58 protein-coding genes and 6 pseudogenes (2 of these 64 running past the window's edge) are annotated in these 57,671 nt (G+C 42.3%); 53 read left to right on the forward strand and 11 right to left on the reverse strand.

All coding sequences use genetic code 11. The features are described from left to right. From A4S05_RS24470 to A4S05_RS24500, 11 genes and pseudogenes are all read left to right on the forward strand, one after another. Window positions 1–1,748: the 3' portion of a 3'-5' exonuclease gene (locus A4S05_RS24470; protein WP_069072371.1), read on the forward strand. The gene continues 712 nt to the left of window position 1, outside the view; only the last 1,748 of its 2,460 coding nucleotides appear in the window; its start codon lies off the left edge, out of view; it ends in the stop codon at window positions 1,746–1,748. Continuing rightward, entirely contained in the window at window positions 1,745–4,807 is a 3,063-nt protein-coding gene (locus A4S05_RS24475; RefSeq protein ID WP_069072372.1) for an RNA-directed DNA polymerase, read from the forward strand. The genes A4S05_RS24470 and A4S05_RS24475 overlap by 4 nt, the downstream gene beginning before the upstream one ends. A 51-nt stretch (window positions 4,808–4,858) precedes the next feature. Next, window positions 4,859–5,014, forward strand: a complete 156-nt coding sequence (locus A4S05_RS39355) for a hypothetical protein (protein WP_176727088.1) — start codon at window positions 4,859–4,861, stop codon at window positions 5,012–5,014. 69 nt (window positions 5,015–5,083) lie between these two features. Next, window positions 5,084–5,380, forward strand: coding sequence for a hypothetical protein (locus tag A4S05_RS24480; protein WP_069072373.1), 297 nt, complete (start codon window positions 5,084–5,086; stop codon window positions 5,378–5,380). 190 nt (window positions 5,381–5,570) lie between these two features. Further along, the gene (locus tag A4S05_RS24485; protein WP_069072374.1) at window positions 5,571–6,026 is read left to right on the forward strand and encodes a hypothetical protein; all 456 of its coding nucleotides are present in this window, start codon (window positions 5,571–5,573) and stop codon (window positions 6,024–6,026) included. A gap of 45 nt (window positions 6,027–6,071) precedes the next feature. Beyond that, complete coding sequence (locus A4S05_RS43580) at window positions 6,072–6,167, forward strand: hypothetical protein (protein ID WP_256091136.1); 96 nt, start codon at window positions 6,072–6,074, stop codon at window positions 6,165–6,167. Next, window positions 6,130–6,288: a YbaK/EbsC family protein gene (locus A4S05_RS39360; RefSeq protein WP_256091153.1), complete on the forward strand. Its 159-nt coding sequence runs from the start codon at window positions 6,130–6,132 to the stop codon at window positions 6,286–6,288. The genes A4S05_RS43580 and A4S05_RS39360 overlap by 38 nt, the downstream gene beginning before the upstream one ends. A gap of 54 nt (window positions 6,289–6,342) precedes the next feature. Then, entirely contained in the window at window positions 6,343–7,464 is a 1,122-nt protein-coding gene (locus tag A4S05_RS24490; protein ID WP_069072375.1) for an IS630 family transposase, read from the forward strand. Next, window positions 7,451–7,621 (forward strand): YbaK/EbsC family protein, encoded by a 171-nt coding sequence (locus A4S05_RS41960; protein ID WP_176727089.1) that lies wholly within the window; start codon window positions 7,451–7,453, stop codon window positions 7,619–7,621. The genes A4S05_RS24490 and A4S05_RS41960 overlap by 14 nt, the downstream gene beginning before the upstream one ends. Before the next feature lie 435 nt (window positions 7,622–8,056). Beyond that, window positions 8,057–11,278 carry a DISARM system SNF2-like helicase DrmD gene (gene drmD / locus A4S05_RS24495; protein WP_069072376.1) on the forward strand — a complete coding sequence of 1,074 codons (3,222 nt, stop codon included), beginning with the start codon at window positions 8,057–8,059 and terminating at the stop codon, window positions 11,276–11,278. A gap of 362 nt (window positions 11,279–11,640) precedes the next feature. Then, window positions 11,641–14,751, forward strand: a pseudogene (locus tag A4S05_RS24500) (DNA methyltransferase); the annotation flags it as partial. Between the two features lie 165 nt (window positions 14,752–14,916). On the opposite strand, the gene A4S05_RS44315 reads toward A4S05_RS24500, so the two are convergent. Further along, entirely contained in the window at window positions 14,917–15,084 is a 168-nt protein-coding gene (locus A4S05_RS44315) for a 4Fe-4S binding protein (RefSeq protein WP_370684486.1), read from the reverse strand. Between the two features lie 288 nt (window positions 15,085–15,372). Between A4S05_RS44315 and drmA the strand changes: the two genes are divergently transcribed. The 9 genes from drmA to A4S05_RS40575 all read left to right on the forward strand — a co-directional run bounded on the left by drmA (window position 15,373) and on the right by A4S05_RS40575 (window position 26,353). Next, window positions 15,373–18,795, forward strand: coding sequence for a DISARM system helicase DrmA (drmA, locus tag A4S05_RS24505; protein ID WP_069072378.1), 3,423 nt, complete (start codon window positions 15,373–15,375; stop codon window positions 18,793–18,795). Then, on the forward strand, window positions 18,795–20,681 hold the full coding sequence (gene drmB / locus A4S05_RS24510) for a DUF1998 domain-containing protein (protein ID WP_069072379.1): 1,887 nt from the start codon (window positions 18,795–18,797) through the stop codon (window positions 20,679–20,681). Before drmA ends, drmB begins: the two co-directional genes overlap by 1 nt. Then, entirely contained in the window at window positions 20,681–21,478 is a 798-nt protein-coding gene (drmC, locus tag A4S05_RS24515; protein WP_069072380.1) for a DISARM system phospholipase D-like protein DrmC, read from the forward strand. The genes drmB and drmC overlap by 1 nt, the downstream gene beginning before the upstream one ends. 19 nt (window positions 21,479–21,497) lie before the next feature. Continuing rightward, window positions 21,498–23,339: a GmrSD restriction endonuclease domain-containing protein gene (locus tag A4S05_RS24520; RefSeq protein ID WP_069072381.1), complete on the forward strand. Its 1,842-nt coding sequence runs from the start codon at window positions 21,498–21,500 to the stop codon at window positions 23,337–23,339. A gap of 554 nt (window positions 23,340–23,893) precedes the next feature. Further along, window positions 23,894–24,064, forward strand: coding sequence for a hypothetical protein (locus A4S05_RS41965; RefSeq protein WP_176727090.1), 171 nt, complete (start codon window positions 23,894–23,896; stop codon window positions 24,062–24,064). Window positions 24,065–24,425: 361 nt separating this feature from the next. After that, window positions 24,426–24,566 carry a DUF6985 domain-containing protein gene (locus A4S05_RS41970; RefSeq protein ID WP_176727091.1) on the forward strand — a complete coding sequence of 47 codons (141 nt, stop codon included), beginning with the start codon at window positions 24,426–24,428 and terminating at the stop codon, window positions 24,564–24,566. 514 nt (window positions 24,567–25,080) lie between these two features. Continuing rightward, window positions 25,081–25,341: a hypothetical protein gene (locus A4S05_RS24535; protein ID WP_084227244.1), complete on the forward strand. Its 261-nt coding sequence runs from the start codon at window positions 25,081–25,083 to the stop codon at window positions 25,339–25,341. A 169-nt stretch (window positions 25,342–25,510) separates the two neighbouring features. Then, a complete protein-coding gene (locus A4S05_RS24540; RefSeq protein ID WP_069072385.1) occupies window positions 25,511–26,152 on the forward strand; it encodes a hypothetical protein in 642 nt (213 codons plus the stop codon). Window positions 26,153–26,200: 48 nt separating this feature from the next. Beyond that, the gene (locus A4S05_RS40575; protein ID WP_141699794.1) at window positions 26,201–26,353 is read left to right on the forward strand and encodes a beta-lactamase family protein; all 153 of its coding nucleotides are present in this window, start codon (window positions 26,201–26,203) and stop codon (window positions 26,351–26,353) included. Here A4S05_RS40575 and A4S05_RS43585 read toward each other — a convergent pair. The 8 genes and pseudogenes from A4S05_RS43585 to A4S05_RS24570 all read right to left on the reverse strand — a co-directional run bounded on the left by A4S05_RS43585 (window position 26,338) and on the right by A4S05_RS24570 (window position 29,929). Then, the gene (locus A4S05_RS43585; protein WP_256091151.1) at window positions 26,338–26,718 is read right to left on the reverse strand and encodes a glutathione binding-like protein; all 381 of its coding nucleotides are present in this window, start codon (window positions 26,716–26,718) and stop codon (window positions 26,338–26,340) included. The genes A4S05_RS40575 and A4S05_RS43585 overlap by 16 nt on opposite strands. 78 nt (window positions 26,719–26,796) lie before the next feature. Then, window positions 26,797–26,970, reverse strand: a pseudogene (locus A4S05_RS43590) (glutathione S-transferase N-terminal domain-containing protein); the annotation flags it as partial. A gap of 109 nt (window positions 26,971–27,079) precedes the next feature. Beyond that, a complete protein-coding gene (locus A4S05_RS24550) occupies window positions 27,080–27,514 on the reverse strand; it encodes a VOC family protein (RefSeq protein WP_069072387.1) in 435 nt (144 codons plus the stop codon). Window positions 27,515–27,586: 72 nt separating this feature from the next. Continuing rightward, window positions 27,587–27,718, reverse strand: a complete 132-nt coding sequence (locus A4S05_RS43595) for a hypothetical protein (RefSeq protein ID WP_256091137.1) — start codon at window positions 27,716–27,718, stop codon at window positions 27,587–27,589. 42 nt (window positions 27,719–27,760) lie between these two features. Continuing rightward, complete coding sequence (locus A4S05_RS24555; protein WP_069072388.1) at window positions 27,761–28,171, reverse strand: VOC family protein; 411 nt, start codon at window positions 28,169–28,171, stop codon at window positions 27,761–27,763. A gap of 216 nt (window positions 28,172–28,387) precedes the next feature. Next, complete coding sequence (locus A4S05_RS24560; RefSeq protein WP_069072389.1) at window positions 28,388–28,819, reverse strand: YciI family protein; 432 nt, start codon at window positions 28,817–28,819, stop codon at window positions 28,388–28,390. Window positions 28,820–29,036: 217 nt separating this feature from the next. Then, on the reverse strand, window positions 29,037–29,534 hold the full coding sequence (locus A4S05_RS24565; protein ID WP_069072390.1) for a VOC family protein: 498 nt from the start codon (window positions 29,532–29,534) through the stop codon (window positions 29,037–29,039). A gap of 35 nt (window positions 29,535–29,569) precedes the next feature. Next, complete coding sequence (locus tag A4S05_RS24570; protein WP_069072391.1) at window positions 29,570–29,929, reverse strand: YciI family protein; 360 nt, start codon at window positions 29,927–29,929, stop codon at window positions 29,570–29,572. Between the two features lie 168 nt (window positions 29,930–30,097). On the opposite strand from A4S05_RS24570, the gene A4S05_RS24575 reads away from it, so the two are divergent. From A4S05_RS24575 to A4S05_RS24620, 12 genes and pseudogenes are all read left to right on the forward strand, one after another. Further along, window positions 30,098–31,366: an RNA polymerase sigma factor gene (locus A4S05_RS24575; RefSeq protein ID WP_069072392.1), complete on the forward strand. Its 1,269-nt coding sequence runs from the start codon at window positions 30,098–30,100 to the stop codon at window positions 31,364–31,366. A 158-nt stretch (window positions 31,367–31,524) separates the two neighbouring features. After that, window positions 31,525–32,025: a VOC family protein gene (locus A4S05_RS24580; RefSeq protein ID WP_256091138.1), complete on the forward strand. Its 501-nt coding sequence runs from the start codon at window positions 31,525–31,527 to the stop codon at window positions 32,023–32,025. 62 nt (window positions 32,026–32,087) lie between these two features. Continuing rightward, window positions 32,088–32,309 carry a hypothetical protein gene (locus A4S05_RS40580; protein WP_176727092.1) on the forward strand — a complete coding sequence of 74 codons (222 nt, stop codon included), beginning with the start codon at window positions 32,088–32,090 and terminating at the stop codon, window positions 32,307–32,309. 113 nt (window positions 32,310–32,422) lie between these two features. Then, window positions 32,423–32,662 carry a protein kinase family protein gene (locus tag A4S05_RS24590; protein WP_069072395.1) on the forward strand — a complete coding sequence of 80 codons (240 nt, stop codon included), beginning with the start codon at window positions 32,423–32,425 and terminating at the stop codon, window positions 32,660–32,662. 586 nt (window positions 32,663–33,248) lie between these two features. Further along, window positions 33,249–34,397 (forward strand): annotated as a pseudogene (locus tag A4S05_RS24595) (reverse transcriptase domain-containing protein); the annotation flags it as partial. A gap of 417 nt (window positions 34,398–34,814) precedes the next feature. Next, window positions 34,815–34,961 (forward strand): hypothetical protein, encoded by a 147-nt coding sequence (locus A4S05_RS41975; RefSeq protein WP_176727093.1) that lies wholly within the window; start codon window positions 34,815–34,817, stop codon window positions 34,959–34,961. 57 nt (window positions 34,962–35,018) lie between these two features. Continuing rightward, complete coding sequence (ltrA, locus tag A4S05_RS24600) at window positions 35,019–36,818, forward strand: group II intron reverse transcriptase/maturase (RefSeq protein ID WP_084227245.1); 1,800 nt, start codon at window positions 35,019–35,021, stop codon at window positions 36,816–36,818. 95 nt (window positions 36,819–36,913) lie between these two features. Further along, a pseudogene (locus tag A4S05_RS24605) lies at window positions 36,914–37,345 on the forward strand (HNH endonuclease); the annotation flags it as partial. Between the two features lie 53 nt (window positions 37,346–37,398). After that, a complete protein-coding gene (locus tag A4S05_RS41980; protein ID WP_176727094.1) occupies window positions 37,399–37,695 on the forward strand; it encodes a hypothetical protein in 297 nt (98 codons plus the stop codon). Between the two features lie 107 nt (window positions 37,696–37,802). Next, window positions 37,803–37,949: a hypothetical protein gene (locus A4S05_RS41985; RefSeq protein WP_176727095.1), complete on the forward strand. Its 147-nt coding sequence runs from the start codon at window positions 37,803–37,805 to the stop codon at window positions 37,947–37,949. Between the two features lie 56 nt (window positions 37,950–38,005). After that, on the forward strand, window positions 38,006–38,209 hold the full coding sequence (locus tag A4S05_RS24615) for a hypothetical protein (RefSeq protein WP_069072398.1): 204 nt from the start codon (window positions 38,006–38,008) through the stop codon (window positions 38,207–38,209). Window positions 38,210–38,387: 178 nt separating this feature from the next. Further along, window positions 38,388–39,320 (forward strand): GIY-YIG nuclease family protein, encoded by a 933-nt coding sequence (locus A4S05_RS24620; protein ID WP_069072399.1) that lies wholly within the window; start codon window positions 38,388–38,390, stop codon window positions 39,318–39,320. A 208-nt stretch (window positions 39,321–39,528) separates the two neighbouring features. On the opposite strand, the gene A4S05_RS41990 is transcribed toward A4S05_RS24620, so the two are convergent. Then, window positions 39,529–39,705 carry a hypothetical protein gene (locus A4S05_RS41990; RefSeq protein WP_176727096.1) on the reverse strand — a complete coding sequence of 59 codons (177 nt, stop codon included), beginning with the start codon at window positions 39,703–39,705 and terminating at the stop codon, window positions 39,529–39,531. A 23-nt stretch (window positions 39,706–39,728) separates the two neighbouring features. On the opposite strand from A4S05_RS41990, the pseudogene A4S05_RS24625 reads away from it, so the two are divergent. The 19 genes and pseudogenes from A4S05_RS24625 to A4S05_RS24715 form a co-directional block, all read left to right on the forward strand. Further along, window positions 39,729–40,205 (forward strand): annotated as a pseudogene (locus tag A4S05_RS24625) (helix-turn-helix domain-containing protein); the annotation flags it as partial. Between the two features lie 336 nt (window positions 40,206–40,541). After that, the gene (locus A4S05_RS24630; RefSeq protein WP_029631351.1) at window positions 40,542–40,940 is read left to right on the forward strand and encodes a hypothetical protein; all 399 of its coding nucleotides are present in this window, start codon (window positions 40,542–40,544) and stop codon (window positions 40,938–40,940) included. Window positions 40,941–40,962: 22 nt separating this feature from the next. Further along, window positions 40,963–41,514 carry a hypothetical protein gene (locus tag A4S05_RS24635; RefSeq protein WP_069072464.1) on the forward strand — a complete coding sequence of 184 codons (552 nt, stop codon included), beginning with the start codon at window positions 40,963–40,965 and terminating at the stop codon, window positions 41,512–41,514. 8 nt (window positions 41,515–41,522) lie between these two features. Next, on the forward strand, window positions 41,523–41,783 hold the full coding sequence (locus A4S05_RS24640) for a hypothetical protein (RefSeq protein ID WP_069072400.1): 261 nt from the start codon (window positions 41,523–41,525) through the stop codon (window positions 41,781–41,783). A gap of 60 nt (window positions 41,784–41,843) precedes the next feature. Then, window positions 41,844–42,062: a hypothetical protein gene (locus A4S05_RS24645; protein ID WP_011316696.1), complete on the forward strand. Its 219-nt coding sequence runs from the start codon at window positions 41,844–41,846 to the stop codon at window positions 42,060–42,062. Window positions 42,063–42,072: 10 nt separating this feature from the next. Next, window positions 42,073–42,915 (forward strand): phage terminase large subunit family protein, encoded by an 843-nt coding sequence (locus tag A4S05_RS24650; protein ID WP_069072465.1) that lies wholly within the window; start codon window positions 42,073–42,075, stop codon window positions 42,913–42,915. A gap of 4 nt (window positions 42,916–42,919) precedes the next feature. After that, a complete protein-coding gene (locus A4S05_RS24655) occupies window positions 42,920–43,489 on the forward strand; it encodes a hypothetical protein (RefSeq protein ID WP_069072401.1) in 570 nt (189 codons plus the stop codon). Between the two features lie 22 nt (window positions 43,490–43,511). Continuing rightward, a complete protein-coding gene (locus A4S05_RS24660) occupies window positions 43,512–44,003 on the forward strand; it encodes a hypothetical protein (protein WP_069072402.1) in 492 nt (163 codons plus the stop codon). After that, the gene (locus tag A4S05_RS24665; protein WP_069072403.1) at window positions 44,003–44,344 is read left to right on the forward strand and encodes a hypothetical protein; all 342 of its coding nucleotides are present in this window, start codon (window positions 44,003–44,005) and stop codon (window positions 44,342–44,344) included. The genes A4S05_RS24660 and A4S05_RS24665 overlap by 1 nt, the downstream gene beginning before the upstream one ends. A 4-nt stretch (window positions 44,345–44,348) precedes the next feature. Continuing rightward, on the forward strand, window positions 44,349–44,999 hold the full coding sequence (locus A4S05_RS24670; RefSeq protein WP_069072466.1) for a M23 family metallopeptidase: 651 nt from the start codon (window positions 44,349–44,351) through the stop codon (window positions 44,997–44,999). 108 nt (window positions 45,000–45,107) lie between these two features. Further along, window positions 45,108–46,334 (forward strand): RNA-guided endonuclease InsQ/TnpB family protein, encoded by a 1,227-nt coding sequence (locus A4S05_RS24675; RefSeq protein ID WP_069072404.1) that lies wholly within the window; start codon window positions 45,108–45,110, stop codon window positions 46,332–46,334. A 15-nt stretch (window positions 46,335–46,349) separates the two neighbouring features. Then, window positions 46,350–47,093, forward strand: a pseudogene (locus tag A4S05_RS24680) (lysozyme); the annotation flags it as partial. A 9-nt stretch (window positions 47,094–47,102) separates the two neighbouring features. After that, on the forward strand, window positions 47,103–49,283 hold the full coding sequence (locus A4S05_RS24685) for a DNA translocase FtsK (RefSeq protein WP_069072405.1): 2,181 nt from the start codon (window positions 47,103–47,105) through the stop codon (window positions 49,281–49,283). Continuing rightward, window positions 49,273–49,731: a RusA family crossover junction endodeoxyribonuclease gene (locus tag A4S05_RS24690; RefSeq protein ID WP_069072406.1), complete on the forward strand. Its 459-nt coding sequence runs from the start codon at window positions 49,273–49,275 to the stop codon at window positions 49,729–49,731. The genes A4S05_RS24685 and A4S05_RS24690 overlap by 11 nt, the downstream gene beginning before the upstream one ends. Window positions 49,732–49,765: 34 nt before the next feature. Continuing rightward, the gene (locus A4S05_RS24695) at window positions 49,766–50,245 is read left to right on the forward strand and encodes a hypothetical protein (protein ID WP_069072407.1); all 480 of its coding nucleotides are present in this window, start codon (window positions 49,766–49,768) and stop codon (window positions 50,243–50,245) included. A gap of 270 nt (window positions 50,246–50,515) precedes the next feature. Next, complete coding sequence (locus A4S05_RS24700; protein WP_256091141.1) at window positions 50,516–51,028, forward strand: hypothetical protein; 513 nt, start codon at window positions 50,516–50,518, stop codon at window positions 51,026–51,028. A gap of 134 nt (window positions 51,029–51,162) precedes the next feature. Continuing rightward, a complete protein-coding gene (locus A4S05_RS24705) occupies window positions 51,163–52,443 on the forward strand; it encodes an ISAs1 family transposase (protein ID WP_069072408.1) in 1,281 nt (426 codons plus the stop codon). After that, window positions 52,431–53,243: a hypothetical protein gene (locus A4S05_RS24710; RefSeq protein WP_256091142.1), complete on the forward strand. Its 813-nt coding sequence runs from the start codon at window positions 52,431–52,433 to the stop codon at window positions 53,241–53,243. The genes A4S05_RS24705 and A4S05_RS24710 overlap by 13 nt, the downstream gene beginning before the upstream one ends. A 271-nt stretch (window positions 53,244–53,514) precedes the next feature. Further along, window positions 53,515–54,021 carry a hypothetical protein gene (locus A4S05_RS24715; RefSeq protein WP_069072409.1) on the forward strand — a complete coding sequence of 169 codons (507 nt, stop codon included), beginning with the start codon at window positions 53,515–53,517 and terminating at the stop codon, window positions 54,019–54,021. Window positions 54,022–54,106: 85 nt separating this feature from the next. Here the strand turns inward: A4S05_RS24715 and A4S05_RS24720 are convergent, their stop codons facing one another. Beyond that, the gene (locus A4S05_RS24720; RefSeq protein ID WP_069072410.1) at window positions 54,107–54,559 is read right to left on the reverse strand and encodes a helix-turn-helix domain-containing protein; all 453 of its coding nucleotides are present in this window, start codon (window positions 54,557–54,559) and stop codon (window positions 54,107–54,109) included. A 522-nt stretch (window positions 54,560–55,081) separates the two neighbouring features. On the opposite strand from A4S05_RS24720, the gene A4S05_RS24725 reads away from it, so the two are divergent. Both A4S05_RS24725 and A4S05_RS24730 read left to right on the forward strand, forming a co-directional pair. Next, window positions 55,082–56,266: a ParB N-terminal domain-containing protein gene (locus tag A4S05_RS24725; RefSeq protein ID WP_069072411.1), complete on the forward strand. Its 1,185-nt coding sequence runs from the start codon at window positions 55,082–55,084 to the stop codon at window positions 56,264–56,266. A 561-nt stretch (window positions 56,267–56,827) separates the two neighbouring features. Further along, window positions 56,828–57,671, forward strand: the beginning of a protein-coding gene (locus A4S05_RS24730) for a hypothetical protein (RefSeq protein WP_069072412.1). The gene runs 1,385 nt beyond the window's last position; the window shows 844 of its 2,229 coding nt (coding positions 1–844); its start codon is at window positions 56,828–56,830; its stop codon lies beyond the right edge, outside the window.

A 57,671-nucleotide genomic window follows, 5' to 3' on the forward strand; every position in this document is an offset into this window, starting at 1 on the left:
GTAATCTGGCGATGATTGGAGATTTAGATCAGACCATTTATGAATGGCGAGGATCTGAGCCGGATAAAGTAATTGAGCAATTTAAGCGTGACTTTAACCCCGCAGAGTATTCCCTAACCTGGAACTATCGAGCAACAAAAACACTGCTAAACGCGGCTTCTGGGTTTGCAGATTCATTTGAACACCGAAAAACAAAGATTACACCTGCTCCTGATTGTGAAGTAGGAGAACTGATTCAAGTTCATTTAGCAAACAATGAGCGAGCAGAGGCAGAGTGGATTGGTAGACAAATCCAGCAACTAGCAGCCAATCAAAAAGATTTTGTCTACAGCCGAGTAGCAATTCTTGCCCGCAGTCATAAACGCACAGAAGTTGTTAGTCAAATGTTGGAGCGCATGGGTATTCCTTGCGTCACAGTTGAGCGATTCCAATTTTTTATGCGGCAGGAAGTTAAAGATGCACTTGCTTATTTGCGTCTTATCTTGAACCCTTTTGATGCAGGTTCGATGCGTCGAATGTTGCTTCGCCCCAGTCGTGGAATTGGTGATGCAACCATAACAGGAGTAATTGAAGAAGGAAAGGAATGCGGCTTTAATTTGACAGATATGGCATCAAGCCGGACGTTTATTAATGGTGATCCGTTCAGTGAACTTTTGACAACCTATTCATCTAGTACAGTAATTGTTTTTGATGTAGAGACAACAGGATTTTCGGTCAGCAAGGATGAGGTTGTAGAAATTGCCGCAATCCGTCTATTTGAAGGGAAACCACAAGCTGAGTTTCATGCTTATATTGCTAATACTGTCAGTGTTGGTGACTCAGAGCAGATACATGGACATAGCGATCGCTTTCTAGCAGAACACGGTAGACCTGTAAAAGACGTTTTTTGTGAGTTCTTCGAGTTTGCCGGGAATTCCATGCTGGTTGGGCATAATGTAGGCTTTGACATCAAGATGGTGACTGCCCAAGCCCAAAAAGCTGGTATCACTGCTCCAAAACTGGAATGGGAAGACACGTTAGATATAGCAAATCGCTTTATCGAATGTGACCGTTACAAGCTAGAAGCATTAGCAAAGCATCTGAATCTTGCACACTTGCCTAGTCACAAGGCAATGGATGATGTGCGAACCACAATTGACTTGCTAACAGTGCTAATTCCACTTATTGAGCATAAAGCCGATTACCGTCAGGCATTGGTGTATCGCTATGGAGAGGCGTTTGAAGGATTCGCCGAACAGATAGATAACTGGCGGGATGCTAGCCAAAGACTACGACCTTCATCTCTACTGGATAAATTGCTTATAGAATCTGGACTCTACAGTTATTACCAAGCAGAAGAAAAACACCTCAAAAACCTTCTCCATCTTGTACGAATTTTTCAGGAACGGGATGCTCCAGATTTGCACCCTGATACTTCTTTACGTAGCATCCTTGAATTTGCTGCCCTTGCCAAAAATTTAGATCAAGTTTCTCAAGACGATAACCAAGTTCCTATTATCACCATTCATCAGTCGAAAGGTCTTGAGTTTGACAGTGTTTTCATGGCAGGTGCTACTGAGGGTGAATTTCCTAGTTTTTTCAGTGTTCGTGACAATTATTTAGAGGAAGAAAGGCGGTTATTTTATGTTGCAATGACGAGAGCAAAGACAAGGTTGTTTATATCAGCTTACTCAAGAGATTTTAGGGGCTTCTCAAAATCTCGTAGTGAATTTATTAACGAAATACATAAGGAATATATATATCAGTGACTGAAAATACACCACCTATATATCGCTCTTTTCATCCTATTATTGAAAATGCCTATACTGTTGTACATCAGTGGCTTGGAACAAATGTTCAAGAGGCTAATGGCTATAAAGATTTGACCTATACTAACTTGAAGCAAAAACTTCAAGAAAGTGACTGGAAACATATAGCTTTTCAATACTATGCTCTTTTTCCAGCACATTATTTCAAAGCAGTACATACTCTAGATTATATTGTTGGAGAAGAGAAGCTAATAACCTGGTTGAGACATAGACAAATAGTTTGTTTATTGGATGTAGGTTGTGGTGCTGGTGCTGGTTCTATTGCTTTTATAGAAGCAGTTATACGATTGAAAGAAGAAGGTAAACTTACAAATGATGTAAATATTATTTGTATTGGTGTAGATCCAAGCCATCGAGCAATTGGACTCTATATAAAGATGATGAAAAATTTAAAATCATCTCTAACAGGAATAGTTGATCTGAATTTTGATTATGTATACAAGGGATTTCCAGATGCCACAATTGATCTGATTCGGATTCTTAAAAAACAAAAATCATTGTCAAAATTACCATGCTTAACAAATGTCTTAATAATGCAGCTTAATGTTATCTCGCCATTTAGCAAAAATTATAGAGATTGCCAAGCAAATATAGATGAATTGAAAGAATTAGGTATTGATATAGCAGGAGAAATAGGAGAAGAAAGTGCAGGGCTTGGAACTGCGGAAGCTCAAGCTTATAAACAATTAGTAGAAGACGTTCCAATTGATGTGATGCACATCTTAACGATTGGAACTAAAAATATGGAAAAACAAGTACAACTTGGCACAAATAGCGAAATTACTTTAGATGAAAGAATTAAGCAAATGGCAAGTACCCTACATGAGGTTGTAGGTAGTCGGCACACTATTAATCAACTTACTTCAGGGCATCATTTCGTTTATTTTACGAATCCTCCTAATTGTTTTTGGCTCGATAAGAAAGGGATTACACAATACGACAAAGAATTTTATGCTGATTTTCAGACGATATGGAGTGCTGATAGAGCAGAGGATCAGGATTGGAACGGCGTTACCAGTCTCGATAATCTTAAATTAGCTTGGGCAAGAGCGCGTAACAACCTTTTAAAAGAAACATTATGTGATGAGACTGAAATGCGTCTGTTTGAGCTAAGTCTTGATACAAGGCTTGAAGAAATGCGAGAACAATTGAATGCTTATGCTGGCGACGTTGCTAAAACAGATGAAATGCTCTCATATAAAGTACCTAAAAACATAACAGTTACTCGACCTAAAGGACTTTCACGTATTGAAGAAGAGATTTTGTCAGTAGCAATTATTCAAAGATTGGGTGATAAAGCTTCTCAGTTGAGAGGTAGTAGCTACGCATATAGAATTGCTGGAAAACATGGGCATAGAGACACAGAGTACCTTTATGAGTATTGGTTCAAAGCTTATTGCTATTACATGAAAAAGGCACGGGATAGTGCTAACAATTACGCCAATGGCGCAATCCTGAGAGTGGATATCGAATCATTCTATACAAAAATTATTCAGGAGCAACTTTGTGATGGGCTTTCTAGGGAATTAACAGTGAGTCAGCGTGTACGTTGGCTGATCCGATTACTGCTTTCTAAAAATATTGATGAACATGAGTTTGGTCAAGGTATAACACAAGGAAGTATTGGATCACACTTCTATGCAAATATTTATTTAACTCCAATAGATGCACGCTTTGGAAGCGGTAATGAATGGGGAGTTGAGTTTCATCGCTATGTAGATGACATAATTCTGATCATTCCAAATCCAGAAGACACGCATGAGATCAAAAATGTTTTAGGAGATGAACTAAAAAAACTAGGACTAAACTTTAATGAGGAGAAAACAGAAGAAGATAACATCTGTTCATTTTTACAGCAATCTAACGATGATGAATATCTAGAGAGATTAAGCGATCGCTTTGACAGTGTTGTAAACCCACTTTGGATTCTGAACTCAGAACACCGCGCTATTTTTGCAAGCTTTTATCATAATGATCAACTTTGGTGGCACAATATTCAATGTTATGAACAATGTTTAAAAACAATAAAAATTTATACTCATGGAACAGAACTCAGTCGTAAGATATACAAATATCTATTCAGCTCAAAAAGTCGAGATAAAGACTTAGCAAAACAAAAAGAAGTTTTTGGAATGGAGGGAGAGTTAAAGTCTACACAAGTACCCGATAGTGACACTTTGAATGCAATTCTCCAGTGGGCTGCTTCCTTTACTATTTCTAATAACATCTGGAACGAAAATAGAAACGACTTACGTAGAGAACTAGTTGATCTATTCAAGAATAGCTGGCAAGACTGGCAAGAGCTACGTAAATCAAATAGTGATAATTCAAGTGAGACACGCAAGCTGCAAAGGTATATTCGCTTTGCCCTCTACAGACTTTCTGTTTTAGGATTTGAGGATATACTTCACGTCCTAATGGAAATCTTACGTGAGGCTTTTTGGATTATTCGTGATCCCATAAATATACTAGAGAATCTAGCACGACAAGGCTACCTTGCTGAAATTAGAAGTTTACTAGTATATTATCAAAACCTTGAGCAACCCGTTGAATATCTCAAAGCAATAACAATTAGAGCAATGCGCTTCTTGCCAGATATTGATGCTCAAGAATGGGAACTAATTGTTGAATTTGCCACCATATCAGATGGTTCAGTTAGTGTAGCCGAGAGGCTGATGGCAACTGAATCCTGGCTATATCTGGGGCATAAGTATAATGACTTTAAGCAAAGTCATCATATTGATGCCGTTAAAAAAGCTCTACAATCTGAGCCTTCAAGCAGATTAAAGAAAAACTATTTCTTGCTCTTGGGGCAATTCGAGCCAAATGCTGTGCAAGAGTTTTCTATCAACGTAAATGATCCTATGCTTGTAGATGCGCGAAATATTGCTCTACAAGGCAATCCCTCTGACATATTCGACTTGCCAGAACTTAAAATTCTTCGAGAGAACTACTACAGTGGTCAAGGGCCAACAGATAGTGAAGAAGGCTCACCTTAAAACCTCCCTGCGATCGCCTCGCCCCCCTTATTAGAGGAAATCTACCAAACAATGACCTACTGGCTGCTTCAAGGCAACCCCAAGTATTACCGCATCACTGAAGGTGAAGGTATCCGCGACTTTGAGCAGATGCCGTGGCTAGCAATGCGCTACGCCAAAGACATGGCTCTTAGTGATGGAGTACTCGGCAAGGAAATCTGGGGATAAGGCGGGAATATATGCGATCGCACCTCAGCTAATTAAGTAAACAGTGCAACAAACTAGATAATTATTTATATGAGTGAGCCTATTTCTTTAACGGCACTTTTCTTCGGAGCTTCTAAAGGAGTTGTTGGCATTTCCATAAGAATAGCTAAATCTTTAAAGCTAATAGAATCTATTGAAAGTAAAGTTGACCTTTTAACGCAAGTAGAATTTAATGCTGCTTGGAAAACACTTCTTCAGGCGTGTAATTCTAGCTCTTATGATGAACAAAAGTCTATTCTGATTAACGATGCCAGGGATAGTTTTACTAAGGCTAATTGTTTTGAAAAAGGGGAGCGACTTTTTTATACTTACTTAGGATTAACCTGAGTTCGGGTTAAGCCAGAAGCTAAAAAGCTTATTTTGTCAGGATTGAATAAAACTGGAATTGATCAAAGCAGGGATAAAAGTGGAATCATTTTGTCAATAAGGTTCACAAATGAAACTAATCTCAGCAATATGTCTTATTGACAATAGATGAAAGCAGAGCTTTAGACCGAACAACGATAATTCAAGGGTTTTGAGGATTTATTATCCCGAACTCAGGTTAGGATTAGCAATTTGTCATTATTTACTTGATGATGTAAATAATATTAAAACAGCTTTAATAGAGGCTACCAAAATTAGTATATATAAGGATATTTATCTACAAGAAAGAGATTTATATTTTGGTTTTAATAAGTATGGTATTAATTCCCTTATCAATAGTTATAATCCTGCAAATATGTTAAACCTTATAAAAGGTATCTTTGTATATCCATTGTTTTTAGTACAAAAAACAGAAATTCAAAGATACAATAAATCAAAAAGTGATTTAATTCACCATATTTTGAAAAAAAATAATGCTGAAGAGCAAATAATTACTATGGTAACAAAAGCTAATCAGCCAAGCGTTTTATTTACAAACTTAGAATCAAAATCATTAGAATTAATAAATTTACAAAAACAATTTCTAGAAATAATAACTAATATCTGATTTTAAATATTTAGTGTTCGAGCGACAAAAGAGCAACTTGACGAAATGCTCAAAACCTGCGAAGTATTTATAAAATTGGCAGTCGATATAAACAGAGAAATTCTTGCTGAAGGCAGTCAACTTCATTACACATCTACATAATAGTAATATTCTGCGGATTTCAGGGAACCGGAAGGTTGAGACAGTTGCCCTCAAGGAAGTCCAGCCACTAACAGGATATATCCGTGGGTGTGTAACAGCTTTAGCTAGTAAAAAAGACTAAGCTAATCGGCACTTAAGTTGCATAATAAGAAGAGAAAGCCGTTGAAAAGCAACTATGCCGCCGCCAGCCAAGAACTTTTTAACACCAGAACAAATCAGCAAGCTACAGCAAGCTCTAAAAGATAGCGAGCAACCACACGTCAGGGAAAGAATTCTCATTATTCTCCTACAGAATGATGGAAAACCTCAATACGAAATTGCTAAATTTTTAGGCTGTTCACACAGAACAGTAGCATATTGGTGTATGCACGGCGATCCAGATGATCTAGAAACTATACATAATAAAAGAGAGTATGAACATTACCGAAAAGCGACTCCTGAATATATTGAACTATTATTAAAAACTGTTGACCAAGAACCATCAGATTTAGGCTACGACTTCGGCAGATGGACGGCAGAAAGATTAGCCACATATTTAACAGAGAAAACAGGAATTGATTTAAGTAGCTCTCAGGTGAGGAGGATATTAAAGCGAAAAAAGTATAGTTATATCTGGTCTAAATATGGTTTAGAAGATAAACAAAATCCAATTGAAAGAGCCAATTTTCAAAAGAAGCTGACTCAATATTTAACAATCGCAAGAGAACAACCAGAGCGTTTACAGGTATGGTTTTGGGATGAGAGCGGGTTCAGTTTACGTGTGATTCGTCGTAAGGGTTGGGGTAAAAAAGGAAAACGCAAGAATGTTCCAGGACAACGGCGTTGTGGTCGTGTTAATGTCATGGGAGCAATTCGAGAATTAGACCGAAAACGTGTATGCTTTTTTGTAAAAAAGGGAAATGCAGATATTTTTTATGAGCAATTACAACAATTAAATGAACTAATAAAACAAGAATGGGTAAGTAAAGGGAACCGTTCTGAAGATTTTGCGAAATTTGGGCCGAAAATTATTTTAATTTTAGATAATGCTAGTTTTCATAAACGCAAAGATGTTCTAGCTAAAATATCTCAAGAGTTTCCAAATTTTATTTTAGAATTCTTGCCTACTTACAGCCCTGATTACAACATTATCGAGTTAGTCTGGCACTCATGTAAAGAATATATTGCTCATCGCTTATTCAAATCAGTAGATGAATTAAAATCACTACTAGATAAGCTTTTGAATCAAGGCGATTTAGTGATTAAGTGGCATCGAAAAATCCAAAACAAAGGCAATATCACCTATGTTGCAGCTTGAATGCCGATTAGCTTATCCAGTTTACCTTGATGAAACGGCAACTCTATTTGAGCAGATTACTGTTTCTGGTGGAATGCGAGGTATGCTGCTTCTGCTATCTCCATCTGATTATTTACGTGCGATCAATGGCACTTTGGGAGCAATTGTACAAAATTAGTACAGAAATTTTCATCAGAAACCATAAAGCGATCGCTACTGCAAGGAAGCTATCTCAAAGTCGTACAACAAAATATCGCTTACTCTAAAAAAGTAAGTATTTTTACTATAAAATTTTAGTGTTTACCTGGGTTTTAAAACTAATCTACGTAAGACTTCTGAGAAAAATAATTTGTAAATTGCTTATCAAATAAAAGCTTTAAAATTTTCTTGATAATTAGCTAAATAATATAGCCGTATATAAAAATACTTCATAAGATGTAGCAGGTGCTAAGACTCGAATAGATTAATAAACTATTTTATACCTGCTACTTAAAAAAAGCATAGTTGCTTTCTTAGCACTCTAGTCCAACCAGTCATTAGACATAAGGGTTTAGGGGAGTGAAATTGTCATGGGAGGGAGAATACCAGTCCAGTTACAAGGGGGAAGACACGAGTGACTGACATTGTAACTGGACAGATTGTGCGCGTGCGATCGCGGCAATATCTTGTAGAAGAAGTTGTGTCGAAACCGTCTCCAGAGCAAGACACAAAAGTTAGCCTTTCTTGTTTAGAAGATGATGCGTTAGGAGAATCGCTAGAAGTCCTGTGGGAACGGGAAATAGATGCCAAAATCGTAGGAGCGACATCATGGGAATCGATAGCGAATCGAGGTTTTGATAATCCGCGTCTGTTTTCTGCTTACCTGCACACATTACGGTGGAATTGCGTAACTTCCACAGATGCCAAGCTTTTCCAAGCGCCTTACCGTGCGGGAATAGAAGTCAAAGCTTATCAATTAGAGCCGCTACGTAAAGCTTTGCTGATGCCGAGAGTCGGTTTGTTTATTGCGGACGATGTAGGGCTGGGCAAAACCATAGAAGCAGGGCTGATACTGCGTGAGATGCTGATGCGGCAAAAGGTTAGGCGAGTCGTTATCTCGTGTCCGCCGTCAGTAGTGCGTCAGTGGCAAGAGGAAATGGAAAGTCGCTTTGGACTTACATTTATGATTCTTGACCGTGAGTTTATTGCTGCCCGTCGTCAAGAAAGGGGTTATGGAATTAACCCTTGGATGACGCACACTCGGTTCATTATTTCCCACGCTTTGCTACGAGATGAAACCTATGCTGCACCATTACGGGACTGGCTTGGTGATTTTGCAGCTGCATCCATGCTCATTCTTGACGAAGCTCACAATGCTGCACCTGCGAGTGGTGCCAAGTATGCGGTTGATTCCCAACTTACCAAAACTGTTCGAGACTTAGCACCGCGTTTTGAACACAAGCTGTTTTTGTCTGCCACTCCCCACAATGGACATTCCAACAGCTTCGCTGCCTTGCTAGAAATCCTTGATCCCCAGCGTTTCTGCCGAGGAGTACCCGTTCGTAATCGCAAGTTGCTGGACACTGTAATGGTGCGGCGTTTAAAGCAAGATTTACGGGAGATCGGAGAAGAGTTTCCCCAACGCTACGTTCTTCCTATAGTTATTGATAACCTGCCAGAAGACGCGCCCGAACTCAAATTATCCCGATTGCTGCAACAATATCGCAATCTGCGTGAGGAACGACTTAAAGATGCAGCAAAGTCTACTCAGACTACGGCGATGTTAGTAATCACTTCACTACAAAAGCGTCTTTTGTCTTCCATTGAGGCATTTGCTCGGACTTTAAAGGTGCATCGAACGGGGATAGAAAAGCAAGCGGCGAACCGGACTTCGATACATCAAGTCAGTCTACCTTTGCTGTTTGAATCCCCTGGTGCAGATGACGAACGGGCTGAATTCTCCGAAGAGGAAGTAATTGCAGAAGAAGATGCTCAAATGGCAGCAGTTAGTATGCAGGCTGCCGGACAAACAGCGCGTGAATTAGCAATTTTAGATGAAATGGCAGATGTAGCGAATTCCTCTCGCTACCAGCCAGATCCAAGGATTCAACAACTTGTGGAGTGGATTCGCCAAAATCTTTGTCCCGATTTGGGTCAACCGAATGCTGCTTGGTTAGAAAGGCGAGTAATTATCTTTACAGAATATACAGATACTAAACGTTATTTACAACAGCAATTACAAACAGCGATCGCAGGCTCTAACCGTGAACATGAACGCATAGATGTATTTCATGGGGGCATTGGAGAAGAACGCCGCGAAGCGATTAAAAGTGCATTTAACGCTGATCCAGCACGTCATCCCCTGCGTATCCTGATTGCCACAGATGCAGCACGAGAAGGGGTGAACCTGCAAAACAACTGTGCTGATTTGTTCCATTTTGATGTGCCGTGGAACCCATCGAGGATGGAACAGCGCAATGGACGGATTGACCGCAAATTACAGCGATCGCCTGTTGTCCATTGTTATTACTTTGTTTTACCACAACGCACAGAAGACAAAGTATTGGACGTACTGGTGCGGAAAACAGCCACGATTCAACAAGAACTTGGCTCTCTTGCACCAGTAGTTGAAAGAAATGTGTCGCGGTTACTGGCTAATGGGATTTGCCACCAAGAAGTAAATAATCTTGCCGATTCTATTAATAAAGCAGAGCAACTCAGTAACAAGGAAACAGTAAACACACAGGTAATTAATGAAGAACTGGAGCAAGCCAGACTCCGCCAACAGGATTTGACTAAACAAGTAGAGAATTTACAAGAAATGTTGCAAGCATCGCGGAAATGGTTGGGACTAGATGACAATCACTTCCGTAATGCCATCTCTGCTTCTTTAGAAATTCTGGGAGTCCCAACACTTGCCCCTGTAGATGTGAATGAAGTTGCTAACAATCCTGTAACTGCGCGTTGGACAATTCCGGCTCTCGACCAGCGTACTGGTGCAGATCCAACATGGTCAACTACACTTGATACCCTGAGAACACCTCGAAAAATCGGACAAAAGCCTTGGGAATGGCGGAAAGAAGCACCGATTCGCCCTGTAGTCTTTCGAGATCCTGGTTCTTTAGATGGGGATGTAGTTCATCTGCATTTAGAACACAGAATTGTCCAGCGTTTACTGAGCAGGTTTTTAGCTCAGGGTTTCTTGCATGATGAATTAACTCGTGCTTGTGTTTGTCTGACTAATGACCCAATGCCAAAAGTGATTGCACTGGGACGGCTGGCTCTGTATGGTGAACGGGCTTCTCGCTTGCACGATCAGGTAATTGCAGTCGCAGCAGAGTGGTCAGACCCAACCAGTCGGGGACGCAAAAAACTTCAGCCTTTAAGAGAAGGCGAGAAAGACAACGTACTGGAATTACTCGAAAATTCCCTAGCTTCCCCTCACTTGCTGGAAGTTACAGAAGCGGTGAAAGAGCGACTGAAAAAAAGTGCTGCACAAGATGTAGCAGAATTAATTCCCCATCTGGAACGCCGCGCTACAGCTTTGGCTGAAAGTGCTGAGAAAAAGCTGGCCAATCGGGGTACTAAAGAAGCTGCTGAGATGAAGAACATTCTGGAGGAACAGCAGACGCGAATTCTCAAGTGTCAGGAAGAATCTAAGGTAGTGCAGTTGTCTCTTCCATTCATAGAAGAACAGCGCCAATTGGATGCAGACCGTCGCCATTGGGAAAAACGCCTTCAAGCGATCGCAACCGAACTAATTTCAGAACCAGCCCGAATTGAAGCCGCCTACAAAGTGAAAGCAGTGCGGGTTGAGCCAGTCGGCGTAATTTATTTATGGCCGATTTCCGGCTAGAGGGAGTATAAACAATGGCAAACGATCCAGAAATTCGCTTACATAAAGAATGGTTGGGCTTTCTCCAGCCTGTGGGGTTGGTGGTGTCTCCGCCGGCATTGTCAGCAGCCCAAGCTGTGGTTAATCGCAATGTGGTGGAACTGCAACAAACACTCGCTACAGTTGCCAGACGTGAACCTCTGCCCGGTGATAGCAAGGAAACCTTTGGAATTGACGACTTTCCTGCTTTTACGATCAATGTTTTAGGTTGGCAGGCAGAAGATTTAGTTGCCAGTCCAGAAGAATTTGCGATCGCACTCCCAGATTACAACGAAGTTTTGACCCCCACGTATGCTGTACCCGACCCAAATGGCGGTTGGATGATGTTGGTACAGGTGCTTCCTGATGGTACTGAACTGGACAATGCAGGCGCGGAGGATAGTAAATCTACTGGTTGGCACGCCAGCCCCCAGTCTAAGTTTGAGCGGCTTTTGAAAGAAACGAAAGTTTATACTGGGCTATTGTGCAACGGTACAGAATTGCGTTTGGTTTATGCACCACTTGGTGAGTCATCGGGACACCTGACTTTTCCTGTACAGGCAATGTGTGAGGTATCTGGGCGGCTGATTTTGGGTGCAATGGAAATGTTACTCTCGGCTGACCGACTGTTTAATGTCCCTAGCGATCGCCGTTTGTCTGCAATCCTGGAAAAAAGCCGCAAATATCAAAACGATGTCTCTATTAAGCTTGCAGAGCAGGTATTAGAGGCATTATGGGATTTACTGCGCGGCTTCCAAATAGCAGATGCAACTACTAAAAGCGGCTTAATAAGTGATATTGCCACGACTGCACCCCAGCATATTTACGGTGGGCTGATTACTGTTTTGCTGCGGTTAGTGTTTCTGCTTTACGCTGAAGATCGGGGACTGATGTCTCAAGATGCAGTTTATACACGCTACTACTCAGTTAGTGGACTTTACGAGCGCTTGCGAGAAGATGCAGGCAACTACCCAGATACAATGGATCAGAGGTATGGTGCTTGGGCATGGTTGCTGAGTCTGTTCCGTTTGGTTTACGACGGCGGCGGTCATGCTGATTTGTACTTACCTGCTCGTCATGGGCAACTATTTGACCCAGATGAATATCCGTTTTTAGAAGGTCGTCTCCAGTCTACAGAATATCAAACAGGGGAAAGTCTTGAACCCCCTCGCGTTTCAGACGGGGTAATTCACAGGGTATTGCAAGGGTTGCTGGTACTGGATGGAGAACGTCTGTCTTACCGTTCTCTGGATGTTGAACAAATTGGTTCCGTTTATACCGCAATTATGGGCTACGAGGTAGAAAGAGCAAGTAGTCCTGCTATCGGTGTTTGGAGTAAACCCAAAGGTTCTAAATCTTCGGTAACAGTTGTTGTCAGCGTTGAGGAAGTTCTCAAAACTAAGGTGGGAGAACGGGCTAAATATTTAAAGGATGTTGCAGGTTGCGAAATTACTGGTAAATCCCTAACAGAGTTAAAGGATGCGAGGACAGCAGAGGATGTAGTGGCGGCTTTAGGACGGAAGGTATCACCGAAAACGCCGAGTTTAATGTCTGTGGGTTCTCTGTATTTGCAACCGGGGGAAGAACGGCGGCGTAGTGGTTCTCATTATACGCCTCGTGCTTTGACTGAGCCGATTGTTAAAGAAACTCTCAGACCGATTTTATCGGCTTTGGGAGAAAACCCCACACCAGAGCAGATTTTAGAGTTGAAAGTTTGTGATTTGGCGATGGGTTCGGGTGCATTCTTGGTAGAAAGTTGTCGTCAGTTGGCAGATAAATTAGTTGAAGCGTGGAATAAGCAAAACGTATTACCTGAAATTCCAATTGATGAAGAACCATTACTTTATGCGCGGCGATTAGTAGCGCAACGGTGTTTGTATGGTGTGGATAAAAACCCCTTTGCGGTGAATTTGGCTAAATTATCGCTGTGGCTGGCGACTTTGGCGAAAGCTCATCCTTTTACTTTTTTAGACCATGCGTTGAAATGGGGAGATTCTTTAGTTGGGTTAACCTCTCAACAAATTCAAACGTTTAATTGGGATGAAGACAAGACTTATAAAGACCCAAACTTACCTTTGTTTAATCTAGCAATGGAGAAAGCGAAGTTTTATCGCAATGGAATTCACAATTTGGATGAAGATGATTATGCAGCCAAACGCGATTTTTACGAAAATATAGAAACAGAGTTGGGGAATATTCGGCTAAAAGGGGATTTAGTTATTGCTTCATTTTTCGCCAAAGATAAGGACAAGGCGAGAAAAGATGAGCGTGATAATTCATGGTTGAAGTTTTATCAATGGCAGAAAAATCAGGAAGATGATTTAGATGTTAGGCGGATTTGTGCAGAGTTGCGGTCTGGTGAGAAACCAGTTCCGGTTTTTAATTGGGAGATTGAATTTCCTGAAGTATTTGGTAGGGAGAATCCGGGATTTGATGCGATTGTTGGTAATCCACCTTTTTTGGGTGGTAAACGTATTAGTACAGTATTCGGTGATGGTTATAGAGATTGGTTGCCTGTTGTACATCCTGAAACAAATAGCAATGGTGACTTAGTGGCGCATTTTTTCCGACGAGCATTTAGCCTTTTACGTCAATCTGGATGTTTTGGATTAATTGCCACAAATACTATTGCCCAAGGAGATACTCGCAGCACAGGTTTGAGATATATCTGTGAGCAAGGTGGTGCAATTTACAATGCTCAAAAGCGGATGAAGTGGCCGGGTTTAGCGGCGGTTGTTGTGAGTGTTATTCATGTTTTTAAGGGTCAATACGAAAATAGAAAATTGCTAGATGGACGAGAGGTTAACTTAATTTCTGCGTTTCTATTTCATACTGGTGGTAATGAAAATCCCAAAGTGTTATTGGTAAATGCTGAAAAAAGCTTTCAGGGTAGCATCGTATTAGGAATGGGTTTTACATTTGATGATTCCAATACTGATGCAACACCTATTGCAGAAATGCAACGTTTGATTGAAAAAAATAAGAAAAATGCAGAGTTAATTTTTCCTTACATGGGTGGGGAAGAAGTAAATACTAGCCCAACCCATATCCATCATCGCTATGTAATTAATTTTGGAGAAATGAGTGAAGCTGAAGCCAGAGAATATCCTGACTTATATGGGATAGTCAAAGAAAAAGTTTTCCCAGAAAGAAAGAATAAGCCAGGAAGCTATAGCCGTCAGTGGTGGCTTTTTGGAAGAAGAAACCAACAAGGAAATAAAGCGATCGCTCCTCTTAAGAGTGTATTAGTAATTTCTCGTGTTGGTCAGCATGGTTCATTCACTTTTCTACCTAATAAAATAGTTTATTCTGACTCACTTGTTGTTATTGCGATTGATAGTTTTTCTGCATTTTCGACATTACAATCTCGTCCTCACGAAATTTGGGCTAGGTTTCTGGGTTCATCCATGAAAGATGACCTCCGTTACACCCCCTCAGATTGCTTTGAAACCTTCCCCTTCCCCGAAAATTGGGAAACCAACGCCGCCCTAGAAGCAGTAGGTAAAACCTACTACGAATACCGCGCCGCCTTAATGGTTCGCAACAACCAGGGACTCACCGACACATACAACCGCTTCCACGATCCCGACGAACGCCACCCTGATATTTTACAACTACGCTTACTCCACGCCCAATGCGATCGCGCTGTCCTTGATGCTTACGGCTGGACAGATATTTCCACAGAATGCACCTTCCTGCTTGACTACGAAGACGAAGAAGACGACGAAAACACCAGCAAACGCCAGAAGAAAAAGCCTTGGCGCTACCGTTGGCCAGAAGAAATTCACGACGAAGTATTAGCCCGTTTACTCGAACTCAACCAGCAACGCGCCGAAGCGGAAATTTTAGGCGGTAAAGCTGCTGAGAAATCCAAGGCAAAAGGGAATACTAAAAAAGTAGCAAAATCTCGCAAGGCGACGGAAACGACTTTAACTATTCCTGATTTTCCCTCTACTTCTATGTGACAGGTTCAACGTTAGCTATACCGATGAATTCCCAAAAAAGCATAGCCATCCTAAATCATTTATGAACACTTACTGTTCCCTGTTCCCTATTCCCTGTTCCCTGCCCTCATTATGACCACATCTGCCGAAGTGCGATCGCATCTAATCCGCGCCATGCAACTAGACTTGGTGGGGCCAACCCCTGATGATGTTGAATATGCCGAAGAAATCCTCACCCAAGCTCCTTCTAAGTGGTATCTTACAGGTTTTTTAGTACCTTTTGGAGCGCCTGTTGAAGTGCGATCGGACGAAACAGCAGACGACACACTCGAACAACTTAGTAGCAGTGATACTAATGAAGATGCCAATGCTCCCGAAGCCTCCTCAGCCCGTAAAGCTCACTTTCCTTCTTCCATTGGCTTGAGCTTTCTTCTACTAGAAAATACCACAGAACTGAATATAACTGTGCAGTGGGGTGACTACCAATTTCTTGAAAGCGAAACAGAATTAGATGATAGCGAGAATCCCCAGTCAGCCAAGCAAGAATTATGGCAACGCTCTCCTCATTGCATTAGTATGCCTATTTCCTTGCTGGGAAATCAGCGAAAAATTCAGATTGAAGTTCCAGACAGCAACGGCTTAAAGTTATTTGTGTCAAATCGGGCTGTAGCTTCATCACCTCAACAAAAACTCCCTGTTGGTACGCGTTCAGTTTCAGTATTCTTAGTTAACTACCGCAGCAACAATCCCAACCAAAAGCACGACATCAGTTTTATTTTTCAAGCCTGCCTCACCATCCGCACAGCTGACGCTTTTGTATCCCGCCCAAACTTGCGGGGGCAAAACAGCCAAGACAGAGACGAAGCGGTGTCAAGCCTGCAATACCGCAACGATTGCGAATATGCTGTTGGACACAACGTTTCTGCTATTACTATCCTTAGCTCGAATCATATCTGTCAAGAAATTCGTACTAACTGGATGCCCACAGCAGAGGTGGCCAGAGTAGAACCAGCAGAAATTCCGGGGCTAGAACTAGGCATGGAAGCGTTGGCTAAGGCAAAAGACGCGGCAACAATCTCTCAGATGGTTTACCCAATGGTGACTGCATATACTGACTGGATTGCCCAACAGCAAGCCGCAGCCCCTACTGAACCGCACCAGAGAAAAATTGCTAGTGAATTATTAACCACAGCTAGCAGGATTAAGCAACGCATAGCCGCCGGATTACAAGCTTTAGACGATCCTCTGGTGTTAGAAGCTTTTCAAATTGCTAACCAAGCCTTAGCAACTGCCAGAAGACAACGCCTAACTCACGATAATCCAGACAAATCCCCTGAAGACTTTTCACCACCGAAGTGGCGACCTTTCCAGCTAGCTTTTCTGCTGTTGAACATCCTGAGCATTGCTCAACCAGAACATCCAGATCGGGAAATAGTAGATTTGCTGTTCTTTCCCACAGGTGGCGGCAAAACCGAAGCCTATTTAGGGTTGGCAGCCTTCACTCTGGTGCTGCGTCGTCTGCGCGATCCTAGTATCCACTCTGCTGGTGTCAGCGTTCTCATGCGCTACACTCTGCGCCTCCTGACCCTAGACCAATTGGAAAGAGCTGCAACCCTCGTCTGTGCCTTAGAACTAGAACGTCAGCAAAATCCTAGACTAGGTAAGCATCCCTTTGAGATTGGGTTGTGGGTTGGGCAGGGTGCCACACCCAATAAAATGGGTAAAAAAGGCGACAAAGATAATTCAGCTTGGGCGCGGACTCAAGAATTTGATCGGCATTATCCTCATAAACCGAAGCCGATTCCCCTAGAAAGGTGTCCTTGGTGTGGCACGGAATTGAAAGCGCGATCGTTTCAACTTTTACCACTTGCTGATGCACCTACTGACCTGCGGGTAATCTGCGACAATCGGAAAAAACACGCAGATGGTAAACCTGCTTGTATATTTAAAGGCAACAACCCCTTACCCATCGTTGCCGTAGATGAACAAATCTATCGACGGCTTCCTTGCTTCATAATTTCCACCGTTGATAAATTTGCGAATCTGCCTTGGGTTGGTCAAACTGGAGCGCTATTTGGCAAGGTAACTCATTTTGATGAAAAAGTAGGATTCACTGGGCCAGCTGATGCTAAAACCAAAGGTCGAGCCTTAGACAAAAATTTACCTCCACCAGATTTGATTATTCAAGACGAATTGCACTTGATTTCTGGGCCTCTGGGAACAATGGTGGGATTATACGAAACGGTTATCGATGTTCTGTGTAGTGTGACGCACAATGATAAAACTATCCGACCGAAGATTATTGCTTCCACTGCTACAGTCCGCCGTGCGGAGCGCCAAATTCAAGCTTTGTTTAGTCACAGCCAGGTAGATATTTTTCCGCCTCCTGGGCCCGATCGCCACGACTCCTTTTTTGCCGAAACCGTACCAATTACTAAAACACCGGGACGGCTTTATGTCGGAGTTGTAGCCCAAGGACGCAGCCTTAAAGTAGTTCTGTTACGAGCATACTTAGCCCTGTTGGGAGCAGCTAAACAAGCTTGGGAAGATGCCGGCGGAAAAACAAATCCGCATAATCCTGCTGACCCTTATATGACACTGCTAGGTTATTTTAATTCCCTGCGGGAATTGGGTGGTAGTCGCCGCCTAGTGGAAGATGAGGTAAACTCCCGCCTGAGTCATTATGGCGATCGCCGTCGCTACCAAGAACCGTTTAGCTTATTTTGCGATCGCAAAATTGATGATGAACCAGAAGAATTAACCTCTCGCATCAGCACTAACAAAGTTGCTAATACCAAACGTCGTCTAGCTTTACCTTTTCATGAGAAAGAAAGAGTTGATATTGCCCTAGCAACTAACATGATTTCCGTAGGGCTAGATATCACGCGCTTAGGGCTGATGGTAGTTTTAGGACAGCCGAAAACCACTGCCGAATACATCCAAGCCACCAGCCGCGTCGGTCGAGAAGCTGAAAAACCTGGTTTAGTCGTTACCTTACTCAACATTCACCGACCGCGCGATCGCTCTCACTACGAACGTTTTCAAATCTGGCATGATACTTTCTACCGCACAGTGGAAGCAAGTAGCGTTACTCCCTTCTCACCCCGCGCCATCGATCGGGGTTTATCAGGTGTTACCGTTGCCCTTGCCAGATTAGGTAATGCAGAGATGACAGCGCCTCTAGGTGCTGCTCAAATTAGCCAACATCGCCTGCTTTTAGATTTTGTGGTGGATGCGATCGTTAAACGTGCAGAAGGACATAGCCCTTTAAAAGCCGATGAAGCCGAAAGTCTGCGTCAAGAAATCCGGCGACAAGTTATAGACCGTTTAGATACATGGCAACATATTGCCGTGCAAGACCAACGCCTACAATATCAACGCAATGAAATAGAGATGGCAGCCCCTTTACTACTTGATGCCCTTGACCCCAAGGCGGACAAAGAAAGTAGCGATCGGCAAAAATTCAAAGCCCAACGCAGCTTGCGAGATGTCGAGCCAGTAGTGAAACTTTTTGTGCGTGACCCTGTTGGTTTAGAAATAGAGGAAGAGGTTTAATGAAGAAGTCAAATAATAAAATAAAACCACAAGCAGAAATCCGCCAAAGCCAGCTTTTATCAACCTTTGGCCCAGGAGCGATGGTAGATTTACCTAAATACTCGGTAGTAATTGGGGGATTGACCTACTGGAAAGGCGAAATGCAGCCTATTCGTGAAGACCGTTTGAAAGATAAAGTTTGCGAAATGCTGCAAGTTAAGAATATCGAACTATTTAGTCCACCAAGAGAGACTTCAGACCCTAATATGCCCCTCACTGGTGTGGATGCATTTATTTTTCCTGCTTGGTTTGTAGCTCAAGTCGATCAAACCATTCGCTTCAACGGGAAAGATTATCGTACCCGTCCCCTAGCTAACTGGCGAACAGTCAAGGAGGGATCAAAATTTGAAGGACAGCGCGTGTCATACGTACCAGTCCGCTTTGTGCAAGCTTGTATAAATGGACATCTGAGCGATATAGACTGGTACGCCTTTGCCCATAATGATTTTAAAACCACCTGTCGGGGACAACTGTGGCTAGATGAAGGTGGCTCTGGCAATGACTTTGAAGAAATTTTTGTGCGCTGTGATGGCTGTAAAAAAGCCCGTCGTCCACTTTCCATAGCTAAAGCCAAAAATTCCAAAGTTTTCGGACAATGCCAAGGGCATCGTCCTTGGCTGGGTGCTAAAGCTCAGGAACCATGTTGGGTCTGTGTCCCAGATAAATCAGGTAATATTGTCCAAACCAACGAACCAGAACATAACCGTCTTTTGGTACGTTCTGCTAGTAATGCTTATTTTGCTCAAACCCTCAGCGTGATTTCGATTCCAGATGCTGATGAGCAATTGAAAAAAGTAGTGGATCGCCATTACTTACAGGATTTGGAATATTTGGAAGACTTAGATGAAGTGCAAAAAAATCTGAAAAGGAATCCTAAGTATGCTGACTTAACTAAATTTGGAGCAGAGGTGGTTTGGGCAGAAATTCAACGCCGTCAAAGTGGAAGAAGCAGCGATTCTAAAACCATCAAACAAGTAGAAATTGAAGCCTTACTTTCTTGTTCAGCAGAAATAGGTACTTCTAATGACGAGTTTTACGCTAGTAAACGCAAGTTAGATAATTTCAATCCTGCACTATTGCCATTTATAGAACAGGTAGTGTTGGTGCATCGTCTGCGAGAAGTGATTGCCCAAGTTGGCTTTACCCGTTTTGAGGCATCCATCCCTAATATTGAAGGAGAAATTGATGATTTAAGCATTAATGTGCGGCGTGCTGATTTGGATTTTGAACGTCAATGGGTGCCTGCGATTGAGAATAAAGGCGAAGGGGTGTTTATTGCCTTCAACAAACAAGCTGTTAAAGATTGGCAGCAACGGAAGGCTGTTAAACAACAGGGGCAAAAATTAGAAAGGGGTTTCAATGTCTGGCGCGATCGCAAAGGCATTCCCCCTGAAAAAGCCATTTTCCCTGGACTTCCTTATATCATGCTCCATTCCCTATCACACCTCTTAATTACAGCAGTGTCTTTGGAGTGTGGTTATGCAGCTAGTTCAATTCGTGAACGCATCTATGCCAGTGATGCAGGTTATGGCATCCTTTTATATACTGGTTCTCCCGGTTCTGAGGGGACTTTAGGGGGACTTGTACAAGTAGGAAATCAACTTGAAGAACATTTGAATGTTGCCCTAGAGTTGGGAAAACTTTGCTCTAACGATCCAGTATGCGCTCAACATCAACCAGACAACGTACAAGAGGAAAGATTTTTACACGGATCTGCTTGTCACGGATGCCTACTGATCGCGGAAACTTCCTGCGAACGCCGCAATGAGTTTCTCGATAGAGCATTAGTTGTGGCTACTGTTGAAGGACTAGGAGCAGAATTCTTTCCAGATCAGGTACTTGTTTAATGGGTTTTCTCAACCTCAGTCGTCCAGTCCTTGTTAATTTGGCAGCAGCTTTAGAAACTGGCAGACTTTCCCCGCCCTTTTCTATATCCAATGTAGCTAACTACATCCCTGCGGCTTTAAATCGAGACATAGTTGATGAACTCAACCGCCTCAATGTCATCGGCGTACATTCTCAGCATATTGCTTATACGCTGCGACTGCTGGCAGAAGAACGAAGTACATCCCAAGCAGTAAGCGATCGCGTTGATTTGGTTTGGACTGGCCCAGAAATTGCTGGTTCTCAAAGCCGTGACACTGGGGTTGTTGTGCGCGAGTTGTTTAGCACTGCCAAAATAAGCGTTCTCATTTCTAGTTTTGCTATTGATAAAAAACAAAAAGCACGAGAGTTATTTATGGTGCTGGCAGAACGCATGGATTTTAACCCAGAATTAAATGTGCGAATGTTTCTTAACGTTAATCGACCACACAATAATGAAGTACCAACATCTACTTTACTACGGGAGTTTGCCAGTAGTTTTCGCCAAGATATTTGGCCAGGAAAAAGACTACCTGAAGTGTTTCACGATCCGCGATCGCTGATGGTGGGTGTGGAATCAAAAGCTTGTTTACACGCCAAGTGTGTTGTTGTAGATAAGCAGCGTGTGCTTGTGACATCCGCCAATTTTACAGAAGCGGCTCACGAGCGCAATATCGAAGCTGGTGTATTACTAAACGACCCAGTAACGGCTATTGCTTTGCAAATGCAATTTGAAAGCTTGGTTACAAGAAATATACTATGTCGAATTCCTGGAATTTAAATATTTAAAGTAACATCTTATGTCTACATTTGATTCTACCAAGACAAGTCTAGCCACTTTACTAAACGATATCGTAGTTGGCAAAATTCAACTGCCCGATTTTCAACGAGGGTGGGTTTGGGATGATGAACATATCCGCTCTCTGTTAGTAAGTATTGCTCGTGCCTTTCCTGTCGGAGCAATCATGTTACTAGAGGCAGGTGGTGATGCTAAGTTCAAAGCGCGTCCCATTGAAGGAGTAGAGCTAACAAAAGCAATACTTAGCAAATTAGAAAAGTTGATTCTTGATGGACAACAGAGACTGACTTCATTAACGCAAGTGTTAATGTTTACACAACCAGTACAAACTCGTGACTACAAGAAAAAATTACTTCATCGCTATTACTACATTGATATCGAAACAGCCCTATTAGGAAAAGAGCATTATGAAAGTGCGATTATTAGCGTTGATACTGATCGCACTGTGCGAGAAAACTTTGGACGTGATTTAAAGCTGGATCTCAGCACTCCAGAAAAGGAATATGAGAACTTTTACTTTCCTTGTAACCAGCTCCTTAACTCTGATGAGTGGGAGGAGGGATTGCTTGCCTACGACGTTACAAAGTTCGGGCGATATGCTCAATTCCGTAAACAGGTTGTGAATGAATTTCGTAACTATAACATTCCGATCATTGAACTCAGCAAGGAAAACAAGAAAGAAGCAGTCTGCCTTGTCTTTGAGAAAGTCAATACCGGAGGTGTTTCCCTCTCGGTATTTGAACTCATGACTGCCACTTACGCTATTGATGATGTAAACCTGCGGGATGAATGGTTTGGTAATGCTCACGAAGGTATCGAAGGTACTCAACCGCATCTAAGAAAGCAAAGTTTGTTACGCGAGGTTCAACCTACTGAGTTTCTTCAAGGATTGACACTACTGCATACTTGGGATAAACGAAGGGAAGACTTAAAGGCGGGAAAAACTGGCAAGCAAATAACAGGTGTGACTGCCAAGCGCGAAGCCGTTCTATCTTTAACTGTAGATGCTTACCAAAAATGGAAACAGCCTCTTACAGAGGGTTACTGGAAAGCAGCTAAATTTCTACGTCAAGAATCGTTTTTCTCTACCAACGATTTACCCTACCGTACCCAACTTGTTCCGCTTGCGGTAGTCATGGCATTCCTTGGCGATCGCTGGCTTGAACCTAAAATCTACGACAAAATCGCTCGTTGGTTTTGGTGTGGTATCCTCGGTGAACTGTACGGGGGGGCAGTTGAAACCCGTATAGCTCTAGATATTCAGGAACTTATAGATTGGATTGAGGGTGGCAAGGAAGAACCTTCGACTGTTATAGATGCTAACTTCCAGCCTACGCGTTTAGGTACTTTACGTTCCCGCAATAGCGCTGCATACAAAGGGATCAATGTCTTAGTTCAGCGTGAAGGTGCTCAAGACTTCTTCTGGAAAGTTGCTATACGAGATTTGGATGAAACCGATTGGGAGGAGCGCAAACTCGATATTCATCACATTTTCCCCAGGAATTGGTGTGATAAGAACGATATTCCCCCATCTCGCTATAACTCTATCCTCAACAAAACCCCAATATCCTTTAAAGCAAATCGCATGATTGGTGGTAAAGCTCCAAGTGAATATCTGGTTCAGCTTCAAAAGCATGACAGTGTTCAGCTAGACGATGCAGGTATGAATGCAATTCTGGCAACTCACCAAATCGATGCAATAAAACTTCGACAAGACGACTTTGAGGGTTTCATGGCATCGCGTCAACGGATGATACTTGGCAAAATTGAAGCTGCTATGGGCAAACCAGTCTTGGCTGTGGATGATTCAGCATTCAGCGATGTGACAGATGAAGAAGAGTGATTGGAGATAGATTAACTTCGCATTCAATGATGCTGTTTTAACATTCACATCGCTTACTCTCTTACTGCGTATTTGACCTTTTAAACCCTAATAATATGCCATGTAATGCTTGAAATCACCCCTCAGATTGTAATTGTGGTTTTGGAGGAGATGTTGGTGTTTATATTCATGGAAATATATCTAGCTTACTTAATAGTAATGAAAGACAATGCAAAGAATCAAAGGATAAAGTACAAGCAAAGACCTACTCAACTAAATGTAAAAAATGTGGGGAAGCTGTTTATTATCATACAAATGGTAACGGAGATTCAGTTTTCTTTAACAGCTTAGGATATCCCTGGCAGGTACACGGTTGTTGGTATGATTACTGGAAAGAAGAAAAGGCGAACCGTAAAGAACTAAGTGCTTTATCCCAATCAGTAGAATACTTCCTCAATCCTCAAAACACAGCAGAATGTAAATATGGAATTCTTGCAGGCGCTGTCCGAGGTTTAGCAGGGGTATCCTCTGGAACGATTTTTCCAGGTATCACTGAAGAGGAGGTAGCAAAATATATGAGTTTATCACTGAAAAAATTTAAAAAAGTGTATAGAGGACTTTATGTATTAACTCAATCAAGAGGAATACAATTATTTCGTCCACAAGTAAAACTTAAAAAAAAGCTAAAGGTGAATAAAAATGAAACCGTTTTGCGTTTGGTTTCTATTAAACATAGAGATGCTTGAAGCTTTACAAAATGCGACTTTTAGCAGATGCCCTGGCAAGCAAGTCTGCGAATAAGCGTGGATTTATACGGCTCAGTTATTTGCCCAGGGACACAAGAGACCGTGAAATTCGTGCTGATTGGGGGACACTTAAACTCAGGTAGTTATTATAGTTTACTCAAATTATTAGAGGAAAATATGCGACCGCTATTCAGGATCTAAAAATGAGAAATATTTTTTTTGTTTGCATTAATATTTAGTTTGGTTGTCGTTTTATCTTTATTAACTAGCAAAGCAGTTGCGTCCTTGAATCACCAAAAATTACTACCAGCACTCATAGCTGCTATTGGTCAAGATTTGTTACAGTATCGGGAAAATTTTGGTGACTATAACAGGAACAGCAAGGAATCACAGAGTTTTCTTTGTTGATGAGTGTGACTGGGACCCAGAACACGGCTTAGAAGTACGCTTTCGCAATGGAGTAGCAGACGATGCAGATCAGATAGGTGAAATAGGATGGTAAAAACTATATCGTTTAGCATAAAACCGTGGTGAATTGAAGCATATCGCTTATAGGCTGCGATCGCTGCCAGAGCAACCAAGTATGGTGCACAGTAAGAACAGTAAGGCCCATTCGTTTAGTAGAGGTACGCAACTATATTGCAACTGTATTGATCGTTTATGGCAAAAACCCCCACAGTGGCAACTATACCAGAGCGATCACGCGTAGGCTACCTCAGTGAGGGGGTTGGATTTCCTAACTCTGTTTTTAAGTCTTGGTTATTTGTTGTATGTGAGCAGCGTTTGGGGTTGGAGTTGAGGATAAATCGAAGTAGTAGGCAAAAGGTCTAATTTAATACATTATGTGTATCCAATTGATAAATTCCTCAGCAAGGGACTCGTATTTTCTATAGATTTGCTGTATCTTGTTTATTCCGTGCAATTATTAACACCCAATTTCTCCAAATTTTGCTGTCATCCAAATTTTCAGCCAATGCTTTTGGAGAGCAGTGAATGAAAACTTTTAATACATAGATATGAAGATCATCAAAAAATCCGACAAGCTGACTCTGAAGAAAATGATGGAAATCCAACACGCTGAAGACCAAAATCTTCAACCTGATAGCGTCAATTCTTCAGCCCTTATAGTTGATGAGCAACCAGCAGCAATTCTTTTTCCAAGAGAACCTGACTATATTCCATTCCTTGACAATCCTCCAGTACAGTCTGTTGGTAACTCTGGCTGGCAGATTTCTGACATTTGGCGGGATATCCGGGTGGATGATTTTTGTGGGTGATACTCCTGATAAATATAGGCAAAAAAGAATACGTTGCTTTTGTGGTGTACGTACTGTCACAAACAGGAGTTGCTCTTTGGTAAAGAAGTCTACCAAATAATCAACGATAGCATTAAAGTTGAGTGCGTAGACGTTTAGGCGGCAAGACGATAGACATTGCAATGGCTTAATGGGTAAACGAAAGACAAAACATCAGAAGACATCCTTCCCTTGGATGGTAGAAGAAGAAAATCTGTTCATTGCAAAGACTGGTAACGAAATAGTTACAGATGCTGGATGGGAGAAAATTTCATTTGAAGAAGCCAGAAAACTATTTAGTCCCGAAACATTTCAAGAATGGTACGAACTGTTCCTAGAAAATACAGATATTTCGGAAATACTTTCAGAATCTAACGTAGATATAGATTTAGATGATGAATCAGCAATAGATAACTTTTTACAAAGGAGCAACTGGACACCAAAACAAGTTAATTTAGTTGTAGCGAAGGCTATCTATAAAAATCATGCCTGGGTGAGAGCATTGCTGATTTCTACACCTGATGTTGAAGAACCCTACTTTCAAAATTATGAAATGGAGGCAATTCGTTTAGGAGTCCAATTGCGGAAATACATCAAAGAAGATATTCCAGTAATTAATGACTGCAAGAATGCTGTCAGACATTTACATGGAAGATATGCCCTCATTGGCTGGCAACCAAGAAATTGTGTGACAGCAGCTCACAACCTAAAAATATCTCAAGCAACTAAGGTTTACAATGAACTTCTCTGGGATGAAGATTGGGTAGATGAAGAAGACTGTTCAGGAGATTGACAGCTTTGATGATATCGTTGAAGTGACTTGGCTTTTGCTAGACAATGATTGCGTCTAGAAGCGATCGCAGCGCTGCAATTGGTAGAAGCTGGAAAAATTAACCTGGATGTCCTGGATGTCTCTGTAAAACAATATCTACCAGACTTCACTCTGGCTGATACCCAAACGGCTGATCAGATCGTGAATCATTGTGAGGTATGATTGAGACTTGCAAGTGCAGCTGCGATTCGCCCAGATGCCTTTGGTCGTTTGTACATTCGTTCCATGTAGTCCACCAGCGTGGGGAAAGTGGCGAGTAGCTGAACTTCGTTCGCCCAATCCAGTGTGTAAGCAAGCACAAAATCAGCCACTGTGACGTGTTCACCCACTACAAACTGCCGATCCAACAGATGGTTCTCTAAAACGACAGCCATACTGGTGAAGTCTTGCCGAGCGAGAGGTATTTCAGCAGGCAATCTCAACTCTTCTGGGTATATAAACGTGTGGCGAGCGATACGCCATAACGGCTGTTCCAATTCGGTGGCAGTAAAGAGGAGCCAACGATAAAGCTGTGCTCGCAGAAGCAAGTCTGTAGGTACCAGGTTAGATTCTGGGTACTTCTCACCGAGGTACAAAGCAATGGCTACGGATTCAGTGATGATGTGTTCGCCATCGATGAGTACAGGGAGCTTGCCAGTGGGATTAATGGTGAGAAAATCGGGTGTACGGTGTTCACCTGCCCGCATGTTGATGGAGATTGCTTCAAATTCCACCCCAAGTTCCTGGAGAATCCAGCGAACCCGAATTGATCGTGTGGGAGCAAATTCATAGAGTTTCATGAATCAACCTCAGTGATGTGCAAATATCTTTAATCTTCTTGTATGAATGGGTGTACTCATGTTTTGATGAGTTCGCAAATTTGTGTTCCACTGGTTGTTCTGTTGTGGTTTACACTCCTGCTCCTTCCCTTTTGGCCTCAACTGGATGGGTTGCTTCGGGTTCCATGTAAATCAGTTCCCAAATGTGACCATCTAAATCCTGAAATCCATGCGCGTACATAAATCCGTGGTCTTGAGGTTCGTTGTAGGTTGTGCCACCAGCAGCAACGGCTTCACGAACCAGCTGATCCACTTTTTCTCGGCTATCAACTGATAAGCACGTCAACACTTCGGTACTTTTTGTGGCATCGCAAATCGGGTTTGGCGTGAATGTTTTGAATTTCTCATGCGTCAAAAGCATCACAAAGATGGTTTCGGACACAATCATGCAGGTGGCCGTTTCATCGGTAAATTGGGGGTTGAACTGAAAGCCAAGTTTTGTGAAAAACTCGATCGATTGCTGGAGATATTTGACGGGTAGGTTGACGAAAATTTGAGTACTCATGGTTTCTCCTGGTGTAGTTAGTTGTTGGTCAGTGGTCAGTGGCTATTTGCAAAGGACAAAGGACGAATGGCACTAAGTTAATCGCAAAGCCTTGATGTAACTTGCTTTTTGAGTGTGGGGAGTGTGGGGGGTAAGACTTCTTCCCCGTCCTCCCACACCTCCCACACCATGCCCTGACCAGGTTTCAGCTTTTCTTAGTGCCATTTGACAAAGGGCAAAGGACGAATGACAGATGTTGGTATAGGCTCAGATAGTTTGTTCGCAGTTGATCATCCACGGTGTCCCAAACTGATCGGTCAACATGCCAAAGCGCGATGACCAGAACGTTTGCGCGATCGCCATCTTCACCTTGCCGTTTTCTGCTAGAGCGTGAAAAAGCCGTTCTGCCTCAGCGATTTCAGGAACGCTAATTTGTACGTAGAAACCTTGCGGGGTTTCAAAGTATCCTGGTGGGCAGTCAGATCCCATCAGGAGGCGATCATCTAGTTCAAGGCAAGCGTGCATGATTTTGTCCTGCCATTCCGGTGAGACATTTTCGGCGGAAGGCGCTTCTTTGTGTGTCATCATCATAGTCATCTTGCCACCCAGACATTGTTCATAGAACTTGAACGCTGCCTCACAGTTGCCGTTGAACATCAGGTAAGAATTGAGTTGCATTGATTTCTCCTTTTGTAATCGATTCTGCATTTTGATGAGCGGATCGTTCGCACATGAACATCATTAGACTTCTTGCATAAGTCGGGAAAAGGGGAAGGGGGAAGGGGGAAGGGGAAAAAGTTCTGTATTGTCCCCTTCCCCTTTAACCTTTACCCTTTTCCCCCTCTTGCAAAAAGCACTTTTGCAAGAGGTCTATTTGCGGGGTTGCTGATGACGTTACTCTTGCTGCTGCGTTTCAAGTTGAGCGCGAATGCGGTCTGACTGCTCCCTTAAGGCGGGTGTCAGGACTTCACCAAAATCCTCTGCCTCGAATACGGGACGAATCTCAATCTCGGAGTCTCCTGGCATAGGGTTAGGGCAACGCTTTACCCAAGCAACTGCCTCTTCCATTGAGTTCACCTGCCACAGCCAGTACCCTGCCACTAGCTCCTGCGCTGGAGTGAAAGGTCCCTGGGTGACGGTGCGATCGGTTCCTGAAAAGCGAACTCGCACCCCTTTTGAGCTAGGATGAAACCCCTCAGCGGCGAGCAAGATACCTGCCCTGGCTAATTCTTCGTTGTACTGCCCCATTTCAGTTAAAAGCTGTTCGCTCGGCATGACCCCAGTTTCGGAGTCTTGGGTTGCTTTGACAAAGACCATGACTTTCATTGTGAAATCTCCTGTTGAATGGTTTTGAGTTAGATTGCGAGGGGTTGGGTGTCAATACTGCACGCTTTGTGCATTTTCAACTCGGCATTGGGTTTGGGGAAAAGGTTAAAGGGTAAAGGTTAAAGGTTTTTTCTTTCCCCTTCCCCTTTTCCCAAAAACCCGACAAGTATTGGGTTGGGTGTGCTGATTAGCGCAAAGCGCAACTTTGAAGGAACCGCTAATCAGCAGCGCCACGCTTGAGTTCATCAATCTCGATCTTCTTCATTTGCAGCATGGCAGTAATCACTTTTTCAGAGGTTGCCGCGTCGGGGCGGTTGAGTAACTCAATCAAAATGCGAGGAATAATTTGCCAGGAGACACCGTATTTGTCTTTAAGCCAGCCGCATTGCTGTGCGGTTTCATCCCCACCGGCAGACAATTTTTGCCAGTAATCGTCCACGTCCGCCTGGGTATCGCAAAAGATTTGGAAGGAAATCGCCTCGTTAAATTTGAAGGTCGGACCACCGTTGAGTGCTGTGAACGGCTGACCATCAAGTTCAAAACTGACAGTCATGACGGCTCCGGCTGGTTTTCCGTGAATTTCCTGTCCAGCGTCTCCATATCGACTGACGTGGAGAATTTTGGAATTGGGAAAAATCGACGTATAAAACTGAGCGGCGGCTTCGGCTTGATCGTCAAACCATAAACAGGGAGTGATTTTGGAATTGTTTTGCATGAGGGTTCTCCTTGAGTTCAAGCGGTTAAGGACGGTCAGGGCTGTGCTGGTAGTCCCACAACTTCGATGACAGGACGGATTTCGACGGTGCCGACTTTTGCACCTGGGATGCGGGTGGCGATCGCAATGGCTTCATCCAAATCCTGAGCATTAACGAGGAAGAATCCACCCAATTGTTCGCGGGTTTCGGCAAATGGTCCATCGGTCACGAGTGATTTGCCATCACGGACTTGGACACTGGTTGCGGTTGCAACAGGATGGAGTGGAGCCGTCGCCAGAAATTGTCCTTGAGTATGCAAGTCCTGGGCGAGTTGGGCAGATTCCCCATAGCAATGCTCCCGCTCGGTGTCGCTCATGGCGTTTTCGTCCATATAAATCAGCAGCAAATATTTCATCGGTTGCCTCCTTTGTGATTAAGTCGAACGGGAATTGTCCAAATCGACACCTGAGTGCAAAAATTTTGTTTAGTACAATTGAACTTATCTCCCTTTATCAGTTAGTCGAACGGCAATTGCTCAAATCGACACCTTGCCCAAAATTCTTTATGTCTTTTTGTCAAAGGTATGGCTTCAATCCCAAAAACAGATGTGGCTCAAGCAATTGCTGCCCTTTATCGAACTGAATGGGGGCGCATTGTTGCTATTCTGATTCGGCTGGTCGGAGATTTTGATGTAGCTGAAGAAGCTGCACAGGCAGCATTTACAGCGGCAGTGAATCAGTGGGAAAGCGACGGTATTCCCGATCGTCCCCGTGCCTGGATTATCCGAACTGCCCGGTACAAGGCGATCGATCGCCTCCGACGACGCACGAAACTGACCGAAAAACTGGAGTGGTATGCGGCATCTGGCTTAATTCCATCCACTGAAGAACCAACCTATGACAGTGATGAAATTGGAGACGATCGCCTGCGATTAATCTTTACCTGCTGTCACCCGGCACTGGCAACGGAAACTCAAGTAGCGTTGACCCTCCGAATGTTGGGTGGACTGGAAACCGACGAAATTGCCCGCGCCTTTCTTATACCGACTGCAACAATGGCACAGCGGTTAGTTCGTGCTAAACGCAAAATTCGAGACGCAGGCATTCCTTACAAAGTACCTGAGACGACTGATCTCGCTCCCCGGATAGAGGCAGTCCTGACAGTCATCTATCTGATCTTCAACGAAGGCTATGCTGCAACCAAAGGAGATGCGATCGTGCGGGCTGACCTCTGCATCAAAGCGATTCGCTTGGGGCAACTGGTGCGGCAATTGCTGGCACCCCAACCCCCATCTGAAGTCACAGCACTGGTGGCGCTGATGTTATTGCACGATTCGCGGCGCAATGCGCGTCTAGATGAGGCAGGCGATTTGATTTTGCTAGAAGATCAGGATCGCAGTCGTTGGAACCATCTACAGATTGCTGAGGCGTTACCTCTGGTAGAGGAAGCGTTGCTCTTTGGAACCGGAGTGTATGCCCTGCAAGCGGCGATCGCAGCCCTCCATTGTCAGGCAACCCGCGCCGAAGAAACAGACTGGGCGCAGATCGTGCAGCTCTATGAGGTGTTGGAACGCTTGCAGCCCTCACCCATTGTGACCTTGAACCGAGCAGTGGCGATCGCAATGGCAGACAGTCCTCAAGCCGCATTTGGACTGATTGATAGCCTTGCTCCAGAACTGGACAGCTATCATCTCTTTCATGCCACCCGTGCAGATTTATTCCGGCGTGTTGGAGCATTAGAGGAAGCGACCCAGAGCTATACACGGGCACTAGAATTAGTGACAAATGACAGTGAGCGTCGTTTTCTGGAACGTCGGTTGCGCGAAGTTCAACCTAACATTCAGTCCGGCTAAGGGTTTACAACAGTTTAAAGCGCCAGGCATCCATGATGCCGTTGAAAAAGAAATGAAAAATCTTTTAACAGGGTGAACTTGTAACTTAACAAAAGGCAAAAGAAGACAAGTCGGATTAGTACTTTAGTACTGTTATAATCCAATCGTTTCATCAAGTTGTGTTAGGGTGCAGCAAATCACCGATCGGCTCTCTGGCACATCCACATCCACCTCAACTGATAGAGGATTCCGACATGGATAACAATCCCAGCATTCTCTCGCACGTTTCGATTGGTACTAATGATTTTGAAAGAGCGATCGCCTTCTATGATGTTGTGTTGCCAACATTGGGCTGTAAGCGATTTATGGAGCATCCGGGGGCGATCGCCTATGGCAAACAGTATCCCGAATTTTGGGTGGGAACTCCCTTCGACGGGCAACCTGCAACGGTTGGCAATGGAACTCACATTGGTTTTATTGCTCCTACAAAAGAAGCAGTCCACGCCTTCTATGAGGCAGCATTAGCGGCAGGAGGCAAAGACGATGGTGCCCCCGGTGGCAGACCCGACTATAGTGAGCCGTATTACGGCTGCTTTGTGCGCGATCCAGATGGACACAAAATAGAAGCTGCCTTCTGGGATGAGCAGCTTGAGCAGCAACTCAACCAGAACAATGGTTGACCAGAGAATGACTCATTTTTAGAGGCAAGATAACACTATGGAATTCCATCGAGGTCGCCTGATTGACCATGTTCATCTACGGGTTGCTGATGTTGCTGCCAGCAAACGGTTTTACCGGGCAGTGTTGCGATCACTCTTTACGAGATATTGATGGCGAAGGGGACGGCTACTTTTTTGCCGATGAGTTGTTTGTCGATCAGGCAGATAGTACACCATCAAAAGTTCATCTTGCCTTAATTGCGTCTAGAAGCGATGCCTACGGCGGGCTACGCCTACGCACTTAGGTGCGGTTTGCTTAAGTAATCAACGATAATAAATGTACTCCCGGCTCCTGCTCATCGCCCCACTAATTCTGTTAAAATCGCGTCTTCCAGCACGTAAATTTTGAGGCAGTGCCATGTGTGCAAAGGGATTTGGGCAATCTGAACCTACTAAAATCGATAAACTTATTGAATCTGCGGTGCGTTATTGCCACAAGCGACACCCAGAAGCCCTAGACAGCATCTTTGATAATCTACCTGTCAACCTCAACGAACGAGTAGTAACGGGGATTTTGGCAGCATTGCAGAAAGATATTGACACTTTGAGTTGGTTTTGCGGCTACATGGCATCAGAAATCGTGCGATTCGTTGATTAGTGAATCACGGTAGTCAGTCCGTAAATAACTAATCCAGCCCGACAGCAGATTACTGTCATTAAAGGCTGAACTCTCGGTCAGATGCAAGTGCAAGCCTTGCCATTCAGACTCAGAATTGACTCCTCATCTGCCCACACCGAACAAGCTCGATTCTTGTAGAGTGAAGCTGGGAACAGGGCGCAATCAGACGATCGTTGCGGGTTGACACTGGCGCTAACAGGGAGTTCCTACGATGAAACCGAGCCTAGAAAAGCGACTCAGATGCAAGCAGGGCGCAACACAAAACCCCTGACCTCACTGGAGCTTCATTCCCGCCGAATTGATTTCAGTAACGGCAAAGAGTCCAGGGAATCCAGCAGTCGAATTGGCTACATCTAACGGAACAACGCCACATGCTACAACGGGGGGAACCCCCGCAACGCAGTGGCTCATCAATCTCTCCGAGGGAACGAATAAAAACGAGTTGTGGGTCTAGGGGCTTTCGTTCCCCATGTAGACCAGACGAGCGGATTAATCCCCACAATTCGGGTAGGACAGACCGTAATTGGTCTGAGGTGTTCAGAATACACTAACTCCAGAAGAGAAAATGATTAGGCACGGTTACAAAACTAGTGAATCTTGGAGAGCTTTACCGTGGAAGAAATTCCGCAGTAACCTTTTCCGCCTTCAAAAGCGCGTGTACAAAGCTGTTCAGGTTGGAGACAAGCGGAAAGCTAGGTCACTCCAAAAGCTTATTCTAAAATCCACCTCGGCTCGATTTCTTGCAATTAGACTTGTATCTCAGCTAAACGCTGGTAAAAAGACGGCTGGTATTGATGGTAAGAAATCCCTCTCATTTGAGGAACGCTTCAACCTTGAAGAACTATTGAAAATGAATAGTGGAAATTGGAAGCATCAAGGACTACGGGAAATCCCCATCCCTAAAAAGGACGGGACAACCAGAATGCTTAAAATACCAACCATCGTGGATAGAGCTTGGCAATGCCTCGCAAAATATGCACTTGAACCAGCACACGAAGCCACTTTCCACGCTAGGAGTTACGGGTTTAGAACTGGGCGCTCTGCCCATGATGCACAAAAATACATCTTTTCAAACCTCAACTCCAATGCCAACGGAATAGAGAAACGAGTAATTGAACTCGATATCGAAAAATGCTTCGACAGGATTAACCACTCAGCAATAATGGACGAACTCATCGCCCCTAAAGGACTAAAACTCGGTATCTTCCGATGTCTCAAGGCAGGGGTAAATCCAGAATTTCCTGAACAAGGAACCCCACAAGGAGGAGTGGTTAGCCCATTACTAGCTAATATTGCGCTCAACGGAATTGAGAGTATCCACAGATACCACGCTCAATATAAAGAGGGTAAAAGGATCACACCTAAAACATCAGCAGAACAAATTGCCGAGCCATCAATCCGATACGCGGATGATATGGTTATTATACTCCGACCCGGAGATGACGCAACAGAGATACTTGAAAGAATCAGCGAGTTCCTCCGCAAACGCGGAATGAATGTAAGCCAAAAGAAAACCAAAGTTACCGCCGCGACAGATGGGTTTGATTTCCTCGGCTGGCACTTCAAAGTCCAGAAAAACGGAAAATTTAAAAGTAGTCCCTCAGTGGACAACTTCAAAGCATTCCGTAAGAAAGTAAAACACATCGTCAACAACTCGAATTATGGTGCTACCACAAAGGCTGAGAGATTAGCCCCGGTAGTTAGAGGTTGGAGAGTGCGATTCGTTCACTCGAAATGAGTAGAAATATTCAGGGATGAGTGACATTTGAGAGATAACCCCAATGGGTTGAGTTCGCACTTTAATCTCTCTCAGATGATAACTGAATAACCATGAGGGTGACTCCAAATAAATTAAGGAGAAGTCCCTCTCCGTAGGTGCAACGGTAACAGCATCATCCCTACGGTAGCGACTAGCCATCAATCCGTAAAGCGGGATGAAAAGGAGGTAAAAACTGGCAGCCTAAGCTGGTTCCCTTCGAGCATGAACCCATGAGTAGCGTAAGCAAAGATGCGTCTGAACCATCGTAACTCTGAACCAGCGAAATAAGGCTTTTTGCGCTGGAGCCAAAAGGCAAAGGATAAGGGACTGGCAATTCTCCATTGACTAGCAAGCACTCCCAAAAGAAACCCGGTGGATAGCATCATCTCTAAAGGTTCTAACAATGGTTGTTCGGAACGAAGTAACCTATCGTTGCCCTTGATCGGTCGATATCAAGTAGGTGCTAACTGTATGCAACGAACAGGAAAGATTGAGTCAGAAGCGAATGCCTTGCTGTAATGGTAAGGATATGCTGACGGACTCACGGTGATTTGGAATGTAAAGTTATGAGTAGCAATGCAAAAGTCTAATACACGACAAATTACTCCCAAACTAACCAATAACGGTTTCTTTCCCCTGAAGACTAACCCAAACAGGAAAGCAAAGAGTAATGAATCGATGGGGGAATGGAAACATATCAACTGGCGTAAGCTCGAACGACGTGTTTTTAAGTTGCAAAAACGAATTTACAAAGCATCTCTTCGTGGTGATGTCAAAGCATTTCGTAGACTCCAGAAGACGCTGATGAAGTCCTGGGCAGCAAAGTGTTTATCGGTACGTCGGGTAACACAAGACAACCAAGGTAAAAAGACGGCAGGAGTGGATGGAATCAAATCATTATCCCCAGAAGCACGTCTTATATTGGTTGCAAAATTAAAACCTAACTCAAAGGTGAAACCGACACGACGGGTTTGGATTCCTAAACCAGGAACGGAGGAAAAACGACCTTTGGGCATTCCCGTAATGGGCGACCGAGCCTTGCAAGCGCTTTTCAAAATGGCATTAGAGCCAGAATGGGAAGCTCGATTTGAACCTAACTCATACGGGTTCCGACCAGGGCGCTCATGTCATGATGCAATTGAAGCAATATTCCTCAGTATTAGACGCAAGCCAAAATTTGTGCTAGATGCTGATATATCAAAATGTTTTGACCGCATCGACCATGAAGCACTGCTAAGAAAATTAAATACGTCCCCCACCATACGCCGACAAGTTCGAGCTTGGTTAAAAGCGGGGGTGATGGATAATGGGCAGTTGTTTGCGACATCTGAGGGTACGCCACAGGGTGGCGTGATATCGCCATTATTGGCTAACTTAGCCCTCCACGGTATGGAAAAACGGATTAAATCAGAATTCCCAAAACTCAAGGTAAGAGATAGGGAAACATGGTTTCACAAAAAGGGGAGCAATTTTAATTCCCCATATCTAATCCGATACGCTGATGACTTTGTGATTCTCCACGAAGACTTAACCGTTGTCCAAAGATGCCAGCAAATTATTTCTGAATGGTTACATGACATGGGCTTAGAATTGAAGCCATCTAAGACACGCCTAACACATACCTTAAATAAGTATGGAGAAGAAGAACCGGGGTTTAACTTTCTCGGTTTCAATATACGGCAGTGGAAAGTGGGGAAATACCACTCAAAACAAGGCTTCAAAACAATCATCACCCCAAGCTCATATAAGCAAAAGATACATTACGACCGAGTAGCAAGTATCATCGACAACCACAAGTCAGCGCCACAAGCGGCGTTAATTAATAACCTAAATCCGGTAATTACTGGATGGTCAAACTACTACTCAACAGTGGTAAGTAAGGTTGCTTACTCCTACTTAGATAACCTCATGTATCCAAAGCTTAAAGCTTGGGCAAAACGCCGCCATCCCAAGAAAACTTGGGAATGGGTGTCAAATAAATATTGGCAAACCATAGGTGGTGATAATTGGGCATTCGCAACCAAGCAAGAAGGGAAAAACCCAATGCGGTTACGGACACATGCGGAAACTCCAATAGTCCGTCATGTGAAAGTCAAAGGCGAGGTTAGTCCTTATGATGGCAACCTAATTTACTGGAGTTCAAGAATGGGTAAACACCCGGAAGCGACTAAAAGAGTGGCAACACTTTTGAAGGAACAAAAAGGAAAGTGTACTCACTGCGGATTGTACTTCCGAGAGGAAGATGTACTGGAGATTGACCACATAACCCCAAAAAAGTTGGGAGGCAAAGACGAATACAAAAATCTCCAGATATTACACAGACACTGCCACGATGAAAAAACAACCGAAGATGGTTCAGTTGTGAAGTACACATGACAATGTGCCGATTCATTGAGGAGCCGTGTAATGGGAAACTATTAAGCACGGTTTTGAAGACCAACGAGGTTGGTGACAACCTCGTTGAGTTTATTAATTACCATAAGTTCTGCAAGATGCGCGGGTCTAGAAACTCGTTATACCACATCGAAACAAGAGCTTACACGGTATTCAACAAGGAAACCAAACAAAACCGCTACTCTAGTAAGAAATTACTAGACAAAGCATTCCCAGCAGTTTCCTACTCCGAAAATAAACATGGCATAGTTAAAGGAACAAAATCCCCCTATGACGGAGATACAGCCTACTGGAGCGAACGAAATAGTAAGCTCTATGACGGTGAAACCTCTAAAGCTCTTAAGAAGCAAAACCATAGATGTGCTTCCTGTGGTCTGAAATTTATCGATGAAGAACGGATTCATCTGCATCACATCGACGGAAAACACGCCAACTGGAAGAAAAATAATCTGGAAGCAATTCATGAGAGCTGCCACGATTACAAACACATGAGCAAAAGCGCAAGCTGAGAACATCGGGAGCCGTGTACACGGAAACGGGTACGCACGGATCTAAATGAGAGGTGCGGGGAATAATATCCCCCATCGACTCAACCAACCGCAGTGAGGACAACCAAAAGCCTCATCATCCCATCGCGGAACTTAGCAAAACTCTGATTAAATCGGGGATGGAACCCTTTACTGATTTTATGCCTTACCCAGGTTGCCGCATCGTTATACTCAATTCGGAAAAATTTGAATCATTGCCAGAGTCAGTTCAAGCTGTGGTGCAGCAGGCTTTTGACATCAAGGAAAGTACTGGGAAAGAGGCACAAAGGATAAATGATGCCTTGCTGCAAGAGTTGGTGGTTCAGGAATAAAAAATTGAATAACAGGAATTGTAGTAAGCGCCAGCCATGTCGCTCTTGCTTATCGCCCTTCATTCAAGCGCTCGCGTTCAGCGTCTCGTAGAGAGGAAAAAAGAGCGATGCCTCCGGCGGGCGGGTACGCCATCGCACATCAAAAGCAGTCTGCTTTCAAACGATGCCTGCGGCGGGCTATTCGGTGTCGCCCCCATCTTTTTAGTTTTGTAGTCAGGCGATCGCACCTACAAATGATTAACTGTGATGCATAAGTTGTTAGATTATTTCAATTAAAAATATATATTCAATAACCAACACAAAATCACCTATGAAACTCGCTAACCCGCTCAATTTGGCAAATCTTGTTGGTTCTATTTTACTACCTAGAATCGCTAACAACCAAACAGCTACTTCTAACAAGAGTGAAACATCAATTACTTTACACAGTAATCCCATAAATATCAATTACCTGCAACCCTTTGATATTGCTGTTATTGCTTATCACATGATGGGTATTGGCAACTTTGAATAAAGCATAGTTTCAGTACAGCCTTTGAAAAGCTACTTTACCCCTCCAACCTTGGAGGGGTTTTTAATTGGTACATTAATTCTTAAAATTAACATTATATTACTCCAGAAGATAGAGACATATTAGAAAAGTTAAAGCACACTAGTAAGAGCAACTTTAACTATTCAGTAATGGTGTGGCAATGTGGCTAAAATATGGTGTAAATGAAGAAGGTATCTTGATATGTATTGAAGATATCAACAGGGGCAAGACTTCACTTAAGTGTCCTTACTGTAATAGCAGTCTAACTGCTAAAAAAGGCAAGGTGAAGGAGCATCATTTTGCTCATAATGAAGAAACCTGCCGCCCCATAGCTAACCGAGAATTCCCTACTCTGCCACTCTATGACAATTTCAACGTTCAATTATCTGGCAAGGATTTGGCACAGTTAAAACTACTTTGGCAAGAGTACGGAGCCAAAAATTACCCTATTAGTTCCTACTTAATTACTTCTGGTTTACTCAAAGCAAGAGTGTTAAGAAAAAGCTTATACTTAACCCCACCTGAGTATGAATTTAGTGATTTGGGTAAAATTCCTGTTGGAGCGCTAGAGTTTGCGCGGTTCAATGATGTACAGGAGCCACTATTACTTAAAAAACTCCTAAAACTTGAGCTAGCTTTTAAACACGCCGAGTACAAAAACGCCCCAGATTTAGCATATCGATTTACTGATTTGAAGCTGTATCGCGCTCAACTTCAACGTATTCTATCTTCTAGTCTGTATTTTTTAGAGATTGAAACTAATGTTGGAATTATCTACAAAATAGGAGTAACCACTAGATCCGTTTTCAAGCGAGTAGCAGAAGTAAAAATTAATTTGCTTGCTCATTATTCGAGTGCTGCTATTAAAGTATTAGGAACTTGGGAACACAGGGGAAATATTGAATTATATTTCAAACACCGTTATCAAATCTTTAATCATCCCATAGGGAGTTTAACTGAGTACTATAAATTTAATGCTGAGGATACCGAAATGGTACTGCGTGACCTACAACAAATGCAACCTAAAATACTATCTCAAGATGAAATAGATATTTTTGAGGAGAATTATAGCTGGGAGCAAATTGCTGTGTAGTATTCTCATAATCCCGTAGCAAAATCTAATTAATTACCAAATAAAAATAATTATTTTATTGCTATACCTCTAAATACTCTACCACTGATGATAAGGCGACTGCTAACTCTTGATACAGCAGTATTTACCGAGGAGCGATGGCGTAACCGCAAGAGCGTAGCTGATCGCAGTGGTTAAGTGCATTACTTGAGACTATGCACTCAACGATTTAAGAAGCTAGCAAACCCGACATCTCCAATACTCGCTGTGACCAAGTAGACGCAAGAGATGCAATATCTGTAATTTCCATTGATTTGTCCCAAACATTAATCCAGTTTTGTAATAAGTCTTGGAGTTGATTTAATTCAACATTATTTATTTCACTTTTTTGTTGTATTAAAGACACGTACAACAAACTTTCTGACAACAATGATTGATTGTGCTATCAGGCTGACACGGCTTTTGGACACACCGCAGGATATTCCATTCCTAGCACCAATGATCGTCCGCGAAATCTACTACCGTTTGCTAATTGGTGAACAAGGTGAAGCAGTTCGCCAAATTGCCACATCGGGCAGCAATATGCAGCGCATTGCTGAAGTGATAAAACTTATCAAGGCTGATTTTACAAAGCCACTGCGGGTTGAGGATCTAGCTCTTCAAGCCAATATGTCTCCTTCCTCGTTCCATCGCCATTTCAAAGAAGTCACCTCCATGAGTCCGCTGCAATATCAAAAGCAATTAAGACTATTGAAAGCGCGTCACCTGATGCTTGCCGAGAATGCCGATGCGACCCATACTGCCTATCAGGTGGGGTATGAAAGTCCTTCACAGTTTAGTCGCGAATATTCTCGGATGTTTGGTGCGCCTCCTATGAAGGACATTGAACGATTACGAATAGCTTGAGCAAAGACTGTGAGTTCGCTACAGCTAACTGCAAACATCCAAGGTACATATAGCGTTATATATTTCTGTTAGAGTACTTTTTTAGTAAAAAAGTAATTTTTCTATTTTTTTTACTCATATATACAAACGTGCTTGCATTATCAATAGGCAGTATGTAACTTGGCTATTGTGCAGTTTATTAGGACATGAACTGAAATTGAGTTGTATTTGAGTTGAGCTATACCTGTACTAAACTGACATGATTTGTAAATTATTTTTTAATCTACAAACAGTTTTGCAAGGTGCTAGTTTAATTCGCTTTCAATTGATGTTGTCTTTCAGTTGGAATAGAGTTTGATGATATGTGAGAACGTTATCTACACCCAAAAAACACTTGCCGAAAGATACGGGATTTCCATTGCCGCTTTACAACGGTGGTATCCCTATGCCGGTATAGTCAAACCCCGAAAGCGGGGAGGATATTTTGATGCAACAACAGTCGAGATTGCGGATGTTTTCTACGTTGCTATCAAGATTCGGCGGTTGACTTGTGAGGAATATTTACAGCAGGTGATTCCTGCTGGTGGCTTAGATGCTTATTTGCAAAAAGTTAATGACGTAAGCCTTTATGACTTTTTGACTAAGCATATATCTGATGAAGAAAAAAATAACCCGATTGTGCAAGCAGTAATTAGGAGAATTGAGCGAAATGAAGCATATCAACAAAGTGGCAGAGACTTTGCAGGTGTCGCCTGATGTAGTACGTACCTGCTGTCGGTTGTTAGATTTAGCTTTGCAGTCAAATGATACACTTGACGAAACTGTTGAACAGCAATTAGTTCAACTTAAAGAGACAGCCTCTCGTGAAGGTATGTCCCTTGAAGAAGCCGCCCAGCATTTGATTGCAATGCGCGATCGCAAATCAGAAGTAGGCGAGCATAAGTTCGACAAGCGCGAGTACATCAAACAGCGATTTGGCGTAGACCCAGAACAAGCTTTACCGGACAGCTTTGTAGGAATACTTTACCGAGATGCAGATAGGGGTATTCAGTTAGGAGAATTACGCCATAAAGTGGTGCTTGAATCTTCCACACTTGCTCTAGAAGAATTTGTTTTTCATGGCAGCAGTTTACTTGGTGAAGGTAATACTTCCGTTCCGCCTGGTTACGATGAAGCGCAAGAGCGAATTAACTCGCGCATTGATAACGATTTTTTTGGCAAAGTGAACTGGGGGGAAGAGACTCATCCTGTGTTAGTCGGTACATCGACACCGCAGCTGAGACAGTTGAAGTCCTCGCAGCCGAAAACCGGGCAATCTCCGAAGAAATAGTAGCTCAAATGCTACCCATCTGCTATCAAATACGGGATGAGAGTTTACTCAACTTGAGAAAGACATCTACCCAGGCAGTTGGTATAAATTTACTTTCGTTAGTAGCTGGTACTGTGATTGGGACGTGGGTAGCAGTTCCCCCAACTCAAGAGAGACAGGAAATTCCAAGTCTTCAACCAATTTTGATTGGTGTGGGTATAGGCGAATTAGTTGGTTTAATTTTGGCACTAGTAATAATTTGGTTTACTAGGGACGAGCAAAAAACCTAATTAACCTTTCAAAATCAACGGAATTACTCATTTTAGTCGCATTATTGCCAGGGAGCAGGTATGAGTGCAGCATTTGACTTTTTAGTTAACACAGCAGGCGGTTTGTTGATGAACCTGGGTGTTTCCGGGATGGTAGGACAATTATTGGGAGTGGGGGCAACCCTTGCCTTGCATCCTCTGTTGCTACTAACCGGGATAGTTGTAGGTGGTGCGGGAATTGCGATTGCACGAGAGTTAAACAAGCGCCCTCAATTGCAGTTGGTTGTTGATAATACATGAGGGGTAGATGATGTTTACTCCTACACCTGTGCGAAATAAACAGCCAAGTCGCAGAAAGAAAAAGGTAAATGTTACCCTGTGGACGGTTTGTTCAACTGTTAGTGCGCTGTCTGTTATAGGGGCGGTTGCATTGATGGTTGGATGGAAGCAACAGGTTCCAGGTAATCAAATATCGGAGGTACAACAGGTAAAGGCGCAAGTTTCCCAAATTCGGGAAGTGTACTTAGAAAAGCTTTCTCGTACTGACTACAATATAGACCATCTTTCCAGTTACTCCTCAGTCGAGGGTGCGCCTACTCTTACAGGCTGGCGACAGTTGGCGGCGGCATTGTGGGGACAGCAATTGCGGGGTGAAATATCCAGAATGCAGGCTAATGAGAAATCTGGATTTTACCGCCTTCACTATATGCCGGCACTGGAGATAGTTAAATTCAACTCGCTGGATGTTTTACTAGAAGCGGCTTCTGGTAATAATACTTTTTACTGGGGGTATCGCAAAACCGATGGTACGAAAGTTGAGGAGAAGATACCAACTGGAGCGGCTGCTGTTTTGATTTTGGGGAAATTAGAGGCGATTGATTACGCTCAAAACTTGGAATCTCAACCATCAGTTGATCTGAATCAAATGCTAATTCAGATTAAGAATGCTCAAGAACCATATTCTCTTGCACAGGCGCAGCTGTTACGAGCGCGGGGGTATTTAGATCCAGTAGAGCAGATGGCACAGGTGGCAGACATCCGCGAGAGAATACACCAACGGGAGGAGCAAAGGCGGATGTATATCCAACAAATGAAGAAGCAATTACCTCAGCCAGTTCCTAATAAACAGCCTGTTAATAAATCGAGGGGATGATGTCATGTATGTCAAGTTTGCTGCTGCGATAATTTGCATAGCTTTGTGTTCGCTCAACGTTGTAGCGGCAGTCAAACGTACCCCTATTCGTACTACCCTGGAAGGTTCAACTCGCACGACAGTTGAGATGATGCCATCTCCTAATTCAGGAGTGCATTGGATGAGTGCAGTTATATTTCTGGCTGGATTTGCTTGTTTTTTGGGCTGGGGAATTTCTGACTATAACAATGCAATTGAAGAAAGAGATGAACTGTCTGATAACTTGGCTAATCCCAGCAATCAACAACTTCATGTTGGTGCTTCTGATATTGATATTCAGCCTTCTTTAGTGCCCCCGGTGTCACCTTCTCCTGGGATGAGATTAAATAACGAATTTTCTGCCAAGAATGTAGTCCAATTTTCTCCTCGTTCTAGTGTTTCTGGGTTAGGGCGAGTACATAGTAGTCAGTTTGTTGAAGATGGAGTGCAAAATCAACCTGGAATGTTATCTCCAGAAGAGTTTTACGCCCAACTTCAGGATGAAGATTTTTGGGAAGATACTAACTCCCAGGTAAATGATAAACCCGCCAGCTAGTTACTTAATTTGAGGTCATATTATGAGTAGAAATCAGCGCCGCAACTTTGATGTTGATTATTCTGAAGGTGGAGCAATTGTGCCTGCAAACCGCTTACAAAATATGTTGCAGCAGGTACAGCAACAAGGAGGAATAGTAAATCAGCAACCTAACGTTTCTCCCATGACTACTTATGAGACTCAGCCAGTAGAAGTTAGGTATATCAATGCACCTACTTCCTATAAGCCGAGGGTTCCTCAAATAGAGATTCCCTACATCGAGACTTGGAAAGCACATCGGCTGCATCCGCAAAACCCCTGGAGGTTTGGCTGGTATCCAGTATATTTTTTATCTGATGTAATTAAATCTCCTGTGGGTGTGGCTGGTGTAGGAGTGTGGTTGTTAATAATGCTGTTGAATTTTTTCCTAAATGGCAGTTATACCGGGCCGGGGTATGCGTCTGGGAAGAAGATTGAAGTTGTACCCAAGGAAGTTCCTTCTTTTGCCCTGCCTGTGGTTAAGCAGTTGGAATAATGTGGGTAAAAGCAATTTTTTGGTTCGTACTGCTGGTATGGATTGCAGATATCTTGCAACCGGGATATTTGCAGTTTTATAACTGGCGTAATGCTGTGGCGTTGGTACAAAAGCTTCAGTTTTCATCGTCGGCTGTTGTCCCAACTGCCGCACCTGGCGTGAATATGTCTTCTACTCCTGTTTCTACACGTTACTCCCCGCAAGTAAGGGAACATGCAACATCCGGGGATGGCCTAAATTCTCCTGATTGCCGTGTGGCTAGGAATGATTTTGAGGAAGTATTGAGTACTGCAAAGATTGGTTGTTGGCAGGTTTCTCCTGCTAATGCAAAAAGGCGTTGAGGCAATGCGAATAATCTTTGAAACTGACGGTGGCAAGGAGGTTAGGAATTCAACTGTAACTAGTTTGGATGAGACAGCTGATACTAGTTCGAGTGCAAATTGGAGATATGCGATCGCAACCTCAGTTGTAATTGCAGCTATGGTCATTCCCCAGGTTTCTGGATGGATTGAATCTCAACTGTTAGTCAAATCTCTCCAAAGTCTAATACTACCTAAAACTATTCGTAGTAATCAGGTTTTAAATAACGGTCGAATTGCCTTTCCTACTGCGCCTGGTACTCCTGTAACTAGTGAATTTGGTTGGCGGACACACCCCATTACAGGCGATCGCAAGTTTCACGCGGGGATTGATTTTGGTGCAGTAAAGGGTACACCAATTTATGCGGTTGATGCTGGTCGAGTGGTTTTTGCAGGCGACAAGGGTGGTTATGGCAAAGCAGTTGTTATTCAGCATCAGGGAAGTTTATCTACTCTGTACGGTCATGCCAGTCAGCTGTATGTACAGCAAGGACAACAAGTTGTCCGTGGGCAGATGATTGCAGCAGTAGGTAGTACGGGCTTTTCCACGGGGCCGCATTTGCATTTTGAAGTTCACGTTAATGGTGTAACACAGAACCCCCGTCCTTATTTACGCGAATATTTAGCAACCCGTTGAAAGTTATGAGTCGTGATACCTAAAATCCTGAATAAATCCGGTGCATATAAGCATATAGCCAAATAAATTTGGCTTTCTTAAATCAGTCGAGATAAATCAGGTTGAGCCATGATAATCTATGAGTTAAAAGTCAAAGGAAAAGACAAGCAGTATCGTGCTATTGACGAAGCCATTCGCACCAGTCAATTCATCCAAAACAAATGTTTACGTTACTGGATGGATAATAAAAATGTAGGCAAGTATGACCTCAGCAAATACTGTGCGATACTAGCTGCTGAATTTCCCTTTGCTGATCAATTAAATTCAATGGCTCGGCAGTCGGCGGCGGAACGTTCTTGGAGCGCAATTAGTCGATTTTACAATAACTGCAAGAAAAAGATTAATGGTAAAAAGGGTTTCCCAAAGTTTAAGAAAAATTGCCGCTCAGTGGAGTACAAAACCTCTGGCTGGAAGCTTTCTAAAACTCGTAAAGCCATTAGTTTTTCAGATAAGAAAGGCATAGGAACACTCAATTTGAAGGGAACCTATGATCTTAATTACTACGACATTAAACAAATTAAGCGTGTCCGTTTAGTACGTCGCGCTGACGGTTACTACGCTCAGTTCGTACTTGATGTTGATGTTAAGGTTAAAACGCAGCCAACAAATCAAGTAGTTGGTATCGACTTAGGATTAAAGTATTTCATTGCTGATAGTAGAGGTAATGTAGAACCCTCGCCCCAGTTTTACCGCAAGTCGGAAAAGCAGTTAAATCGAGCTAATCGCAAAAAATCTAAGAAATTCAATCAAGCTAAAAATAAAGCCAAGCTTCGTCAGTCTAATAATTACTACAAAGCTAGAAATAGATATGCGCGTAAGCATTTAAGAGTAAGTAGGCAGCGAAAAGAGTATTGCAAGAGATTGGCGTACTCCGTCATCCAATCTAATGATTTGGTAGCCTATGAAGATTTAAATGTGAAAGGCTTGGTCAAGAACCGACATCTAGCTAAATCAATCAGTGATGCTGGTTGGTCAACTTTTCGCAGTTGGGTGGAGTATTTTGGTCATAAATATGGGAAGGTAACGGTTGCTGTCCCTCCTAACAACACAAGCCAAAATTGCTCTAACTGCGGCAAGAAAGTGAATAAATCTCTATCTACTAGAACCCATATTTGCACACATTGCGGATATGTAGAAGACAGAGATGTCAATGCCAGTATAAATATCCTGAATCTAGGATTAAGTACCGTGGGGCACACGGGAAATTACGCTTGGGGAGATTTGCCCTCTTGGGGAATTGGTGTAAACCAATTGTCTAACGGCGAGTCACTGAACCAAGAATCCCTTTCTCTTTAGAGCAGGGAGTGTCAAGGAGTAGCTTCACTGCCGTGTCAGTTGCCATCATGTTATATGCATAGTTTTGGTAAGACAATTGATAGTTGGAAATTTGGGTTTATTGTTGATAGTTTAGTTGAGTTAATGCAAAATACTCGCCGTCAATTTATATTACGTTTTCAACCCATTCATCTGTCAACTGCTTCCTTAATTACTTTGGGCATTTATTTTTCAATTTCTCAAAGTACTGGTGTTTCTTCAGTATCATTAAATAGTTTAAGAGGAAGAGTTAGTACAAGTTCTTATTCACCGCGTCCTTATTCACCACGGTTGAGTGCTTTTTTAGCGACAATTCGTTGGGCAGAAACAGGAACCAGTGAGCCAGAAAGTTATCACAAATTAGTATTTAACGGAACTTTTAATAATTTTTCTACACACCCGTTAAAGAAACAGTGCGCTCCTATTAATGGCAAAAATGTTTGTTCAACTGCGGCTGGTGCTTATCAAATGTTGGATAAAAGTTGGTATGACCTTCAGCCAAAGTTAAACTTAAAGGATTTTAGTCCAGCTTCTCAGGACAAGATGGCAATTGAATATATTCGTCGTAATAATGCCTTAAGTGATGTTGAAGCAGGAAGGTTTGATACTGCGATATGTAAAGTAGGTAGGGTATGGGCCAGTCTTATTTGTAACTCGTATAATCAAAATCCAAAATCTTTAGCGCAGTTGAGAATTTACTATCAGCAGCAATTACAAAAGTTTGAAATTTCTAGGAGGTAAAAATCAGTGATGTTATTACCATACAATAACACTAATGGTAATATTGAAGTTCAAAAACAACAGCTTTTGACTGCAATTGTGCAGGCAAAACAAGATGGTTTGGGCAATGAAGAGATTATAGAGAATATACGGGAAGCTTTACCTGACGTAATGGTTTCTTATGCTGAAACTGTTCTACAAGAAATTGATTTTATAGCAAAATTATCACGTCCTGTTATAGAATTTAATTTAGAATTTTTATTTCAGTTAATATACGAATCAGTAATTGCAGGTACAAATGATGAAAAAATATTATCAATATGTGCAGAACACTGTACTTTAAATCAGTACGAATTTGTACGTTATGCACTTGAGTATATTCATGTTAATCGGTTTCCATCGCAGTGGGAGCAAAATAACATATATCAAAAAATGATTGACATACTTAGTAGCTCACCCATTGAATCTTTATTTGAATACATTGAAGCAATCAAAAATATTTATCTTAAGCAGATTGGTTATAAAGTAGTTCAGGAGAATCTTTATAATTTATTTTTGAGCAATAAAGAAACTAGTTATTTTACTGATTTAGCTAATAAATCTAGAGATAACTTCATTAAAAACTATTGCTGCCGAACGGCAGTGCTTGTTGCGCGTGCTACAGGTAAGCCATTAGATTTAAAACTTACAGGTGATGGCTCAATTATTTTAAAAGAGCCTAAATATTTAGATAGAAATACTGGTGCAAATGAGATTGGTACTTCACAAAATTTAACTATGTTACAGGCAGGGAAGTTATTAGTTGATACGTTAGAGGATTTTAATATTAATGCTAAGTATGTTGATGCCAAAAATGGCCCTACTTTTAACCGTATTAGGGTAAAACTGGGACGGGGTGTTAGTTACAAGAAAGTAGAAGACATCGGTAATGACTTAGTGCAGCAGCTTGGTGAAGAGTTAGGCTTGAAATTTGCACCAATGGTGAGTGTAGTGCCTGGAGGAGTTGTATTTGACATACCCCGATTAGATAGACAATTTGCTTATTTCCGCGATCATTTTACTTTTGACAGTGAACCTGACATTCATTCTGTATCTATTCCTGGTGGTGTTGATGTAAATGGCACCTATGTCGAAATTCCACTTTATAGCGACAACGTGACTCATATCTTGGGTGGTGGGCGGACACGGGGTGGGAAGTCGCAGTTTGAGAAAGCAGCAATTTTGTATTTAGTGCGACGATATCCCCCTTCGGTTGTTCGATTAGCACTTTCGGATGTCAAACGCGTGACTTTTGGTAAATTTGATGGGCTACCCCATCTCGTTGCACCAGTTGCGCGTGATGCAGAGTCTACCGCCAACTTGCTTGATTACTTGGTAGAAGAAATGGAATTGCGATATCAGGAATTTGAGCGCCACAGCAGTATTGAAACGATCGCACAGTACAACCTGCGGTTTGCACCTGATTTTGTCATGCCGCGAGTGATTTGTCTAATTGACGAGTGTTTTGATCTACTTTCCGATGATAACTACTGCGATCGCATTGAGACTGCGCTGATGAAGTTGCTTGCAAAAGCTGGTGGTGCAGGGATTCACGTACTGTTGTACACCCAGCGACCTGATAAGAACGTGATAGACCCGTTAATTCGCTCAAACTTTCCAGCCAAGACAGCCTTTGTTACGACTCGCCCTGAAGACAGTTGTATTATCCTTGGGGACGATAAAGACAAACGTGCGGTTTACTTACTGGGATACGGAGATTTCTTGTACAAGACAACTGAAGTGTTGCGACTCCAGGCGCTTTATGTAGCTGACGATGAAGACCCTAAATACTTCCAGCAATTACTTCTAGAAGCTAAAAATCAAAACGACCCCTACACAGCTTGGCAGTCTGGGTTAGACTTTGATGAATTTGTCGCTAGTTTGTATGGTGAGAGCAATAGTAAGGACATAGGTAAATCTAAAGCTACTGCTGTTACTAAAACTAAACAGCATAAAACTGATTTTGAGGGCAGTTTTAACTTTAAGGTACAGCTTGACGAGGAAGCAAGAAACTCAATTTTGAATTTGCATCAAAAGGGCTATCAACTTGATGAAATTGTCAAAGCGGTATTCAATTTATCCCGTCAAGATGGTAGGTCGTATAAGAAATTTAGAAATGTTGTTGAGGATTTTTTAAATAGCTTGAAAGGGGGTGAAGAAGATGATATTTGAATTAACGATGCCTTTACCTCCTAGTATGAACGAAATTATTAACCAGGCACGGTCAGGTTGGCAAGCCAGCGCTGGACTTAAGAAGTACTGGACAAACTTAATTGGTGAATTTGTTCGAGAATGTGGATTTTGTTTAGATGGTGCAGTTTGGATTGAATTTCATTGGTATCTCAAAAATTTTGGACGAGATAGCGATAACGTAGCTGCTGCCGCCAAATTTATCATGGATGGTCTGGTTACAGGACGAGCAATTCGTAACGATAACTTGACAGTTATCCAATCACCTGTAGTTCATTATTATCATCGCAGTAGTGGTGATGATGGTGTGCTGTTGAGACTTTCACAATCACCTGATTTTCTGTTAGATAATTTTATTGTATCTAACCAATTTTCCCGAAACAGCTTAGAGAAGCACAGCCAAAAAATCACATATTTAGTGTCAATTTAATTTATGGATATATTGGATTTAAAGGATGACGATAATGTTACGTTATAAAGACTACCGTCAGTTAATCGATCAGGTAAATGCAGGCAAGAATATTAACCTATGGGGCAAGCAAAATATTGGTAAGACTCTTACTGTTAAAAACTGTTTACTCAAGGATATTAACTTAGAGTCTGTTTACCTCAATCTTGAACATCCTTTTAGTGTGGATCATCTATTCAACGTTATTCCTATTAGCTTCAGCTTTTACTACCAGCAGGATTGGCAAAATATCATAAGCAAATTATCTGATGGTTATAATAAACTGCTGGTGATAGATAATTTTGATAGATTACACTTTGTTAGCAATAGTTTTATCGACGACTTATTTCGATTACAACAGTTAGCTCAACTAGAAAATTTTTCTTTACTATTAATATCTCGGATGCCGTTAGAATATTTTCACTTTCCAGGTTTTGCTAACTATTTTGAAAGATTGGAATTAAACGAAACTAATACTTGGACTTTTGGACAGTAGATATATGGCTTTTAGATATCGTTTTTTGGTGATATCCGCTCCGGGTGGAATGTTGGTTTAAGCAATAAAGCAAGTTCGACCCTTGCTATCACCATTGAGGATGAAACTACTGCCGATACTGAAAATTAACTAGTACGAATCTATTAAATAGTTTTGGAATTGTTAATAGAGTAAGGGGTAGGTTAGTAGTGTAGTTCTCAGTAAATCCCAATCCTTGCCGGGGCAAGAGTAATTAAAAACCTTGTAACCTGCATTTTGGAGGGATGAATTATGTTGAAGAAGTTTGCGTTTAATTGCTTGAGAAACATTAATGCTGCTTTTGGAATGGTGTCTTTGACTGCTATTGGTTTGGGCGCTATAGCAACTTTTTCTGGTTTGGGTTTATTGTACTTAGCTAGGGGCGGATTCCCAATTATTGAGAAAGAACGCTCTGAACAAATTGCCTCTACTGGCATTGGTGCTATTGTATTAGGCTTTACCGGAATTATTTTTGCTTCCTTGGGCGGTGGTTTCTTAAGTATTGTTGAAGAATCGGAGGAAACTAATTCGAGTAGAGAAACTGCAAAAATAGCTGAAAAAAAACCACTTGTATTAACAAAATATGAGAGCTTTGAAAAATCTGATTGTCTACCTTCAATTTACACTTACACGGTGATGAATTTCGAGGGACATTCTGATTTAAAGGGCTTAGTTGTTTGCAGATTTGAGGAAGAACCGTATCGGAAATTGGTACTTTACGAAGAATTACGTTCTCACCATATTGACCAGGGTAAGCTCATCTAATTTGGTATAGTATTAACTTGACAAAAGAGACAAGATAACCATAAGCAACCAGATAAAAAATGTACTTGACATCAGAGCAAAATAAGTGAGAAGAATTCAATGCTCTCAAGGAAAAACTCAAGGAATTAAGCTTTATGTCTGTTCGTGCAGCGTCTGGTAGAGAGGGATTTGAAACTAAATTTGGTAAAGCCAAGAAAAGTAATCCTCATCAGCTAAAGCCTAAAGAAGTAGCATCCATTGAAACTATACAACAGAGTTTATTGGAGAATTTTGGAGACATCAAAGATCCAAGAGTAGAGCGAACAAAGAAACATCAACTCACAGATATCTTGGTGATTGCAATTCTGGCAGTTATCGGTGGAGCGCAAGGTTGGGAGGACATCGAGAATTACGGCATCAGCAAGCGAAAATGGTTAGAAGAGTTTTTAGTATTACCAAACGGAATTCCCTCCGATGACACCTTTCGGCGAGTATTTGAGTTTATCAACCCAGAAGAATTAAATCGCTGTTTCTTGAGATGGATAGAAAGCCTAGTGAAAAACATGGGAGGAGAAATAATTCCCATAGATGGAAAGACCATTAGGGGTTCTTACGACCGAAATCAAGGGAAATCAGCATTGCACTTGATTAGTGCCTGGGCAAGTGAACAAAACTTGGTATTGGCACAGATGAAAGTGGAAGATAAGTCAAATGAGATTATAGCAATTCCGGCATTATTAGAGTTCCTAGATATCACAGGCTCTATCATCACCATTGATGCAATGGGGACTCAAACCGAGATTGCCAAAAAGATTATCGACAAAAAAGCAGATTATGTTCTGGCACTCAAAGCAAATCATCCGACTCTCTACCATCAGGTAGAACAATGGTTTGAAACAGCGGCTGCACAGGATTTTCAAGGCATTGATGTCAGTTATGACCACCGGATTGAAAAAGGACATCATCGCACGGAAATTCGCTCCTGTTGGTCTGTTCCGATTTCGGCTCTTGGTGAACTTTACCAACCCAAAATCTGGGCTGGACTGCAAAGTGTTGTCATGGTTGTTCGGGAGCGTCGTCTTTGGAACAAAACCACTCGTGAGGTTCAATTTTATCTTTCTTCTTTACACAGTGATGCTCAACTTTTAGGTCGAGCTATCCGCAAGCATTGGGGGATTGAAAATCAAGCTCATTGGATTCTTGATTGCACTTTTGCTGAGGATTCCTGTCGCATTCGCTCTTTTCATAGTCCCCGGAATTTTGCTCTTTTACGACGCATTGCTCTCAATGCCCTTAATCGTGAACAGACTTACAAACGTAGTCTTCGACAAAAAATGAAACGCACTGGTATGGACAATGATTATATGATTCAAGTTCTCAGTTCTTGTTTCATTGACTCTACATTAGATTCCTCACAGTCCTTATGTCAAGACTAATTGAGATGCTCTTACCCTGCCATATTGACGACTTGACAGTAATCTATGATGAAATTGATCCAGACAAATTAATTGGACAAACTTTTTCCTCATATAAGCCTTTACCTTGTGAAGCTTTAGAGGAGCATTTAAATATACACCGACGCTATGTTAATGCAGTTAATAGCGAAGAATTTACTTCTTGCTATTTGCAAGTGTGTGCTGGGTGTAAGTTACTGCATGGTGCCAATAATATTGTTTGTGGCATTCATTCATACGGATGGTTTGAAGATGGTTGCTGTCCAGATAAGCAATGGGATGAACGTAAGGCGTTGTTTCCATTTGAAGATGATGCTGTTGTCGAAAGCTTAAATAGAGAAATATCGTCCAATCAGGCGAATCTTTGTAAGTTTTACGGCGACCTTATTTTGTGGGATGAATACGCTAATCGTAGGTTTTCTTTTTCTTATTCCGGTATCTTGCTGAAACATTCTGATAGACTGCTTGAGCTTGGTACGGAAGCGAGACTTCTTTCCTACATCCAGTATTTCCGCACTCGAAATGTAGTGGTCTTTGACTACGTAGCATCAGGGCGAGTTTCGGAGTTTACGAAGGAACTTAAGGGCATAGCCAAAATCGAGGTTGATGGTGATGAGATATCTATCTTTTTTGATATATATGCGCCTTGTCACCGCTTTCGCCGTGATGGTGTAGCGCTGCATCCTTACTCAACTTTTGTTCCCCAAGAACTCAAATATAACTATAACTTGGTTAGTTACGTCAACTACCTTAAGAGTAAAAAATTTGGAGTGCTGGGATGAATAAGGAAGTTTCTAAAAGCTGCGGGTGCAAGTCGGAAAAATCGCATTTTTGCTATTTCTGTATCTTGGATTGGTAATTTCTAAAATTCAACAACTGCAAATTTTGGAAAACTTGGTTTGTCTAATTGCTTAAAGGCAATTTACCCTCCTTCCTCCTACTGGTGGATGGGATACGTATAAAAGCTTTCACTCAGTACGGGGGTTTCCCCCCGCTACTGGGTGGCAAGCCGCTACAACGCCGCCCATCAGTAATTCATGGAGGAATCACATTATGTCTGCTTTTGCAATATCACCTTTTGTGCAATCTGTTAACGATGTTTTGTTTCCAATCGAGTTGTTTTTGATTATCTTCCCAATCTTGTACGTGATTTTTATCCCTGGTCAATCAGCATCACTTCAAGTTAGTAATAGCGCTGCGGTGATTTCTGAAGAGTCGCCAGTTTTGGGAACTCAGGGGGATTTGACTGTTGTTGGTGCTGTTTATGATGAGAAAGAATTTTCTGAACCAGAATCTTCGATTATTGAAACTGCACCGCCACTTGTTGAAACTAGGTTTGCGGATGAAGCCAGACAACTTGTGCTAATAGATGTTACGGAAGAGAGGAAGAAGCTTTTGGATTTAGGCGCGCGGAAGCTGCGACAGTTCTGCAAGGAATGCCAAATTCAAGGCTATTCTACCGTCTATAACCGTAAAAAACTCGATGGACTCGTTGATTTTCTGATCGCACAACAAGTGACTTCTGCTCAAGTAGTCGAGTTTGTGGAAATGCTTGCTTAGAGTTTAATGAAAAGCCTCGGTAAAAATTGGGATTTCAAAACTACTTCCTTGAGATAGGATGGTGCTTGCTTGATAATTCCTTCTATTAAGTTTGGGCTTCCAAGATGCGTCCTATACTTCTTGGCGATAATGTCGGTAATCCTCTCCGAGTGGCTTCCTCAGCTACCTGCGTATGGTAATGGTGCTTTGAACGACTGGGTTTCCGGTTCTTGCTCCATTCGCTGATTTCGACGATTTTGCTCGCCTCTGTACTTTTGCACTTCTTAGGTCTACCTACGTTGACACCTAGCACCTCATTAGCTTTTGCGATCGCCGACTCCTGGGTTTCAGACAAGATGGTACTTGATGTCCATCTTTTTTTCCACTTTGCTATTGAGTTTTCGGTTACGCCAATCTCTTGGGCTAAGGCTACATATTTTTTGCCTTCGTTTAGTCCTAGCAGAATTTTCGCTCTTTTGCTAACTTCATCGCTGCTGGTCGCTGCTAGGTGCTCTAGTGCTTGCTTTTCAATAGAATTTAGTATTTGAAGACGAGGCATGTAAAAATTTACCCCTCTTTACTGTACAATTTTGCCAAATGGAACGAAGCCTGATATACTTTTTTTGTAGAGTCCATTTTTCCTAAAGATTCACTCAAAGCCTTGGTGCAAACAGGGCTTTGAGAAAAAAACAAACCCACCTGTTACTAAAACAGGACGGAATTTTGTTTTGTCAATTTAGTTATCTAGAGCCATCATATCATGAGTTTACACAGTTTTACAAATCTTTCTTCGGATAGATGCTTTTTGTCTCAATATCGGTGCCTTAAATATCTCTTCAGTTGTATTGGTTGTCAATGGGTTGAGAATAATAGTTACTGCGGGAGAAAATCTCTCAAAGAGAATCTTCTGGTAGGTAATTTTTGGTATTTACAAGAATTAATTATTTTTTAAAATAATCAATTTTCCCAAGCGATAGAAGCGCTGCAAATGTTGCTGTATAGGCTCTTCCTGCTTTATTTTTGGGATTTTCACTTCTTGAAATTATCTTTTGACTGACAATTTGTGAACCGGAGTATAAATATGTCTGAGGTGCAGAATCCGGCAATCGTATATATTTCGCCTGCGGAGTTGGTTGTTCATCCGAAGCTGATAGAAATATATGGTGAGAATGAGGAACGTCCGGCTTTAGAAAAAAGTATCTCGGAAAAAGGGATTCTTGAATCTTTAAAGGTATCTGCACGTACTGGTGTGAATGTGGTATTGGCAGGTAAGTGTCGCTTGCAGATAGCTCGCAAGCTCTTAATTTCCTCTGTGAAAGTGGAATTTGTTGAGTCTGGTTCGCCTGAAGAAGATTTGAAACTAGTGCTTGACTTTAATCTCCATCGGGAAGGTGGGAAGACTCATTACCAGAAATTTCACGAGGGGCAGTACTGGGAGAGCGTACTTCGTCCCCAAGCAAAAGAAAGACAAAGGGAGAGCGCTCGTCGTTTGAATGAATCGAAGTGTTCAAATTTGAATCATTCGATAAATGAGAGTAAGTCTCAATTAAAGAAGGGTAAACCCGTGATTCGGGAGGTTTCGGAGAATCTAAATATAAGTGTTGGTAGTTATCACAAGGGCAAGAAAGTTTTTGAATTAATTTCTCAATTACGAGAAATGGAAAAATTTAAGGCAGTTGTTGCACTGGAGATGGAGTTTAACCGAAGTATTGATGCAGCATACAAGTTTGTTTGCAATCAAGATATCTGTTACCAGGTAATAGACCTTTTGGAGGCAGATGAGATAGGTAGTATAGGCGATGGTATTGCTTGGATGCGAAATGGCGAGCGCAATCCGTTTCGACGTTTCCAGCTTGACCAAGTATATCAATTCAATAAGAGACTGCGGCCCGAGTTGGAAATTGTGGGACGGGTTATTGGTATAACTAATGAGTTTGTTGTGTTTGGATTGAGGAATTTAGGGAATATGAGCCTAGAAATTGTGAATCTACGTCCGCGACAAATTGATGCAGAGTTGCAAGATGAACCATCTGCATCACAGAGAAAAAGAATATTTCACTTAATGCAAAAGTTTAGTGATGTTTTCCCAGTTCAGGTGTCTTTAACGGAGTTATTGAAACTTCCGAATTTAACTGAGAAAGAGGAGGTTTTGTTGCGGATGTATGAGTCTGACGTATTTGAAAAAACTTGGGAAGATTATAAGACCCAAATGAAAGCAATGGAAGTATCTACAAATAGAAAAAAGGATAAAATTTGTGCTGCATAGGTAGCTGTGGGCTGCTAATTTAGTAGAGAACTTGTCCCACAATTTAACATTATTTACTAGATTAGCATTTCAATACTAATTGCAATACGAGTTCACTATTGTGGGTGCTGAACTCGTATCAAGATATTTGACTGTTTTTTGTTTTTTAACTCGGTGGTGGAGTATGAGTAATTTCATCTTCACCAGTTGTATTAACAAGAGCCAATGTGGGGTGACACTTGTGGGTGTTACTAGCTTTGCATTGTTATCCCAAAACTCTTTTGTCGATTTAATGATAACTTCGCTCGAACTGCCTCATTTAAATAATAACCAAAAAAAAGTTGGGTAGTCGCATTGTTGTTGGTGAAGCGTGTTGGACTAAATCTTAGCCTAAGCCTACGTATGTCTAAGCCTAAACAAGTATAAACCTTTGTTTGCTTTCAACCATGAGACGATTACCAGTCGCCTCCAACAAGCGGATAACCAACCGCTTCATTCAAAATAAAATTTCAAATTTAGGCTAACACATTTTGACCAACAGCGAGACTACCTGATGCACAAAAATCATCAGGACAGTCACTCATGTTCCCAGAAAATTTCGGGGGAGATTTTGATAACAAGCCCCAATTAAGCCTTTCACAGCCTTCAAAAAAGAAAATCAAACCCCACCTACCCGCAGAATCCGTGGGTAAACGCTACGTAGAGCGCTTTTGGCATCCATTTGGGGCGATAGTTGCCCCAAATCAAGCACAAGGTGTAAAACCAGCATGGCGTACCATCGATTATTACCTCCAACCCTCCCAACTGTGGAACCTGCACCAAGACAAGTCAAAACTAGTAGGTCTGCGCTTTAACGACACAACACGTTACGCCACAATCGATTTAGACCTAGAAGGCGACTACCATAACATTGAATCCATAAATCACATCAAAGCGGTGCTAGAGGACATCGGCATAGTCGATATCATCATCCTCCAGTCCAGCTTTAGTGGTGGCTATCACTTGATCCTAACCTTTACTTCCCCCTTACCCACCTTTCCCCTAGCCTGCGCCCTAGAGATTACCTTAAGAAACGCAGGCTTTATCCTCCGCCAAGGACACCTAGAAATCTTCCCCAACACCAAACCATATAGTGCCAAACAAATAACCAACTACAAAGCCATCCGTTGCCCCATGCAACCGGGTAGCGGGTCATTTTTACTCAATGATGACCTACAACCAATTAGTGACTCAGTTTCTATCTTCCTCGATTATTGCGATCGCGCGGCCAGTCGGCAAGATTTAGCCAAACTCAAACGGGTAGCGAACAAAGCCAAAAAACAAATTTCACGGGAGAGATATCGTAAGCAAGAGTCTGCTGATGCTGCCCAGTGGCGTGCCAACTGGGAAGAAATCATCACCACAGGCTGGACAGGAAAAGGACAAA

The organism is Nostoc sp. KVJ20 (assembly GCF_001712795.1).
GTDB lineage: Bacteria > Cyanobacteriota > Cyanobacteriia > Cyanobacteriales > Nostocaceae > Nostoc.

Bases quoted from the DNA above. Each gene is read 5' to 3' on its own strand.
- A4S05_RS39355 (WP_176727088.1), top strand. From the start codon at position 4,859: ATGACCTACTGGCTGCTTCAAGGCAACCCCAAGTATTACCGCATCACT.
- A4S05_RS24480 (WP_069072373.1), top strand. From the start codon at position 5,084: ATGAGTGAGCCTATTTCTTTAACGGCACTTTTCTTCGGAGCTTCTAAA.
- A4S05_RS43580 (WP_256091136.1), top strand. From the start codon at position 6,072: ATGCTCAAAACCTGCGAAGTATTTATAAAATTGGCAGTCGATATAAAC.
- A4S05_RS24490 (WP_069072375.1), top strand. From the start codon at position 6,343: ATGCCGCCGCCAGCCAAGAACTTTTTAACACCAGAACAAATCAGCAAG.
- A4S05_RS41960 (WP_176727089.1), top strand. From the start codon at position 7,451: ATGTTGCAGCTTGAATGCCGATTAGCTTATCCAGTTTACCTTGATGAA.
- drmA (WP_069072378.1), top strand. From the start codon at position 15,373: ATGACCACATCTGCCGAAGTGCGATCGCATCTAATCCGCGCCATGCAA.
- drmB (WP_069072379.1), top strand. From the start codon at position 18,795: ATGAAGAAGTCAAATAATAAAATAAAACCACAAGCAGAAATCCGCCAA.
- drmC (WP_069072380.1), top strand. From the start codon at position 20,681: ATGGGTTTTCTCAACCTCAGTCGTCCAGTCCTTGTTAATTTGGCAGCA.
- A4S05_RS24520 (WP_069072381.1), top strand. From the start codon at position 21,498: ATGTCTACATTTGATTCTACCAAGACAAGTCTAGCCACTTTACTAAAC.
- A4S05_RS41965 (WP_176727090.1), top strand. From the start codon at position 23,894: ATGAGTTTATCACTGAAAAAATTTAAAAAAGTGTATAGAGGACTTTAT.
- A4S05_RS24535 (WP_084227244.1), top strand. From the start codon at position 25,081: ATGAAGATCATCAAAAAATCCGACAAGCTGACTCTGAAGAAAATGATG.
- A4S05_RS24540 (WP_069072385.1), top strand. From the start codon at position 25,511: ATGGGTAAACGAAAGACAAAACATCAGAAGACATCCTTCCCTTGGATG.
- A4S05_RS24550 (WP_069072387.1), bottom strand. From the start codon at position 27,514: ATGAGTACTCAAATTTTCGTCAACCTACCCGTCAAATATCTCCAGCAA.
- A4S05_RS43595 (WP_256091137.1), bottom strand. From the start codon at position 27,718: ATGGCACTAAGAAAAGCTGAAACCTGGTCAGGGCATGGTGTGGGAGGT.
- A4S05_RS24555 (WP_069072388.1), bottom strand. From the start codon at position 28,171: ATGCAACTCAATTCTTACCTGATGTTCAACGGCAACTGTGAGGCAGCG.
- A4S05_RS24560 (WP_069072389.1), bottom strand. From the start codon at position 28,819: ATGAAAGTCATGGTCTTTGTCAAAGCAACCCAAGACTCCGAAACTGGG.
- A4S05_RS24565 (WP_069072390.1), bottom strand. From the start codon at position 29,534: ATGCAAAACAATTCCAAAATCACTCCCTGTTTATGGTTTGACGATCAA.
- A4S05_RS24570 (WP_069072391.1), bottom strand. From the start codon at position 29,929: ATGAAATATTTGCTGCTGATTTATATGGACGAAAACGCCATGAGCGAC.
- A4S05_RS24575 (WP_069072392.1), top strand. From the start codon at position 30,098: ATGGCTTCAATCCCAAAAACAGATGTGGCTCAAGCAATTGCTGCCCTT.
- A4S05_RS24590 (WP_069072395.1), top strand. From the start codon at position 32,423: ATGTGTGCAAAGGGATTTGGGCAATCTGAACCTACTAAAATCGATAAA.
- ltrA (WP_084227245.1), top strand. From the start codon at position 35,019: ATGCAAAAGTCTAATACACGACAAATTACTCCCAAACTAACCAATAAC.
- A4S05_RS41985 (WP_176727095.1), top strand. From the start codon at position 37,803: ATGCCTCCGGCGGGCGGGTACGCCATCGCACATCAAAAGCAGTCTGCT.
- A4S05_RS24615 (WP_069072398.1), top strand. From the start codon at position 38,006: ATGAAACTCGCTAACCCGCTCAATTTGGCAAATCTTGTTGGTTCTATT.
- A4S05_RS24620 (WP_069072399.1), top strand. From the start codon at position 38,388: ATGTGGCTAAAATATGGTGTAAATGAAGAAGGTATCTTGATATGTATT.
- A4S05_RS24630 (WP_029631351.1), top strand. From the start codon at position 40,542: ATGATATGTGAGAACGTTATCTACACCCAAAAAACACTTGCCGAAAGA.
- A4S05_RS24640 (WP_069072400.1), top strand. From the start codon at position 41,523: ATGCTACCCATCTGCTATCAAATACGGGATGAGAGTTTACTCAACTTG.
- A4S05_RS24645 (WP_011316696.1), top strand. From the start codon at position 41,844: ATGAGTGCAGCATTTGACTTTTTAGTTAACACAGCAGGCGGTTTGTTG.
- A4S05_RS24650 (WP_069072465.1), top strand. From the start codon at position 42,073: ATGTTTACTCCTACACCTGTGCGAAATAAACAGCCAAGTCGCAGAAAG.
- A4S05_RS24655 (WP_069072401.1), top strand. From the start codon at position 42,920: ATGTATGTCAAGTTTGCTGCTGCGATAATTTGCATAGCTTTGTGTTCG.
- A4S05_RS24660 (WP_069072402.1), top strand. From the start codon at position 43,512: ATGAGTAGAAATCAGCGCCGCAACTTTGATGTTGATTATTCTGAAGGT.
- A4S05_RS24665 (WP_069072403.1), top strand. From the start codon at position 44,003: ATGTGGGTAAAAGCAATTTTTTGGTTCGTACTGCTGGTATGGATTGCA.
- A4S05_RS24670 (WP_069072466.1), top strand. From the start codon at position 44,349: ATGCGAATAATCTTTGAAACTGACGGTGGCAAGGAGGTTAGGAATTCA.
- A4S05_RS24675 (WP_069072404.1), top strand. From the start codon at position 45,108: ATGATAATCTATGAGTTAAAAGTCAAAGGAAAAGACAAGCAGTATCGT.
- A4S05_RS24685 (WP_069072405.1), top strand. From the start codon at position 47,103: ATGTTATTACCATACAATAACACTAATGGTAATATTGAAGTTCAAAAA.
- A4S05_RS24690 (WP_069072406.1), top strand. From the start codon at position 49,273: ATGATATTTGAATTAACGATGCCTTTACCTCCTAGTATGAACGAAATT.
- A4S05_RS24695 (WP_069072407.1), top strand. From the start codon at position 49,766: ATGTTACGTTATAAAGACTACCGTCAGTTAATCGATCAGGTAAATGCA.
- A4S05_RS24700 (WP_256091141.1), top strand. From the start codon at position 50,516: ATGTTGAAGAAGTTTGCGTTTAATTGCTTGAGAAACATTAATGCTGCT.
- A4S05_RS24705 (WP_069072408.1), top strand. From the start codon at position 51,163: ATGTCTGTTCGTGCAGCGTCTGGTAGAGAGGGATTTGAAACTAAATTT.
- A4S05_RS24710 (WP_256091142.1), top strand. From the start codon at position 52,431: ATGTCAAGACTAATTGAGATGCTCTTACCCTGCCATATTGACGACTTG.
- A4S05_RS24715 (WP_069072409.1), top strand. From the start codon at position 53,515: ATGTCTGCTTTTGCAATATCACCTTTTGTGCAATCTGTTAACGATGTT.
- A4S05_RS24720 (WP_069072410.1), bottom strand. From the start codon at position 54,559: ATGCCTCGTCTTCAAATACTAAATTCTATTGAAAAGCAAGCACTAGAG.
- A4S05_RS24725 (WP_069072411.1), top strand. From the start codon at position 55,082: ATGTCTGAGGTGCAGAATCCGGCAATCGTATATATTTCGCCTGCGGAG.